This is a genomic window from Dorea sp. AM13-35 (assembly GCF_003473885.1).
Taxonomy (GTDB): Bacteria; Bacillota; Clostridia; order Lachnospirales; family Lachnospiraceae; genus Dorea_D; species Dorea_D hominis.
On sequence record NZ_QUCZ01000008.1, the window covers coordinates 1 to 57380 of the forward strand.

Annotated in this window: 67 protein-coding genes and 1 tRNA gene (1 of these 68 running past the window's edge); 10 read left to right on the forward strand and 58 right to left on the reverse strand. The window is 41.9% G+C overall.

The window, feature by feature from the left end; all coding sequences use genetic code 11:
- The 16 genes from DW152_RS09555 to DW152_RS09625 all read right to left on the reverse strand — a co-directional run.
- A partial coding sequence (locus tag DW152_RS09555) for a hypothetical protein (RefSeq protein ID WP_147363198.1) occupies positions 1 to 228 on the reverse strand: 228 nt, incomplete at its 3' end.
- Positions 225 to 785: an insulinase family protein gene (locus DW152_RS09560; RefSeq protein ID WP_118288502.1), complete on the reverse strand. Its 561-nt coding sequence runs from the start codon at positions 783 to 785 to the stop codon at positions 225 to 227. The genes DW152_RS09555 and DW152_RS09560, both read right to left, overlap by 4 nt.
- 16 nt (positions 786 to 801) lie before the next feature.
- Positions 802 to 1449 carry a hypothetical protein gene (locus tag DW152_RS09565; RefSeq protein WP_147363199.1) on the reverse strand — a complete coding sequence of 216 codons (648 nt, stop codon included), beginning with the start codon at positions 1447 to 1449 and terminating at the stop codon, positions 802 to 804.
- A 24-nt stretch (positions 1450 to 1473) separates the two neighbouring features.
- Positions 1474 to 1980 carry a hypothetical protein gene (locus tag DW152_RS09570; protein ID WP_118288504.1) on the reverse strand — a complete coding sequence of 169 codons (507 nt, stop codon included), beginning with the start codon at positions 1978 to 1980 and terminating at the stop codon, positions 1474 to 1476.
- A 225-nt stretch (positions 1981 to 2205) separates the two neighbouring features.
- Entirely contained in the window at positions 2206 to 2349 is a 144-nt protein-coding gene (locus DW152_RS13280; RefSeq protein WP_158570036.1) for a hypothetical protein, read from the reverse strand.
- Between the two features lie 65 nt (positions 2350 to 2414).
- A complete protein-coding gene (locus DW152_RS09575) occupies positions 2415 to 3722 on the reverse strand; it encodes a hypothetical protein (protein WP_118288505.1) in 1308 nt (435 codons plus the stop codon).
- 184 nt (positions 3723 to 3906) lie between these two features.
- Complete coding sequence (locus DW152_RS09580; RefSeq protein ID WP_118288506.1) at positions 3907 to 4455, reverse strand: hypothetical protein; 549 nt, start codon at positions 4453 to 4455, stop codon at positions 3907 to 3909.
- A 660-nt stretch (positions 4456 to 5115) separates the two neighbouring features.
- Positions 5116 to 7104 (reverse strand): 2-isopropylmalate synthase, encoded by a 1989-nt coding sequence (locus DW152_RS09585; protein ID WP_021861151.1) that lies wholly within the window; start codon positions 7102 to 7104, stop codon positions 5116 to 5118.
- Between the two features lie 163 nt (positions 7105 to 7267).
- The gene (locus DW152_RS09590) at positions 7268 to 8797 is read right to left on the reverse strand and encodes a sodium:solute symporter family protein (protein WP_118288507.1); all 1530 of its coding nucleotides are present in this window, start codon (positions 8795 to 8797) and stop codon (positions 7268 to 7270) included.
- Between the two features lie 452 nt (positions 8798 to 9249).
- Positions 9250 to 9723 carry a methylglyoxal synthase gene (locus DW152_RS09595; protein ID WP_117537252.1) on the reverse strand — a complete coding sequence of 158 codons (474 nt, stop codon included), beginning with the start codon at positions 9721 to 9723 and terminating at the stop codon, positions 9250 to 9252.
- Positions 9724 to 9741: 18 nt separating this feature from the next.
- Positions 9742 to 10413 carry a hypothetical protein gene (locus DW152_RS09600; RefSeq protein ID WP_021861154.1) on the reverse strand — a complete coding sequence of 224 codons (672 nt, stop codon included), beginning with the start codon at positions 10411 to 10413 and terminating at the stop codon, positions 9742 to 9744.
- A 70-nt stretch (positions 10414 to 10483) separates the two neighbouring features.
- Positions 10484 to 12520 (reverse strand): DNA topoisomerase, encoded by a 2037-nt coding sequence (locus DW152_RS09605; RefSeq protein WP_118288508.1) that lies wholly within the window; start codon positions 12518 to 12520, stop codon positions 10484 to 10486.
- Between the two features lie 16 nt (positions 12521 to 12536).
- Positions 12537 to 14654 (reverse strand): polyphosphate kinase 1, encoded by a 2118-nt coding sequence (gene ppk1 / locus DW152_RS09610; protein WP_118288509.1) that lies wholly within the window; start codon positions 14652 to 14654, stop codon positions 12537 to 12539.
- A gap of 223 nt (positions 14655 to 14877) precedes the next feature.
- Complete coding sequence (asd, locus tag DW152_RS09615; RefSeq protein ID WP_021861157.1) at positions 14878 to 15963, reverse strand: aspartate-semialdehyde dehydrogenase; 1086 nt, start codon at positions 15961 to 15963, stop codon at positions 14878 to 14880.
- Between the two features lie 25 nt (positions 15964 to 15988).
- Entirely contained in the window at positions 15989 to 17386 is a 1398-nt protein-coding gene (gene argH / locus DW152_RS09620) for an argininosuccinate lyase (RefSeq protein ID WP_021861158.1), read from the reverse strand.
- 41 nt (positions 17387 to 17427) lie between these two features.
- On the reverse strand, positions 17428 to 18042 hold the full coding sequence (locus DW152_RS09625; protein ID WP_118288510.1) for an epoxyqueuosine reductase QueH: 615 nt from the start codon (positions 18040 to 18042) through the stop codon (positions 17428 to 17430).
- 136 nt (positions 18043 to 18178) lie between these two features.
- Here DW152_RS09625 and DW152_RS09630 point away from each other — a divergent pair, with 136 nt between their 5' ends.
- Both DW152_RS09630 and DW152_RS09635 read left to right on the forward strand, forming a co-directional pair.
- Positions 18179 to 18946 carry an ABC transporter ATP-binding protein gene (locus DW152_RS09630; RefSeq protein WP_021861160.1) on the forward strand — a complete coding sequence of 256 codons (768 nt, stop codon included), beginning with the start codon at positions 18179 to 18181 and terminating at the stop codon, positions 18944 to 18946.
- Positions 18939 to 19736, forward strand: a complete 798-nt coding sequence (locus DW152_RS09635) for an ABC transporter permease (protein WP_408640166.1) — start codon at positions 18939 to 18941, stop codon at positions 19734 to 19736. The genes DW152_RS09630 and DW152_RS09635 overlap by 8 nt, the downstream gene beginning before the upstream one ends.
- A 144-nt stretch (positions 19737 to 19880) precedes the next feature.
- Here the strand turns inward: DW152_RS09635 and DW152_RS09640 are convergent.
- The 17 genes from DW152_RS09640 to DW152_RS09720 all read right to left on the reverse strand — a co-directional run bounded on the left by DW152_RS09640 (position 19881) and on the right by DW152_RS09720 (position 30836).
- Positions 19881 to 19953, reverse strand: a tRNA-Thr gene (locus tag DW152_RS09640).
- A gap of 155 nt (positions 19954 to 20108) precedes the next feature.
- The gene (locus DW152_RS09645; RefSeq protein ID WP_021861162.1) at positions 20109 to 20996 is read right to left on the reverse strand and encodes a mechanosensitive ion channel family protein; all 888 of its coding nucleotides are present in this window, start codon (positions 20994 to 20996) and stop codon (positions 20109 to 20111) included.
- 58 nt (positions 20997 to 21054) lie between these two features.
- Entirely contained in the window at positions 21055 to 21891 is an 837-nt protein-coding gene (pgeF, locus tag DW152_RS09650) for a peptidoglycan editing factor PgeF (RefSeq protein WP_118288512.1), read from the reverse strand.
- 10 nt (positions 21892 to 21901) lie between these two features.
- Positions 21902 to 22255, reverse strand: coding sequence for a YraN family protein (locus DW152_RS09655; RefSeq protein WP_021861164.1), 354 nt, complete (start codon positions 22253 to 22255; stop codon positions 21902 to 21904).
- A 26-nt stretch (positions 22256 to 22281) separates the two neighbouring features.
- Positions 22282 to 22953, reverse strand: a complete 672-nt coding sequence (locus tag DW152_RS09660; RefSeq protein WP_118288513.1) for a ribonuclease HII — start codon at positions 22951 to 22953, stop codon at positions 22282 to 22284.
- The gene (gene lepB, locus DW152_RS09665; protein WP_117537262.1) at positions 22946 to 23512 is read right to left on the reverse strand and encodes a signal peptidase I; all 567 of its coding nucleotides are present in this window, start codon (positions 23510 to 23512) and stop codon (positions 22946 to 22948) included. The genes DW152_RS09660 and lepB (DW152_RS09665) overlap by 8 nt, the downstream gene beginning before the upstream one ends.
- Positions 23513 to 23605: 93 nt before the next feature.
- On the reverse strand, positions 23606 to 24166 hold the full coding sequence (gene lepB / locus DW152_RS09670) for a signal peptidase I (RefSeq protein ID WP_118288514.1): 561 nt from the start codon (positions 24164 to 24166) through the stop codon (positions 23606 to 23608).
- A complete protein-coding gene (gene ylqF, locus DW152_RS09675; protein WP_021859799.1) occupies positions 24160 to 25011 on the reverse strand; it encodes a ribosome biogenesis GTPase YlqF in 852 nt (283 codons plus the stop codon). Before ylqF ends, lepB (DW152_RS09670) begins: the two co-directional genes overlap by 7 nt.
- A gap of 6 nt (positions 25012 to 25017) precedes the next feature.
- Positions 25018 to 25680, reverse strand: coding sequence for a signal peptidase I (gene lepB / locus DW152_RS09680; protein ID WP_118288515.1), 663 nt, complete (start codon positions 25678 to 25680; stop codon positions 25018 to 25020).
- Between the two features lie 64 nt (positions 25681 to 25744).
- Entirely contained in the window at positions 25745 to 26092 is a 348-nt protein-coding gene (gene rplS, locus DW152_RS09685) for a 50S ribosomal protein L19 (protein ID WP_021859801.1), read from the reverse strand.
- Positions 26093 to 26206: 114 nt separating this feature from the next.
- Positions 26207 to 26953 (reverse strand): tRNA (guanosine(37)-N1)-methyltransferase TrmD, encoded by a 747-nt coding sequence (trmD, locus tag DW152_RS09690; RefSeq protein ID WP_118288516.1) that lies wholly within the window; start codon positions 26951 to 26953, stop codon positions 26207 to 26209.
- Positions 26954 to 26979: 26 nt separating this feature from the next.
- Positions 26980 to 27486, reverse strand: a complete 507-nt coding sequence (gene rimM, locus DW152_RS09695) for a ribosome maturation factor RimM (protein ID WP_117537267.1) — start codon at positions 27484 to 27486, stop codon at positions 26980 to 26982.
- 76 nt (positions 27487 to 27562) lie between these two features.
- On the reverse strand, positions 27563 to 27793 hold the full coding sequence (locus DW152_RS09700) for a KH domain-containing protein (protein WP_021859804.1): 231 nt from the start codon (positions 27791 to 27793) through the stop codon (positions 27563 to 27565).
- Between the two features lie 24 nt (positions 27794 to 27817).
- Entirely contained in the window at positions 27818 to 28063 is a 246-nt protein-coding gene (gene rpsP / locus DW152_RS09705) for a 30S ribosomal protein S16 (RefSeq protein WP_021859805.1), read from the reverse strand.
- 78 nt (positions 28064 to 28141) lie between these two features.
- Positions 28142 to 29494 (reverse strand): signal recognition particle protein, encoded by a 1353-nt coding sequence (gene ffh / locus DW152_RS09710; RefSeq protein WP_021859806.1) that lies wholly within the window; start codon positions 29492 to 29494, stop codon positions 28142 to 28144.
- 4 nt (positions 29495 to 29498) lie between these two features.
- Positions 29499 to 29843 (reverse strand): YlxM family DNA-binding protein, encoded by a 345-nt coding sequence (ylxM, locus tag DW152_RS09715; protein ID WP_021859807.1) that lies wholly within the window; start codon positions 29841 to 29843, stop codon positions 29499 to 29501.
- A 114-nt stretch (positions 29844 to 29957) separates the two neighbouring features.
- Positions 29958 to 30836, reverse strand: a complete 879-nt coding sequence (locus DW152_RS09720) for a S8 family peptidase (protein WP_117537270.1) — start codon at positions 30834 to 30836, stop codon at positions 29958 to 29960.
- Between the two features lie 152 nt (positions 30837 to 30988).
- Between DW152_RS09720 and DW152_RS09725 the strand changes: the two genes are divergently transcribed.
- The 4 genes from DW152_RS09725 to DW152_RS09740 all read left to right on the forward strand — a co-directional run bounded on the left by DW152_RS09725 (position 30989) and on the right by DW152_RS09740 (position 32780).
- Positions 30989 to 31621 carry a J domain-containing protein gene (locus DW152_RS09725; protein WP_021859809.1) on the forward strand — a complete coding sequence of 211 codons (633 nt, stop codon included), beginning with the start codon at positions 30989 to 30991 and terminating at the stop codon, positions 31619 to 31621.
- A gap of 73 nt (positions 31622 to 31694) precedes the next feature.
- Positions 31695 to 31955: a chorion class high-cysteine HCB protein 13 gene (locus DW152_RS09730; protein WP_117537271.1), complete on the forward strand. Its 261-nt coding sequence runs from the start codon at positions 31695 to 31697 to the stop codon at positions 31953 to 31955.
- A 120-nt stretch (positions 31956 to 32075) separates the two neighbouring features.
- Entirely contained in the window at positions 32076 to 32489 is a 414-nt protein-coding gene (locus DW152_RS09735; protein ID WP_118288517.1) for a hypothetical protein, read from the forward strand.
- Between the two features lie 15 nt (positions 32490 to 32504).
- A complete protein-coding gene (locus DW152_RS09740; RefSeq protein WP_118288518.1) occupies positions 32505 to 32780 on the forward strand; it encodes a hypothetical protein in 276 nt (91 codons plus the stop codon).
- Between the two features lie 7 nt (positions 32781 to 32787).
- On the opposite strand, the gene DW152_RS09745 is transcribed toward DW152_RS09740, so the two are convergent.
- Positions 32788 to 33264, reverse strand: coding sequence for an acyl-CoA thioesterase (locus tag DW152_RS09745; protein ID WP_021859933.1), 477 nt, complete (start codon positions 33262 to 33264; stop codon positions 32788 to 32790).
- A 93-nt stretch (positions 33265 to 33357) separates the two neighbouring features.
- Here DW152_RS09745 and truA point away from each other — a divergent pair, with 93 nt between their 5' ends.
- Entirely contained in the window at positions 33358 to 34134 is a 777-nt protein-coding gene (truA, locus tag DW152_RS09750) for a tRNA pseudouridine(38-40) synthase TruA (protein WP_118288519.1), read from the forward strand.
- A 162-nt stretch (positions 34135 to 34296) separates the two neighbouring features.
- On the opposite strand, the gene DW152_RS09755 is transcribed toward truA, so the two are convergent.
- Both DW152_RS09755 and DW152_RS09760 read right to left on the reverse strand, forming a co-directional pair.
- Positions 34297 to 34911, reverse strand: a complete 615-nt coding sequence (locus tag DW152_RS09755) for an HD domain-containing protein (protein WP_118288520.1) — start codon at positions 34909 to 34911, stop codon at positions 34297 to 34299.
- 1 nt (position 34912) lies between these two features.
- Complete coding sequence (locus DW152_RS09760) at positions 34913 to 35770, reverse strand: patatin-like phospholipase family protein (protein ID WP_021859936.1); 858 nt, start codon at positions 35768 to 35770, stop codon at positions 34913 to 34915.
- Positions 35771 to 36248: 478 nt separating this feature from the next.
- Here DW152_RS09760 and DW152_RS09770 point away from each other — a divergent pair, with 478 nt between their 5' ends.
- A complete protein-coding gene (locus DW152_RS09770) occupies positions 36249 to 37880 on the forward strand; it encodes an ABC-F family ATP-binding cassette domain-containing protein (protein ID WP_118288521.1) in 1632 nt (543 codons plus the stop codon).
- Positions 37881 to 38034: 154 nt separating this feature from the next.
- Here the strand turns inward: DW152_RS09770 and DW152_RS09775 are convergent, their stop codons facing one another.
- From DW152_RS09775 to DW152_RS09790, 4 genes are all read right to left on the reverse strand, one after another.
- Positions 38035 to 38247, reverse strand: coding sequence for a hypothetical protein (locus tag DW152_RS09775; RefSeq protein ID WP_147323692.1), 213 nt, complete (start codon positions 38245 to 38247; stop codon positions 38035 to 38037).
- Positions 38248 to 38392: 145 nt separating this feature from the next.
- On the reverse strand, positions 38393 to 38893 hold the full coding sequence (locus DW152_RS09780; RefSeq protein WP_118288523.1) for a hypothetical protein: 501 nt from the start codon (positions 38891 to 38893) through the stop codon (positions 38393 to 38395).
- Positions 38894 to 38905: 12 nt separating this feature from the next.
- Positions 38906 to 39424, reverse strand: coding sequence for a hypothetical protein (locus DW152_RS09785; RefSeq protein WP_021859940.1), 519 nt, complete (start codon positions 39422 to 39424; stop codon positions 38906 to 38908).
- Between the two features lie 360 nt (positions 39425 to 39784).
- Positions 39785 to 40414 carry a histidine phosphatase family protein gene (locus tag DW152_RS09790; RefSeq protein ID WP_118288524.1) on the reverse strand — a complete coding sequence of 210 codons (630 nt, stop codon included), beginning with the start codon at positions 40412 to 40414 and terminating at the stop codon, positions 39785 to 39787.
- 177 nt (positions 40415 to 40591) lie between these two features.
- Between DW152_RS09790 and DW152_RS09795 the strand changes: the two genes are divergently transcribed.
- Entirely contained in the window at positions 40592 to 41071 is a 480-nt protein-coding gene (locus tag DW152_RS09795) for an S-ribosylhomocysteine lyase (protein WP_117537279.1), read from the forward strand.
- Positions 41072 to 41089: 18 nt separating this feature from the next.
- Here the strand turns inward: DW152_RS09795 and DW152_RS09800 are convergent, their stop codons facing one another.
- From DW152_RS09800 to DW152_RS09850, 11 genes are all read right to left on the reverse strand, one after another.
- Positions 41090 to 41626, reverse strand: a complete 537-nt coding sequence (locus DW152_RS09800) for a cysteine hydrolase family protein (RefSeq protein WP_118288525.1) — start codon at positions 41624 to 41626, stop codon at positions 41090 to 41092.
- Positions 41627 to 41810: 184 nt separating this feature from the next.
- On the reverse strand, positions 41811 to 42167 hold the full coding sequence (gene rplT / locus DW152_RS09805; protein WP_021859944.1) for a 50S ribosomal protein L20: 357 nt from the start codon (positions 42165 to 42167) through the stop codon (positions 41811 to 41813).
- A 33-nt stretch (positions 42168 to 42200) separates the two neighbouring features.
- Positions 42201 to 42398: a 50S ribosomal protein L35 gene (rpmI, locus tag DW152_RS09810; protein WP_021859945.1), complete on the reverse strand. Its 198-nt coding sequence runs from the start codon at positions 42396 to 42398 to the stop codon at positions 42201 to 42203.
- A gap of 34 nt (positions 42399 to 42432) precedes the next feature.
- Positions 42433 to 42927: a translation initiation factor IF-3 gene (gene infC / locus DW152_RS09815; protein WP_021859946.1), complete on the reverse strand. Its 495-nt coding sequence runs from the start codon at positions 42925 to 42927 to the stop codon at positions 42433 to 42435.
- Positions 42928 to 43230: 303 nt separating this feature from the next.
- Positions 43231 to 45807: a heavy metal translocating P-type ATPase gene (locus tag DW152_RS09820; protein ID WP_118288526.1), complete on the reverse strand. Its 2577-nt coding sequence runs from the start codon at positions 45805 to 45807 to the stop codon at positions 43231 to 43233.
- Between the two features lie 19 nt (positions 45808 to 45826).
- A complete protein-coding gene (locus tag DW152_RS09825; protein WP_021859948.1) occupies positions 45827 to 46126 on the reverse strand; it encodes a metal-sensing transcriptional repressor in 300 nt (99 codons plus the stop codon).
- A gap of 109 nt (positions 46127 to 46235) precedes the next feature.
- Complete coding sequence (locus DW152_RS09830) at positions 46236 to 46748, reverse strand: GNAT family N-acetyltransferase (protein ID WP_118288527.1); 513 nt, start codon at positions 46746 to 46748, stop codon at positions 46236 to 46238.
- Positions 46749 to 46829: 81 nt separating this feature from the next.
- Entirely contained in the window at positions 46830 to 47570 is a 741-nt protein-coding gene (gene tsaA, locus DW152_RS09835) for a tRNA (N6-threonylcarbamoyladenosine(37)-N6)-methyltransferase TrmO (protein WP_243059907.1), read from the reverse strand.
- Positions 47537 to 49237: an ABC-ATPase domain-containing protein gene (locus tag DW152_RS09840; RefSeq protein WP_118288529.1), complete on the reverse strand. Its 1701-nt coding sequence runs from the start codon at positions 49235 to 49237 to the stop codon at positions 47537 to 47539. The genes tsaA and DW152_RS09840 overlap by 34 nt, the downstream gene beginning before the upstream one ends.
- 2 nt (positions 49238 to 49239) lie before the next feature.
- Entirely contained in the window at positions 49240 to 49953 is a 714-nt protein-coding gene (locus DW152_RS09845; RefSeq protein ID WP_242992894.1) for a pentapeptide repeat-containing protein, read from the reverse strand.
- A 14-nt stretch (positions 49954 to 49967) separates the two neighbouring features.
- The gene (locus tag DW152_RS09850; protein WP_021859953.1) at positions 49968 to 50510 is read right to left on the reverse strand and encodes a prolyl-tRNA synthetase associated domain-containing protein; all 543 of its coding nucleotides are present in this window, start codon (positions 50508 to 50510) and stop codon (positions 49968 to 49970) included.
- A 224-nt stretch (positions 50511 to 50734) separates the two neighbouring features.
- Between DW152_RS09850 and DW152_RS09855 the strand changes: the two genes are divergently transcribed.
- Positions 50735 to 51313 (forward strand): Maf family protein, encoded by a 579-nt coding sequence (locus tag DW152_RS09855; protein ID WP_021859954.1) that lies wholly within the window; start codon positions 50735 to 50737, stop codon positions 51311 to 51313.
- Here DW152_RS09855 and DW152_RS09860 read toward each other — a convergent pair.
- The 7 genes from DW152_RS09860 to DW152_RS09890 form a co-directional block, all read right to left on the reverse strand.
- The gene (locus DW152_RS09860) at positions 51310 to 52551 is read right to left on the reverse strand and encodes an aspartate aminotransferase family protein (protein ID WP_118288530.1); all 1242 of its coding nucleotides are present in this window, start codon (positions 52549 to 52551) and stop codon (positions 51310 to 51312) included. The two genes, DW152_RS09855 and DW152_RS09860, sit on opposite strands and share 4 nt — an antisense overlap.
- Before the next feature lie 263 nt (positions 52552 to 52814).
- Positions 52815 to 52991 (reverse strand): 30S ribosomal protein S21, encoded by a 177-nt coding sequence (gene rpsU / locus DW152_RS09865; protein WP_004054229.1) that lies wholly within the window; start codon positions 52989 to 52991, stop codon positions 52815 to 52817.
- 143 nt (positions 52992 to 53134) lie between these two features.
- Positions 53135 to 53374, reverse strand: a complete 240-nt coding sequence (locus DW152_RS09870) for a hypothetical protein (protein WP_117537286.1) — start codon at positions 53372 to 53374, stop codon at positions 53135 to 53137.
- 7 nt (positions 53375 to 53381) lie between these two features.
- Complete coding sequence (locus DW152_RS09875) at positions 53382 to 54233, reverse strand: bifunctional 5,10-methylenetetrahydrofolate dehydrogenase/5,10-methenyltetrahydrofolate cyclohydrolase (RefSeq protein WP_118288531.1); 852 nt, start codon at positions 54231 to 54233, stop codon at positions 53382 to 53384.
- Positions 54234 to 54249: 16 nt separating this feature from the next.
- Positions 54250 to 54876, reverse strand: coding sequence for a cyclodeaminase/cyclohydrolase family protein (locus DW152_RS09880; RefSeq protein ID WP_117537412.1), 627 nt, complete (start codon positions 54874 to 54876; stop codon positions 54250 to 54252).
- A 155-nt stretch (positions 54877 to 55031) separates the two neighbouring features.
- On the reverse strand, positions 55032 to 56435 hold the full coding sequence (gene lpdA, locus DW152_RS09885) for a dihydrolipoyl dehydrogenase (protein ID WP_118288532.1): 1404 nt from the start codon (positions 56433 to 56435) through the stop codon (positions 55032 to 55034).
- Positions 56436 to 56460: 25 nt separating this feature from the next.
- Positions 56461 to 57380, reverse strand: the 3' portion of a protein-coding gene (locus DW152_RS09890; RefSeq protein ID WP_118288533.1) for a lipoate--protein ligase. It continues 79 nt past the right edge of the window; the window shows 920 of its 999 coding nt (coding positions 80-999); its start codon lies off the right edge, out of view; it ends in the stop codon at positions 56461 to 56463.

Sequence of the window (57380 nt, forward strand, 5' to 3'; positions counted from 1 at the left end):
CAGGTGGCTCTCGCCACACCGGACTGGCGGCTCTGCCGCACCGTAATATTCACGCAAAATCTTATGTTCTCTTGCAAGCAGTACGCTCACAATCCCAAGCAGTGCTGCGAAGCCCGCAAAAAACGGATACATAAGGAAACCACTTACCGGCGCTAGAAACACCGCGACTGATATGAGTCCGGTAATAATCATTCCTATAAATGTAATAATTGATATTTTATTCATCATAAGTATTGTCCTCCCAGTATTTTTCGCATCTTCCGGCATTTCTTTTCCAAAGTTGATTTCTTCGTGTACCAACTGTCATAGCCAACGCTGATGCTCATATTTTCCGGCGTAAATATCTCATTTGCCAGTTGTTTTAATTCTTCAACTGTAACATTTTCATATTGGCGGATAATCTCTTTCACTTCATATACAGAACTACCCTGTGTAAACACACTTTCCGCAATATACTGATTATATTCGCAAGAGTCATCCCATAGTCCCGGCTGGAATGTATGAAATCCAATCACTTCTTCTCTGTCTTTTTCGGATAAATTTTCTTTTGCTTTCTGAAGTGTCTTAGCAAAACAGATCATGGAATCTGGCAGATCAAATCCCTGCCTGTTCAGATTCCGGTAAAGCTCCTTCATCTTCAGCGTATCCAACCGCCGGAAGATCATATGTTCCAGTAGATGTGAAATACCTCTGTTTTTTCTGTTCTCAACTATATTCCCACCGTAAAAATACAGACCTGCCACGCAGGAATGCGTGTGCTGCATTGGAATAAAATATTTTTTCATGTTCTTCTCCTATAAATCATATCTCATCAGTTGCCTTCTCGTATAAATGTTCCACCTGTTTATCAGCATCTCTGAACCGAACACATAATAATACGAGAAACAATAAAATCACAACACCGCAGAATATACTCATAACCGGAATTACTCTTAGGATTCCATATAGCATCCCGCATATAAAGACAAACGCTACAATTAGCCACGCAGAAAATACTCGTTTTTTCCATTCTTTTACTTTCTTTTCCAGCTCTTCTTTTCCAACTCTTAGATAATATGACTTTTCTAAATTTTCTTTACATTCAATCGTAACGACATAACCTTTTGATTGACTGCTCCCAACGCATGATAACTTTAATGCAGTATCTTCCCGTAATTCACCAGATATTTTCGTACCGATCAAACCAGATTCTCCATCCAGAGGGCTTCCTATATCACCATCCAGCAGATAGTATAATCCCCACAAGAGATGATCCAGAAAATTGCCTTCTTCTTCTGGATCTTCATCAGAAACAGCAGCCAGAATTTCTGTCTTGCCATACTCTGGCAAATCTATGTCAGTCACACAGTCTTCGCCTTCCGATAAATCGATACTCAGAATATTCTGGCTGCACTGCCATAATTCAATTTTGACTTTCTCTTTAATGTATGATTTGATTGTAATCTCCATATGTACCTCGCAGGTTAGCATCTGCTATCTTCTAAACGTTGTATCTTCTTCCCTCATGATAAATTTTACACCCACAAAGTCTTCTGCTCTGATTCCCTGATGTTTTCTGCCATCCACAGAAACATATGGCGGGCAAAATTTTCGGTCGGCATAGAGCCTTTTCCCGTTTTTCAGATAAACACGCACTTCATACAATATATAAATCATTTCTTTTATATCATCTTTTGATACAACAATTACTTCTTCCGGCAATTCAAAACAAATATCATTTCCATTTATGATTACTTCGGCAATGAAATTGTAATCTTTGAACTTTATTATTATTACAATCATCAAATTTGCGACTATAAACCAGCCGCACAGTGCAAAAGTCGCATCTCCTCCGTACTTTACAGCCAAAACAAAAAACACAATATTTAATATAGATATTCCTTTTAAAATTTTCTTACCTATCCGAAGTGCTCTCGCATGTGTCCATGGATCTGACTTCGGTCCAAAAATATTTATAAGTAGCTTTTTCAGTGGTTCCAACTATTATCTCCTTATCAAAAACTTATTCTATTACCTACTTTTTGACTCAATGTCAGTTTTTTTTAAATGAAGCTTAGCTATTCTAGCTAATTATTGACTTAATCTTGAATTTCTTCAATTTTAGCTTAGAATACTTCTTAATTTCTTTGACTTTATTTCAGATTATCTCATCTAAGGCTTATTCTTGCACTTGATCCTGTCAGCATCATTCAATATTTCGCCATTTTAGGCTTCTTTTCCTGTAAATCTTGGTTGTTTTTTGAATTTCTCCAATCCTTTCTGCTCTTCGGATGAATACACCGCCAGGATTATCTTATCATCATTTGCCGGATCATTGTCCCAGTAGTTAAATGATAATTCATATAACATAGATTCACCTCTTTCTCAGATAATTTATCTTACATACAGCAACAAACAGCTCGTCCATTTGAAAATCAAATCTCTATCGCATCTAACAGCTTCATATCTCCATTTTGCTGCCGCACAAACACAAAGACAATATTTTCACAAGTCTGTACCGTATATTCTTCATTCCGCTTATAGCCGTTCACTTTGCTTTCTTTGATACATTTATCATCTTTCACCTGATAACGTTTTACAGTTCCTTTGTAAAATGTCGAATAATAGTTATCTGATACTGCAAGCACCTGCTCTTTGTCTTTGATTACTTTATGTGAAATCTTTCCTGTTGATAAATCAATCCCGGCAAATCCACTGCCTTCAAATTCTGCTAAAGAACCTGTTCGGTTCACGCCACGTCCATCATTTCCATAAGATATAAATCTCACAAGGGCAGTATTTTTCTTTACATCTGCCGACACGATGCTGTACTTGTCCGTAATACAATTTGCATAATCTTTCCATTTGTTTTCTCCGGATATTTTCAGCAAATCATCACGGACATATAAATCTTTGCCATCATAATTAACTACCATATTCTCTGTTAATACAAGCCGTTTTTCATGTTTGTCTACAAATGCAACTCCAGCGATTTTACCAGTTATTTTCAACGCTTTCTCTTTGTCCATCCATTGCACTTTGCTGTCCGACCGGTCAACAATAAGCCATAAATCCGGTAATTCCACTGCCCGGTATTCTTCTAACATCTTATTCCCATCTGCCGAATAGTCTGTTGTCTGATCTAAAATTTCCGAAGACATTTTGCCCGGTCTTGCCACATCGTCCAGATCAAAACTATACACATACCGTATTCCTTTTAAATCTTTCACATAGCAATACAGATTCTTCTGTCCTGTATAAAGCCATATCTCCGATATACCCTGACTGATTTTCCTTTTCTGAAGAAGTTTTCCCGCTTTGTCATATTGCAGTACTCCGTCGGCTACTGCGCAGTATACATATTTTTCAGACACGGAAAAATTACGGCACTCATTTGGCACAGTCACAATGTGTTTCTTATCTTCCAGAGAAAATATCTTTTTACCTTCACGATAATAATGATTCTTTCCATCAAATGCCGCTAACTCCGTACCTTCATTTTCCAGAATATCTACTTCTATACCTAGTTCTCCTGAAACTGCTTTTTCACTGATTTGTGTCATCGTAGAGCCAGACATGCTTTTTATAATTAAATTAACTGCAATAATATTGGTTACAAGAAAGACCGTCCAGATTTTCCAATTTCCTTTTCCGCTTCTCTTTCCATAATATGCCATTCCAAATGTGCTTAAGATAATATACAGCACACATATAATAAATACTATCATTCCTTCATAATTCATAAGACACCGCCTCTCATAGTAGAATAATATCGTATCCCGGATAATTTATCTTACATATATAGTAACAGACCACAGTTTTCTTTTGTGACATATAATTTCAAGTTTTTTAGAAACAGCAGGAAAATTCTGTTTCATATATTCAGAAATTTCCCCGCTGTCACTTTTACTTATACGACCTTTTTTATTACCAGAAAGAAATAAATGTTATTCCATCTACATTGAATAAATAACACCAAAAATTTTCAACTTTAGCTATAAACTCTGGATACAGCAACATCCATGGTGCGGTTACAACAGCAAATGTCAATGCATATTTTTTAGCCAATACTTTTTTTATATCTAATTTATTAAATATCCAGCGTCTGACGATCTGATAAACAACAAATATAGTAATTATAAATCCTATAAAAGCCCATCCAGCAGACCATACATTGTCGTATATGTAATAGTTTAAAATTGAATAACCTATTCTTTCATTCCAATATTCAAGTTTACTACCATCCAAAACATTACCAATGCCAAAAATAAACGAAGTAAATGTTAGTATTGGGAAAAAGAAACTTGAACCAACATTAATAATTATACATTTTGCAAATATTATTTTTTTATTAATACCCTGATTATTCTTTTGCTTTAAATAACTACTAAATATAAACAAATAAACTAAATCTACTACAATGTATATGGATATAATTGCTAACCATGTAGGGTATGAATATAATATGTCCAGCATCTTAATCACCTCGTATTATTTCCTTACAATAATTCCTTTTTTAAATTTTGCACCTATCTTTTTCATGACTGCATCTATGCTATTATACGGATGTAACGGATAGTGCTGTTATTAATGTCGTTGCTACAATCTGATTGAAACTCACATGATTTTTGTCCTTCTTTCGTTTTCCTTTCTTCATAATCTTTCCACCCTCTCCTAATATTTTTTAGATGTACTGCTGTAATTTTTTGTTTCACTTTTACCTGATTTTGTAGAGATCCCTTTTATAAACTAGCTTCAGTTCCGAACATTACCAACCCTTTTCTTTCATCCAACCACGTCCGGATAATTTATCTTACATATATAGTAACAATCCACAGCTCCACTTTGTGACATATAATTTCAAAGTTTTTAAAAACAGCAGGGAAATTCTGTTTCATGCATTCAGAAATCGCCCTGCTGTCGTGCTGCTTATATTATTATCTTTCTTTGATTAAAGCTTATCATTACTGTAAGTATAGCAAAGTTTTGTTGCATTTGGAAGTTTTACTTACGGAATCTGCCACTGGAAGCTTCCTCCGGATACTATGACAATTAAAAAGCACCTCTCCCATGTCCTTTTACGGAACAACTGAAAGCGGTGCTTCATCTTATTTTCTCATTTTATTCTCTTCTTAATTATTTCTGATTGCGGAACTGAATCGGTGTCATGTTGTAAGCTTTCTTGAACATACGGTTGAAATGCTCCACGTTCTGATAGCCGACTGTGAGTGCAATATTTTCAACGGTCATATTGCTGCTCTTGAGTAATGCTTTTGCTTTTTTCATGCGGATTTTCTTTACCAGCTCGCCAAATGTCATGCCGGATTTTTCCTTAATATATTTGGAAATATATGGCTTGGACAGGTAGAATTTCTCTGCCAGATCATCCAGTGTCACATCAATATAATTTGCCTGAATATAATTCATAATCTCGATCATTCTTGCATCTTTGCATGTATCGGCGCTCCCAATATCTTCCAGCTTGTTGACTGCAACTGTCAGCGCTTCGATAGATGCTTTGATGATATCTGCATCGATACCAACGCCCCAGAATGGCTTGCCGTTGCAGAGGATTCCGACATAAGCAACAGCTTTGGAAGAAGATCCCTTTGTCAGAGAATGTTCTTCATAGAAGCTCAGTTCATAGCTAACGTTGAAATACTGTTTCAGTGCGTTGCTGACAGCGTCCAGACGTCCGTTACCCATTGCTGTGATCGTGCGGTTCTCATTCTGGTGATTGATCGTTACTTCTGCAGTAATTCCATCCGTCTGTTTGAAATGGCACTCGTCTACATGGAATACTGGTTTTGTATTAATGTAGTTATCAGAGAAGATCTGATATACCCATTCCGGACTCAACTCTTTGTGCGCCTTGTCGGATACGTCTTTTACAAGGTATCCGACCTCTGCACGCATCTGCTGTGGCAGGTTGATGCCGTGGCTCTGTTTCAGGATGTAGTTGACTCCACCCTTACCGGACTGGCTGTTGATACGGATAACATCGGAATCGTACTCTCTTCCGACATCCCTCGGATCGATCGGCAGATACGGAACTGTCCACAGATTGCTCTTGCTCTCTTCTCTGCACTGCATTCCTTTGGCGATCGCATCCTGGTGAGATCCTGAAAATGCTGTAAATACAAGATCTCCGGCATATGGCTGACGCTCGTAAACGTGCATTCTTGTCAGTCTCTCGTATGTCTCGCGGATCTCTTTCATATTAGAGAAATCCAGTCCCGGATCCACACCCTGTGAGTACATGTTCATACCCATAGTTACAATATCTACGTTACCGGTACGCTCTCCATTTCCAAATAAAGTTCCCTCGATTCTGTCTGCTCCTGCCAACATTCCAAGCTCTGCTGTTGCAACACCGCATCCACGGTCGTTATGTGGATGTAAGCAAAGAATAACATCATCTCTGTATTTCAAATGTTTATTTACATACTCTAACTGACATGCAAATGTATGTGGCATCGCATTCTCTACGGTTGTCGGAATATTGATGATCGCTTTGTTGTCAGCTGTAGGTTTCCATACATCCAATACTGCATTACAAACTTCTACTGCATAATCTACTTCTGTTCCATGGAAACTCTCCGGGCTATACTGAAATGTGAAGTTACCATCTGTCTCGTTTGCCAGTTTTAACAATAACTCTGCACCATCTACTGCAATCTTCTTAATTTCTTCTTTGCTTTTCTTAAATACCTGTTCTCTCTGTGCAACAGATGTAGAATTATAAAGATGTACAACTGCATGTGGAGCACCTTTAACTGCTTCAAATGTTCTCTTGATAATATGTTCTCTTGCCTGTGTCAGTACCTGTACGGTAACATCATCCGGAATCATATTTCTCTCGATCAATGTGCGCATGAACTGGTACTCTGTCTCAGATGCAGCCGGGAATCCGACCTCAATCTCTTTGAATCCGATATCCACAAGCATCTGGAAGAACTCTAACTTCTCTTCCAGACTCATTGGCTCGATCAGCGCCTGGTTACCGTCACGTAAGTCAACGCTGCACCAGATCGGTGGTTTTTCAATGTGATCTTTCTTTGCCCAATCGTATGTGACCTCCGGCGGCATAAAATAAGACCGCTGATATTTTTCATAATTTTTCATGTGTATTACCTCTCCTTCTATACAAAACTCATTGAATAATAATCATCAATTTAGTTGTTTATTTTTAACACTCACTTATACTAACACAGCTACATTAAAAAGGGAAGTGGTAAATTTAATCACTTCCCTTGATGTTTTTTAATTTATTGTATTAGATTGTGTCTTATTTTGCCTCCAAAGAGCGTTTTTTCGTTATCACGACTTTTTCATCGTAACATTCAAAAATCTGATCCACCTTTCCGGTATCCGGTTTCGGTGATAATGCGCTCACTATCGGCACAATGATAAGTCCTGCGATCATCGCGATCGCTCCTGCATTGATTGGTGAAGCAATGTAGCCGATAAACATGTTCGATACGGTAATACCGACACCTGCTGCGAAGCTTGCCCATACAGCCGCTTTGGAAACTCGTTTCCAATACAATCCATATAAGAACGGTGCCAGAAATGCTCCGGCTAGTGCGCCCCAGGAAATTCCCATAAGCTGTGCGATAAAGGTCGGCGGATCTAATGCGATTGCTACGGAAAGCACGATGAAGAATACGATCAGTACCTGCATCGTCCGCACCTGCTTCTTCTCGCTCATATTTTTCATAACATTGTCTTTTAAGAAATCCAGTGTCAGTGTAGAACTGGATGTCAGTACGAGTGATGCCAGCGTGGACATGGATGCGGATAAGACAAGTACGATCACAATTCCGATCAGGATGTCCGGTAACGTAGACAGCATATAAGGAACGATACTGTCAAAGACGACATTTCCTGCCTCATCGTAAATAGATGCATTGTCAAATAATCGTCCGAATCCTCCGAGGAAATAACATCCTCCGGAGATCACAACTGCAAATAATGTGGATATCACAGTTCCTGTATTGATTGCTTTCTCGTCTTTAATCGCGTAGAATTTACCGATCATCTGCGGCAGTCCCCATGTTCCGAGGGATGTCAGGATTACAACGCCTAACAGGTTCAGCGGATCCGGTCCGAAAAAGGATGTAAATGCGCCCGGCTGTCCCATCGTCACAGGTACATCACTTGGAATCTCTGCCATCTTGCGAATGGCCTGGATAAACCCTCCCTGTCCGCTAAGAACAGCTCCGATAACTCCGATAATTCCGCCTAACATGATAATTCCCTGGATGAAATCGTTAATCGCTGTCGCCATATAGCCTCCGAGGATAACATACACTGCTGTAAATGCTGCCATTCCGAGAACGCAGTATGTATATGGAATGTTAAATGCCATTCCGAACAGTCTGGATAATCCGTTGTATACGGACGCTGTATACGGTACAAGGAAAATAAATACGATTGCTGATGCAGTAATTTTCAGTGCCTTACTTCCGTATCTCTCTCCGAAGAAATCCGGCATTGTCTTGACATTCAGATGCTGCGTCATAACTTTGGTTCGTCTTCCCAATACAACCCATGCCAGCAGACTTCCGATAATCGCATTGCCAAGTCCGATCCATGTACTTGCAAGTCCGTATTTCCATCCGAACTGTCCTGCATAGCCGACAAATACAACTGCCGAGAAATAGGATGTTCCATATGCGAAAGCAGTCAGCCACGGTCCTACTGACCTTCCTCCAAGAACAAATCCGTCAACACTGGTTGCATGCTTTCTTGAGTATACACCTACCGCCACCATCACAGCGAAGAATAATACAAGAAATACAATCTTGATTCCCATAATAAACCCTCATCTTTCTTTTTACTTTTGTTTCTCTCGTTCCTTTTTAAGCAGAGGTTAGCTTCTCAATTCCTATCTTTCACCTGTTTCTTTACTAACTCCGTTCCGCTTGTCGCTTTAAAGCGTAACGCTTTAAAGCATTAAAGTTTTAATTTCTTTTCATAGGATATCACAGCAACTGTGTACTTGTCAATAAATTTTCTCTCTTTCACCTTATCAATATCTGTAAAACCTGACACTGGCAGATTTCTCAGATACTATGGCAGTAAAAAACAACCACCTTGCAAGTAATATTGTATTTATAACAATGTTTTCCTGCATGATGGCTGTTTTTTATTCTATATAATCTTTACGCTATAATACCTGTAGATTGTTCCATGCTTCGCACTCTCACAATCCCTCTCTCTATTCGCATATCGTGGTCTTAAAATCCCACTTTCATGCTCATATCATTACTTCATCTGATTCACGCGGTCCTGGATCGTCTTGTTGAAGTTCTCAACCGTACGGCTGTAGCTTTCAGACATATATTTGGACTGCAGCATGAAATCTGCTGTTGCAAGGTTATTTGCAACCGGGATGTCATAAACAACGGCAATTCTAAGCAATGCCTTTACATCCGGATCGTGCGGCTGTGCCTCTAACGGATCCCAGAGGAATACCATGAAGTCAATCTGTCCTTCTACGATCTTGGCACCGATCTGCTGGTCTCCGCCTAACGGACCACTATTGTAAGCCTTCACCGGAAGCCCGGTCTTCTCTGCGATCAGTCTGGCTGTTGTTCCTGTTCCGCATAAGAAATGATTTTTCAGGATGTCTTTATTTCTGTCACACCAATCTACAATTTCTTTTTTCTTTCCGTCGTGTGCTACCAGTGCAATGTGTTTTGTTTTCGCAATTTCAAATGATACATATCTGTCGTCCATATCTGGTCCTCCTTATCATTAATCTTCGTATTTCTCAACCACTTCACCCTGCTTTTTGTAAATGCTGTTTGCCGGCACATAACCGCGCACGCTGGAAAGCGGGTAAATATTGGTGTGGCTTCCGATCACACTTCCCGGATTCAGGATGGATCCACATCCGACTTCTACTTCGTCTCCGACCATAGCGCCGAATTTCTTGATTCCGGTCTCGATATTTTCTTTCGGTGTCTTCACAACAACCAGTTTCTTGTCTGATTTTACATTGGATGTAATAGAACCGGCTCCCATGTGGGACTTGTAGCCAAGAATCGAATCACCGACATAATTGTAATGCGGTACCTGTACTTTATTGAACAGGATAACGTTTTTAAGCTCTGTAGAGTTTCCGACAACCGCACCCTCACCTACAATCGCATTTCCACGAATAAATGCACAGTGTCTGACTTCTGCGTTCTTTCCGATGATCGCAGGTCCGTGTACATAAGCAGATGGAAATACATTCGCTGATTTGGCGATCCATACGTCCTCTCCTACTTTGTCATATTCCTCTTCCGGTAATGTTTTTCCCAGTTCCAGAATGAAAGCACTGATCTTCGGCAGCACTTCCCATGGATATGTCACACCTTCAAAAAGATTTTTTGCGATTGTCTCATCCAGTGTGTATAACTCCTTCACTGTTATTTCTTTCATTTGTTTCTTTTCTCCTTTACAGTAATCTCTCTTTTGTATCAGCATACCACGTTCTTAAGTAGCTGGCAAATCATTTACCTTTATTCGTCTTCTTATAAAACTGCGCGATCTTATCATAGCAGTTTCTGAGCTGGCTCTGATTTCTGAGTCCGCGCACACCCTCGGTGCGACTGACGATAAAATGATCCAGCTTCTGCATATATTCTTCGGAAGTAATGTCACCTTCCGCAACATAGTTGAGTCCTTTTTCCCAGCTTGCGGTCAGTTCCGGGTTAAGGAGTGAACGGATGGAATTCTGCACAACGTCATATACCATCTCTCCGAGCATGGACGGAGTTACGATCTGCGTCTTTTTATTAAGAGATAAATATCTGATGTTAAATAATTTTTTTAAAATCTCTCCCCTTGTTGCACTTGTTCCGATTCCGCTTCCTTTAATCTGTGCACGCAGTTCCTCATCTTCGATCAACTGCCCCGCATTTTCCATTGCAAGAATCAGTGAACCGGAATTGTAACGCTTCGGCGGTGATGTCTTTCCCTCTTTGATGTCTAACGCCTGTACCGGGAGAGACATACCCTTTTTTAACGTCTTGATCTTCTCAAAAAAGTTTACATCCGCCTCCATCTGTCCATCGTTTTGTCCGTCATCCGGACTGTCAGCGTTATTTGTCTTTGCTTTTTTCTTCGCCGGATTGCCTGCGACTTTCAGATATCCTTCTTCTGCCAGTACTTTGAAACTGGAGAAAAAGGACTCTTCCTTGATTTTCGTCACAATCGCAACTTTCTGGTATACAGCCGGTGGATAGAAAATACTCAAGAAACGTCGCACGATCACTTCATACACCTGTTTGGACAGATGGGATAAACCATTCAACGCCCCCATACCCTGTCCGGTCGGAATAATTGCATAGTGATCTGTGATCTGTTTATCATTTACATACCTTGTCTTCTCCAGTCCTTTATGGGAACCGAAGGATACGATTTCTTTCAGATATGGAACGGCAACATCATATTTCATCAGCCCGTTTAAGTTCTTGTGGATCTCTTTTGCCACTGCTGTTGAGAGGACACGGGCATCCGTTCTCGGATATGTAACCAACTTCTTCTCGTATAATTCCTGCACGATTCTGAGTGTCTCATCCGGGCTGATCTTGAATCTTTTGGAACATTCATTCTGGAGCTCCGCCAGGTTATAGAGAAGCGGCGGATTCTTTTTTTCCTTTTTCTTCTCAATGGAAGTAATCTGACAGGTCAGTGGTTCATTATTTTCTTTTAAATACTGAATGAGCGCCTCTGCTTTGTCTTTTTCTTTGAAACCATTTTCCTTATAAAGATCAAAGGATTCAAAATAGCGGGAGCCCTTCACGGCGCGCCATTCTCCCTCGAATGTCTGTCCGCTCTCCCCGATCGCACTGAGCACACGGTAAAATGGCGTCTCCACAAACTCACGGATCTCCCGCTCTCTGCGCACGACCATTCCGAGGACGCACGTCATGACACGTCCTACCGATATCACGGAATATTTTGTATTCAGGTAACTGGAAATACTGTTCCCGTATTTCAGTGTCAGCAGTCTGGAAAAATTAATTCCCATCAGATAGTCTTCCTTCGCGCGAAGATAAGCGGACGCCGACAGATTATCATACTCGGAGAGGTCTTTTGCTTCTCTGATCCCTCTTAATATCTCTTCCTCTGTCTGCGAATCAATCCACACACGAAGCCTTTTCTTGCCGGTCACCTGTGCCTGCTGCTCCACCAGGCGGTAAATATATTCTCCTTCTCGCCCGGAGTCGGTACAGACATAGATTGTATCCACATCCGCTCTGTTTAGTAACCCTGCCACGATCCGGTACTGTTTTGCAACACCCGGGATTACTTCGTATTTGAATTCCTGCGGAATAAAAGGCAGAGTCTCAAGGCTCCACCTTTTCAGTGACGGATCATACTCTTCGGGATAACTCATTGTAACGAGATGCCCAACGCACCACGTTACAACGGCTTCTTCCGATTCCAGATATCCGTCTTTTCTCTTTGCAAAAATATTCAGTGCTTTGGCAAATTCCTGCGCCACACTTGGTTTCTCCGCGATATATAATGATTTCCCCATATATCTTATCTAACTCCTAGTGAAATATATTTTTTATCTTTGATAAAAGACCTTTTTTCTTCTTCGGTCGTTCTTTTGTTTTCTCTGCCGCCCGGATCATCTCGTCCATGAAAACTGCCTGCGAATCAATATATGGTTCTGTCAGTTCTCTCTTTCTGTAAGTGCCATCTTTCTGTAAAATACGCGCTTTGATATTATCACTTAACATCACTTTCAAATCATGATTAATAATTTTCTTAATCTCATCATCCAGCACCGGGCACGCAACTTCCACACGTTTTTCTGTGTTTCTCGTCATCATATCTGCCGAACCGATATAGATCTTCTGTTCTTTTCCGACTCCAAAGCTGAAAATACGCGGATGTTCCAGAAAGCGTCCGACAACGCTCATCACACGCACATTTTCTGTATATCCCGGTACACCCGGAAGAATACAGCAGATACCGCGCACGAGGAGATCTACTTTTACACCGGCACAGGAAGCCTCAGACACTTTCTTAATAAAATCAACATCTGTGACGGAATTCATCTTCATCACGATGCGTCCTTTTACGCCTTTTTTAATCTCCTCATCCATCATTACAAGAATTTTCTGCTTCAGGCTGGTCGGTGAGACGATCAGATATGTATAATGACCATCCAGATTGCCCGTCGCCATATTATTGAAAAATGCAGACGCATCTTTTCCAATAGCCGGATCTGCTGTCATCAGAGACAGATCTGTGTACATTGTTGCTGTCTTCTCGTTATAATTACCGGTTCCTATCTGGGTAATATACTGGATATCTCCACGGTTCCGGTAGGTGATCAGGCAGATTTTGGAATGGACTTTGTAATTTTCAAATCCATAGATCACATGGCATCCGGCTTCTTCGAGACGCTCAGACCAGTCAATATTATTCTGCTCGTCAAATCTTGCCCTCAGCTCAATGAGAACGGTAACTTCTTTGCCATTCTCTGCTGCAGCACACAAATATTCTACCAGTCTCGCCTTACTTGCCAGACGGTAGATCGTAATCTTGATCGTCAGCACATTCGGATCTGTCGATGCTTCTTTGATGAGATTCAGGAACGGCTGCATACTTTCATATGGATAGAATAATAACAGGTCTTTCTTCCGGATCTGACGCATGATACTACCATCTTCTACTGCCGCAGACGGCTGTGGTAAAAACGGCGGATAGATCAACGCTTTCTTCAATGGCTCCGGCAATTTTCCGCTAATTGCAAAAATATATGCCAGCTTCATCGGCATCTTTGTCCGGAAAATCTGATCCGGAGTGATCTGGAATTTCTCGCAGAAAAATGCCTGCATATCTTCGCTTAATTTCTCAGCTACTTCCAGGCGTACCACTGCCATTTTTCTTCTCTTATGCAGGGTGCTCTTCATAAGTTTGCGGAAATCGTCCGTTACTTCCAGTGCCTCATCATCCGGCGCAACGTCTGCATTTCTTGTCACGCAGATGTAGTTTGCATCGGAAATGTCATACCGGGTAAAGACAAGATCCAGATATTCCATAATCACTTTTTCCATGCGGATATAACGGATATCCTTGCCTGGTAAATATAAAATATCGGAAATAAACTGCGGAATCGGAACGATACCCATATGCACTTTATTCTTTTTGTCTTTCTGTGTAAGACTTGCCGTTACATAGATTTCTTTATTCAGAAGATGTGGGAACGGATGATTCGCATCCACAATCTGCGGAGACAATACCGGAAGAACCTGTTCTTTGAAATATTTCTTCACATATTTTCTTTCCTGCTGGTCTAACTCTTTAAAATCCAGCCCGCACACACCGTAAGGACTCAACTGACTCTTGATGTCAGCATAGGTCTTATCACGCTCTTTGTAAAGCGGTGCCACCGCAGCGTAAATCTTCTCAAGCTGTTCCATCGGTGTCATGCCGGACCGGCTGTCCGTTGCCTGCGCATCTGTATGTGCCATATCAAACAGACTTCCGACTCGGATCATGAAAAATTCATCCAGATTGCTTGTGAAAATCGCTACGAATTTCATTCGCTCCAGAAGCGGAACGGTAATATCTCTTGCTTCTTCCAGTACCCGTTTATTAAATTCCAGCCAGGAAAGCTCCCGGTTCTGTGTATAATTCAAAATTTCTTTTTTCATGTCCTCTCATCCCTTCCTGTCTGTGCGTGATTATTTCTGTATTCTGCATGCTCCCACAAGATTACATCCTACTTTCGTATGTTTTCTATCATACCACATTCTGCCCGGACGGACAAGAAAGGAAGGCGTAAGCCCGATTGTGTCCCGGCTCGCCTTCCTTTTGATCTGGTATTATATATCATGATACCAACGAATTACTACGTGCTAACGCACTCTGGTATCATTATTTCGCCTGAATGTATCCCTTGGCTGTAAGTGCTTCTGCGCAGAGCACAGCTCCACCTGCTGCTCCTCTGACTGTATTGTGAGACAGACCAACAAACTTATAATCGAACATGCTGTCTTCTCTGAGACGCCCGATGGATACGCCCATTCCATTCTCGTAATCTACGTCCATTTTTACCTGCGGACGGTTGTCCTCTTCCAGATACTGAATGAACTGCTTCGGAGCACTCGGAAGTTCTGCTTCCTGTGGGAATCCTTTGAAGTTTACAAGCTTCTCGATAAGCTGTTCCTTTGTAGGCTTCTTCTCAAAATTGATAAACACTGCTGCTGTATGTCCGTTAAGAACCGGTACACGTAAGCACTGGCATGTAATCTTCGGTGACTCGGCAAGTGTGATCTGTCCATTCTCATATGTTCCGAGAACACGAAGCGGCTCCTGCTCACTCTTCTCTTCTTCTCCGCCGATATAAGGGATAATGTTCTCCACCATCTCCGGCCAGTCTTTGAATGTCTTACCTGCTCCGGAAATTGCCTGGTATGTTGTTGCAACAACTTCCTTCGGTCCGAATTCTTTCCATGCTGCAAGGCAAGGTGTATAACTCTGGATAGAGCAGTTTGGTTTTACTGCGATGAATCCTCTTGTTGTCCCAAGACGTTTCTTCTGGTCGTTAATCAATTCAAAATGAGCTGCATTGATCTCCGGTACTACCATCGGTACGTCCTTTGTCCAGCGGTGTGCACTGTTGTTGGAAACAACCGGTGTCTCTGTCTTCGCATATGCTTCCTCGATCGCACGGATCTCGTCTTTTGTCATATCTACAGCGCTAAATACAAAATCTACATCAGCAGCTACTTTCTCCACTTCGTTAACATTGGCAACAACCAGTTTCTTTACTGCTTCCGGCATCGGTGTGTCCATCTTCCAGCGTCCGCCAACTGCCTCTTCGTATGTCTTTCCTGCAGATCTCGGGCTTGCTGCCACTTTTACTACTTCAAACCAAGGGTGATTTTCCAGCAGAGAAATAAAGCGCTGTCCTACCATACCTGTTGCTCCTAAGATTCCTACTTTTAACTTCTGTTCCATCTTTTCTCTCCTTCTTTAATTCTCTCTATTCACTTACACCATCTTCATATGCTGACAGATAATCCTGACAGATCTTTATTACCTGTGCCATCGCATCGTGTCCCGGCGCACCGATCGTCAGACGCTTATTTACACAAGTCTTTAAGCTGATAGCTTCATAAATATCTTCTTCAAATACCGGGCAGATCTCCTTGTACTCATCTAACGGAAGATCATCCAGTGCGATCTTCTTCTCGATACACAGAAGTACCAGTCTTCCGACAATACCGTGTGCATCTCTGAACGGAACTCCGTGATTTACCAGATAATCTGCCGCATCCGTCGCATTGGTAAACCCATGTCTTGCACTCTCTGCCATGCGCTCTTTATTGAACTGCATGGTCTTTAACATTCCTGTAAATAAAGCAAGACAGCCCTTTGTTGTATCGATCGCATCAAATACCCATTCCTTGTCTTCCTGCATGTCCTTATTATATGCAAGCGGGATTCCCTTCATCGTTGTAAGGAACGAATTAAGTGCTCCATACACTCTTCCGGTCTTACCTCTTACAAGTTCTGCAATATCCGGATTCTTTTTCTGTGGCATAATACTGCTTCCGGTACTGTATGCATCATCAATCTCCACAAACTTATATTCATTGGTATTCCAGATGATCACTTCCTCTGAAAATCTGGATAAATGCATCATGATCGTAGACAATGCAGATAACAGTTCGATCAGATAATCTCTGTCGGAAACACCGTCCATACTATTAAGTGTCGGTCCGTCAAAGCCAAGCAGTTCTGCTGTATACTCACGATCCAGCGGGTATGTAGTACCTGCAAGTGCTCCTGAACCAAGCGGGCAGGTATTCATTCTCTTCGCAATATCGATAAGTCGCTCATGATCTCTCTTAAACATCTCAAAATATGCACCCATATGATGTGCCAGTGTGATCGGCTGTGCTTTCTGTAAATGCGTAAAGCCCGGCATATAAGTGTCAAGGTGTGCTTCCATGATCTCAAGAAGTACTTCCATCATCTCTTTCACCAGATGATTAAGCTCTTTGATCTCATCTCTCGTGTAAAGTTTCATATCTAATGCGACCTGATCATTACGGCTGCGTCCGGTATGCATCTTCTTTCCTGCATCACCGATCCGGTCGATCAGTACCGCCTCTACGAAGCTGTGAATATCTTCATACTCAGAGGTGATCTCAAGCCTTCCTTCTTCTACATCTTTTAAAATTCCATTCAGTCCATCAAGGATCTGGTCTCTCTCTTCTTCGGTCAGGATTCCCTGTTTTGCCAGCATTCTGACATGTGCCATGCTGCCCTTCATATCCTGCGCATAGAATCTTTTATCAAAAGAAATCGATGCGTTAAAGTTATATACAAGCTGGTCTGTTTCTTTGGTGAAACGCCCGCCCCATAATTGTGCCATCTGCTCTACTTCCTTTCACAAAAATATTGTAAATAATTTTATCACATTTTGTCACGGTTTTCCATGGAAAATTCACATCCACAATAATCTTGTCGATATAGTCCATATATTTTCGATAATTCGATGGAACGTTTGTATCCATTTTTCTTCTTAAAATCAGATAACAGATATTCTACCTCGTATTCTTCACCCAACCGCTGTCCAATCTCATTTAAACGCTCCGCTTTCTTAAGCGGGCTGATACTGAGTGTCGTTGTAAAATAATCAAACCCGGCATTTTTAGCGATCCTTGCCGCTTCCCTTAAGCGCAGCTCATAGCACTTCATGCAACGTGCGCCTCCTTCTTTTACATGCTCCAGACCACTTGCCATCTCATAAAAGCGTTCCTTATCATACGGACCTGCCATAAAGGATATCGGATGCTTCGCAGGCAGCTCTTCAATAAGCTTCTGCTGCTCCCAGATTCTTTTTGTATATTCGCTCTCCGGATAAATATTCGGATTATAATAAAAAACCGTGATCTCAAAATACTGGCTCAGATATTCCAGCACATAGCTGCTGCATGGTGCACAACAGCTGTGCAGAAGAAGTTTTGGAACTCTCTCCTCCTTCGTCAGTTTTTCAAGTGTCTTGTCCAGTTCTTTCTGATAATTCATAAGTTACCTTCTCTCTGTTGTTTTAACATACTACAAAATTATAGCTTTTCTGAAATCCTATGACAAGTAAATACTTGCACTTATTTCTTATATTTACATAAACTAATATTAAATTCCTGTGCGGAGCCTGTAAAATATGGAACAAGTGCTTGAACTTCGACACATTTATTATTCCTATCACACGCCGGAAGGAGAGACACCGGCGCTTGCCGATATTTCTTTTTCTCTTTCCAAAGGAGAATTTATCGCCATCGTCGGACCGTCTGGCTGCGGCAAATCTACCCTGTTATCCGTGATCTGCGGTCTTCTGTCTCCGGAAAAGGGGCTGATCCGTATCAATGGCAAATACATGCGGGAAAGTACAACAAATATCGGATATATGTTACAGCATGATGAGCTGTTCGAGTGGCGGACAATTTTCAATAATGTCATCCTCGGACTGGAAGTACAGCATATGTTGACTGCAAAGACAAAAGAGAAAGCCGGAGAACTTCTGGATCTTTACGGTCTTGGAAATTTCAAAAATTCCCGACCTTCTGAGCTGTCCGGCGGCATGCGGCAACGTGCCGCTCTTATCCGCACACTCGTACTGGATCCGGATCTTCTGCTTCTGGATGAACCATTCTCCGCGCTGGATTACCAGACCAGACTCCAGGTCGGGGATGATATCGGACAGATCATACGGAAAGAAGGCAATTCTGCCATTCTGGTCACCCATGATCTCTCAGAAGCAATTTCCCTTGCTGACCGGGTGATTGTCTTATCCGGAAGACCGGCAACGATACAGCAGACGATTCCACTTATCTTTGACCTAGATCGGGATACACCGCTTGCAAGACGCAATGCTCCCGAATTTAAAACGTATTTTAATCTGATCTGGGAGGAGCTGAATGCAAATGTATGAAATATCCAGAACACACGCGGACTATCTTAGGACAATACGAAGGCATAAACACATTGTACACATTTCCCGGATACTGATTCTTCTAAGTTTCCTCTTTATCTGGGAATTTACTGCAAATGTCGGTATCATCGATTCTTTTATTTTCAGCAGTCCGTCAAAGATTGTACAGTGCTTTGCAGGCATGGCTGCTGACTGGAGCATTTTCCTGCACATCGGTGTCACGATTTACGAAACACTCTTAAGCTTCCTGCTCGTCATTGCCATCAGTATCCTGATGGCAGTTCTTCTCTGGTTCAGCCCGAAGCTTTCAGAAATTGCAGATCCTTATTTGGTCGTGCTGAACAGCCTTCCAAAATCTGCTCTTGCACCGCTTCTGATTGTCTGGCTCGGTGCAAATAAAACGACGATCATTGTTGCAGGAATGTCTGTTGCCATCTTCGGGAGTATTTTAAACCTTTATACAAGTTTCCACACCGTAGATGCCGGGAAACTGATGCTGATCTACACACTTGGCGGCAGCCGCTTCCATGCGCTGTATAAAGTCGTTCTCCCCTGCTCACTGCCTGCCATCATCAGTAATATGAAAGTCAACATCGGGCTCTGTCTGGTCGGCGTTATCATCGGCGAATTTCTTGCCGCCAAAGAAGGTCTTGGTTACCTGATTATCTACGCAAGTCAGGTATTTAAAATGGATTGGCTTCTAATGTCTATTCTTTTGCTCTGCATCCTTGCCACTATCCTCTATTCGCTCATCAATCTTCTGGAGAGGCGGTGCAGGCGCCGTTATTAGAACAACCAAAAAGGACCATTCACTGCTACGTGACGGTCCTGTCTACATATCTTATTCTACAAACACGCAAATTCATCCTGAATCGCATATTCTGGTTTTTGAAATATATTCTCTGTAAGTCTTCTGAAAATAAATAATAAAAAAAGCTGGAAATCGGACTTGAACCGACGACCCCTTCATTACGAGTGAAGTGCTCTACCGACTGAGCTATTCCAGCATGGACTGCATCAACTCGCAGTCACAAATTATATTATACCTGATTTTTTTACTTTTGCAAGAACTTTTTTACGAAACCGATTTCAAACTGATTTTCAAATCGGCTTTTCCATTTTCAAACCAGTCTAATTTTTAAATCTGTTCCAGACTTCGTCCTTATGCGTTTTTGTTCATATGAACGGTCAGCTGGCGATACGGAATCTCAATCTGGTTCTCATCCATCTTCTCTTTAATATTCTCCAGTATACGCCATTTTGCCTGCCAGAAGTCCGCACTCTTCGTCCAGGCACGGGCACCCAGAACAACAGAACTTTCACCCAGTTCATCTACAAATACGACAATCTCATCTTCTCGGAGCACTGCCGGATCATCATTTAACACATCCATGATCATTGCTTTCGCCTTTTTAAGATCCGCATCATAGGAAATATCTACCTTGAGATCCAGACGTCTCTCGTCCTTCGCTGTCGCATTGGTCAGACTGTTATTCGTCAGTATCCCGTTCGGTATGACAATTGTCTTGTTATCAATCGTTGTCAGTTTCGTGTAAAAGATCTGTATCTCTTTTACAGTTCCTTCATTTTTGTTCGTATCTTCAATAATGTAATCTCCGACTTCAAATGGCTTCAGGAGAAGGATCAATACACCACCCGCAAAGTTGGAAAGACTTCCTTGCATGGCAAGGCCGATTGCCACACCACCGGATGCGATCAATGCCGCTACAGAAGAAGCATCGATTCCAAATTTCGTTCCGATCATAAATAACAGAAGAAAATATAATGAAAACTTTAAAAGTGAATCAACGAATTGTTCTACACCTTTGTCAGCACCTGAGCGCTGCATGGATTTTCGTACGAGTTTGCGAATCCAGCGGATTACAATTCTTCCAATAAAGAAAAACACAAGTGCAAATACTACTTTTATTCCAAAAGAGATCAAATCGGGAATATGATTTTGCAGATATGTCGTAAACTGACTGACTTCTTTAACCGTATCCTGTGTCGTCTTTGTTGCGGCTTCTACCGTTTTTGTTGTGTCATCCATAGATTTTATTATCCTCCTGCATATTTTTATATATGCTTTTTCTTACATATGCTTTCTCTTACACTTCTTGTAATGCCAGGAACGCACTTAAATTGCCTCTCGCATTGCCTGTTGTTCTATGTGAAAACAGCAGATCCGGGTTACAGTGTGTGCAGAGATTTGTCACCGCTATATGTTTTTTTAAAATACCGGCTTCTTCAAAGACTGCCTCATTGGCACGCCACAGATTTAACTGGTATTTTCCATTTTCTTTTTTATAAAATAATTCTTCCCAGAGTGACGCATCAAAAGCTTCTTTAAATTTTTCAATTACATCTTCGCTCACTTCATAGCAGTCCTGACAGATCGAAGGTCCGATCGCAGCAAGAATATCTTTCGGGTCACTGCCGAATTCTTTCACAAGCTTCTCTACTGTTACTTTTCCCATCTTGCCGACTGTACCACGCCATCCGGAATGGCTGAGTCCAATCGCTTTCTTCACCGGATCTACAAAGAAAAGCGGTACACAGTCTGCGTAAAATGTTACAAGGCAGATCCCCGGCACATTTGTAACCAGTCCGTCTGTCTCCATAAAATGTCTGCCTTTATCCTCCGGCATGACACGTGCAACATTCGTCGTATGTGTCTGGTGTGTGTAGGTAAAGTCTTCCTTATGTACACCGATTGCACCTGCGATACGTTCCTTATTGATTTCCACGTCCTTCGGATCATCGCCTCTTGTGATACTGATATTCATAGATGTCCAGCATCCTTTGCTGACACCACCCAGTCTTGTAGAAAATCCATGATTTACAATCCCAGTATTTTCGAACAGCGGGTACGAAAGAAACGGCACATCATTTACTATCTTTTCATTAAAAATATGTTCGTCATTTTTATATTTGAATCCCAGCATATCGCTCCTCCTAATACGCCTCAAATGCATTTTTTACAAGACAGATCTCGTCATTCATAATTCCAATCACATCAAACCGACATGGTACTTCAGATAATCCGTGGTTTATAAGATAAATTCCTGCACATCGTGCGATCGTCCTCTGCTTCTTCACATCAACAGCCTCCAGCGGATGTCCGCCGGACGAACCATTCCGGTACTTTACTTCACAGAAGACAAGATATTCACCGTCTCTTGCGATAATATCAATCTCGCCTGCACGGCATCTGTAATTGTATTCCAGTATCTCATATCCGTGCTTCTTAAGATATGCACCGGCTTCTTTCTCAAATTTGCTTCCGATTGCTCTGTTATTCTCTCTCATAAACAGATCTTGTCCTCATCTTTGTCCTATACAAAATGTGTAATAAATGTTTTCCTGTGTATCGGTGTCGCTCCAAGTTCTTTTAAGCCTGCAATATGCGCTTTTGTTCCATAGCCTTTATTTTTTGCAAAATCATACCCCGGCAGAACCTGGTCGTACTCAATCATCAGATGATCCCTTGTGACTTTCGCTACGATACTTGCCGCTGCAATGGAAATACTCTTCGCATCTCCCTTGATGATCGGCACCTGTGGAATATCCACTTCCGGAATCGTCACCGCATCATTGAGCAACAGATCCGGCTTTTTTCCGAGTTTTCCTGTCAGATCCTCAATTGCCATCCGCATTGCTTCATAAGTTGCCTGCAAAATATTGATCTCATCAATCCTTGCCGGACCAACTGCACCGATCCCGACTGCAACAGCTTTTTCCATAATTTCATCATAGAGTAATTCTCTTTTTTTCTCAGATAATTTCTTAGAATCATTGAGATATAATATCGTAACGTCTTTTGGCAACACAACTGCACACGCCACTACCGGACCCGCAAGCGGTCCGCGTCCGACTTCATCAATCCCGCAGATATGCGTATACTGCGCATATTCTTTCTCGTACGCGGACATAACTTCCAGTCTCTCAAGCTCTTTTCTAAGCTTCTCTTCTTTCTTGCGCAGTCTCTCTTCTTCTCTTTTATTCATGTTTGATCACTCCGAACTTATTCAGCGGATAAATTCTGATAAATGCTCTTCCAAGCAGATCACTCCGCTTCAATACTCCAACATACGGATCACGGCTGTCCTGGCTGTGATTCCGGTTATCTCCCAGCACAAAATACTCATCGGAGCCAAGCTTAATTGGTTCTTCGGCAATTCCCGGTTCATCCATCACTTCTCTTCCGTAAATGTCACTGGTTAATTTCTTTCCATTAATATAAGTATAGCCATCCTTTACCTGGACAATCTCACCCGGCAGTCCGATAATTCGTTTGATATAGAATGTATTTTCTTCATATTTGTATGGAAATACGATAATATCATAGCGCGACGGGTCATGGAAACGATAAGATATCTTATCTACGATCAGATTGTCTCCATCCTGCAGTGTCGTCTCCATCGACTGTCCGCTGACTCTTGTTCTTTGTCCTACAAATGTTACGATCATCCAAGTCAGTCCAATGATCACTAATATGTATAAAATATACCCAAGAATCGTTCTTAACATGCTCTTTGAACGCTCCTTTTCTTTTCCTTTTGCCATTCTTTAAACCCCTTTCCGGATGCTCTCTTTCTAAAAAACTTCCATCCGTTATCTGTCCGCGAAACCTTCTGTCGGCAGTTTTCAGCAGATATGCTACTTGTGCCGGAGCAGTCCGAATTTGTTAACCGGATAGATCCGAAGCCACGCTCTTCCCATCAGATCATTTTTCTTCAGTACGCCGACATCCGGATCACGGCTGTCCGTACTGTCATTGCGGTTATCTCCCAGCACGAAATACTCGTCTTTTCCAAGTTTTACCGGTTCTTCGGCAATTCCCGGTTCATCCATCACTTCTTTGCCGTATATATCACTGGTCAGTTTCTTTCCATTAATATATGTGTAACCATCCTTTACCTGCACTGTCTCGCCCGGCAGTCCGATGATACGTTTGATATAAAATGTATTTTCTTCAAACTTGATCGGAAATACAATAATATCATACCTCTCCGGATCATGGAAACGGTACGATAACTTATCTACGATCAGGTTATCTCCATTATGAAGTGTATTCTGCATGGAAGGTCCGCTGACTTTTGTACGCTGTCCTATAAATGTTACGATAAGATATGCAAGCCCGATGATCACTAACAGATATAAAAGCCATCCAATTAATGAACGCCCTGTGCTTTTCTTCTCTTCTTTATTATCTAACATACGCCCTCCGGATATTCCAGTGTCAGTCTGCCAAGACGTCCGTTACGAAAATCATCTAACAACAGCATGGCTGCCTTCTCTGTATTTAATTCATTTCCTCTGACAACACAGTTACGGTTCTTCGCAATCTGATGCAGTACTACATAAGGATCTTCATCCGGTTCTACGGCATATTTTTCCGGTAAAACATCCGGATAATATGTTCCGAGGAATTTAATAAGCTCTGCCGCCAGTTCTTCTGTATTTAAGATTTCATCCTTCATAGAACCGATAAATGCAAGCCGGAGTCCGACTGCCTGGTCTTCGAATTTTGGCCAGAGGATTCCCGGAGTATCCAGAAGCTCCACCTGCTTGTTCAGGCGGATCCACTGCTTGCCTTTTGTGACACCCGGTTTATTTCCTGTCTTTGCACAGGCTTTTCCTGCCAGTGCATTGATAAATGTAGATTTACCGACATTCGGGATGCCGACAACCATCGCACGTACCGGACGGTTTAAGATTCCTCGCTTTCTGTCGCGTTCGATCTTTTCTTTGCAGGCTTCACGGATCACACCCTGGATGGACTTGATCCCGCCGCCTTTTTTGGAATTGACCTTCACAACAGAGTATCCTTTGGCTTTAAAATATTCTGCCCACGCATCATTCCATTTATCTTCTGCAAGATCAGCTTTATTCAGTAAAACCAGTCTTGCTTTGTTCTTTCCTAGTTCATCGATATCCGGATTCCGGCTGGAAATCGGGATTCTGGCATCTACCAGCTCAATCACAAGGTCAATTAATTTAATATTTTCCTGCATCATACGCTTTGCTTTCGTCATATGACCAGGGTACCACTGAAAATGCATATATCTTTACCTCACAAATCCAAAATGTTTTCTCGGTAACGCAACAAACCACGCTTTTCCGTAAATATAACTGCGCTTCACATTACCGATATCTGCATCACGGCTGTCATCGCTGTTCTCTCTGTCATCTCCGAGGACAAAATATTCATCGGAAGCAAGTTTCATCTGCTCACCTACGATACCGACATCACTGATCTTCGATGTCTTGTAATCTTCTTCCAGTTTCTTTCCATCTATATAAACATTATTCTCGATAATCTGGATCGTCTCACCCGGCAATCCGACAATACGCTTCGTATAATAATGATCGTTCTCATTTCCTTTTGGTTTAAAGACAATAATATCTCCCCGCTTCGGTGTCGTAGCATTATACACAATCCGATTTACCAGTACAACATCTCCGTTCTTCAGAACCGGATTCATGGAATCGCCAACTACACTGACACGCTGTCCAAAATACCATACCGATACAAATGCCAGCAAGCAGACTACTGCAATCTGAAAGATCCATTTGAAAACGCCTGCAACGATGTAACGGTCCGGTTTGAAAGAAAACTTCTTCTGTCCGAATTGTTTTCTCCTGTACCTTCTGCTCCGATATTTTTTGCTTTTAAAATCTTTTCTCCGCAAATGTCTTCCTTTAAAAAGCGCCCTTCTCTTTCTTTTCATAAGATCCCCTTATATCAGAAAAGGACAACTACAAATATGTACTTGTCCTCTTTAAACCTGTTTCTTATTTTACTAATTCTTTAACTTTCGCTCTCTTACCAACGCGGTCTCTTAAGTAGTTCAGTTTAGCTCTTCTTACTTTACCTCTTCTTACTACTTCAACCTTCTCTACGTTTGGAGAATGAAGCGGCCAAGTCTTCTCAACACCTACTCCATTAGAAGTCTTTCTAACTGTGAATGTTGCTCTTGTACTTCCGCCCTGTTTCTTAAGAACTGTACCTTCGAAAACCTGAATTCTTTCACGGTTTCCCTCTTTGATTTTACCGTAAACTTTTACAGTATCACCAACGTGGAACTCCGGTGCATTCTCTTTTAACTGCTCAGCTTCAATATTCTTAATAATATCGTTCATTGTGTGACCTCCTTGTTTACTTGGATGTTCTTAATACGCTTCGTACCAGAGGACCATCTATTTTCTTCACAACATATGATATGTTATCATAATCCTAACCAAAAAGCAAGAACTTTATTCGCTTTTTGTCATTTCTTTCTGTATCTGCGCTGCAAGGATTCTCTCCTTGTCTGTAAGTTCTGCTTTTTCCAGCAGATCCGGACGGTTCTTCGCTGTACGGATGACAGACTGCTCTCTGCGCCATTTTTCAATATTGGCATGGTGACCGGACATCAGAACTTCCGGAACTTTCTTATCATGCCATGTCTCCGGTCTTGAGTACTGCGGATATTCCAGAAGATTATCCTGAAAACTTTCAAACTCTGCGGAAACATCATTGTGGAGCACTCCCGGAACAAGTCTGGAAATCGCATCTACCATGATCATTGCCGGAAGTTCTCCTCCGGTCAGCACATAATCTCCAATCGATACATAATCCGTAACAATCTCTTCCAGCACGCGCTCGTCAATGCCTTCATAATGACCGCACAAGAATACGAGTTCTTCTTCTTCCGCAAATTCTTCTGCCATCTTCTGATTAAATGTCTGTCCCTGCGGCGACAGATAGACTACACGCGGACGTTTTCCGATCCTGTCTTCCAGTGCTTTGTAACACTGGTATACCGGCTCTGCCTGCATGAGCATTCCTGCACCGCCGCCATATGGATAATCATCCACGCTGTTATGCTTGTTAAATGCATAATCCCGGATATTAATTGCTTCGATGGAAAGCAGTTCATTCTTTATCGCACGTCCGATAATACTTGTCTTAAGACCGCCCATCACCATCTCCGGAAATAATGTCATAATATAAAACTGCATTTGTTATGATTCCTTCCTGTAAGCAATCAGATCAGTCCATCCATCAGATGGATCATCATCTGCCCTTTTTCTATATCTACACTGCGGATACATTCTTTGATCGCAGGAACAAGCACTTCGCCGTGCTCCGCATTTTCAATCACATAAACATCGTTGGCGCCTGTCTCGATCACATCTTTTAATGTACCGAATATATTGCCATCTTCTGTGCATACTTCCATGCCGATCATATCCGCAATGAAATATTCGTCTTCTTCCAGCGGTACTGCATGTTCTCTTGTTACATAAAGCGAACATCTTTTATACTTTTCAATATCATTTATATTATCAATGCCTTTAAATTTTAAGATTACAAACTGTTTAAAAAATTTTACACTCTGAATTTCTAACGGCATTGTCTCTTTTCCTGTATCAAGAATGACCTGTTTTAACTTTTTGAAGCGGTTCACATCATCCGTAGTCGGAAAAACTTTGACTTCTCCCCGCACGCCGTGTGTCTGTGTGATCACGCCTACCTGAAGCATATCTTCCATTTACAAATCTCCTTCTGACTGCTTTAAAAAAGGACAGGTACTACTACAGACCTGTCCTGTAAGCATCCGTTGGTAATTAATCTAAAATATCAACGATTACTTTCTTATCTTCCTTTGCAGCTGCTGCTTTTACCACAGAACGAATTGCTTTTGCAATACGTCCCTGTTTTCCGATTACTTTTCCCATGTCGGAATCTGCAACCTTCACTTCCAGAACGGTAGCTTTCTTATCTTCACGTTCTGTTACAACAACACTGTCAGGATCATCTACTAAAGCTTTTGCGATAACTTCTACCAGCTCTTTCATAGCTGTGCACCTCCAGGGTATTAATTATTTCTCGATGCCTGCTGCTTTGAAAATCTTGCTTACTGTTTCTGTCGGCTGTGCACCTGTTCCTAACCATTTCTTAGCTGCTTCTTCGTCAACTGAGATTGCGCTTGGCTCACAGTTCGGATCATATGTTCCGATCTCGTCGATGAATTTACCATCTCTCGGTGATCTAGAATCTGCTACTACGATTCTATAAAAAGGAGCTTTCTTCTGTCCCATTCTTCTTAATCTGATTTTTACTGCCATTTTGTTTACCTCCAAATAAAATTTTATAAATATTTTTTAATTTCTATATATAATGCGTAATCACGCCTTATATCAATGTTAGAACGGCATGCGGAACTTGCCGCGTTTTCCGCCTTTTCCCATCATCTTCATCATCTTCTTCATCTCACCGAACTGCTTGACCATACGGTTCACTTCACTGATGTCCACACCTGCGCCTCTTGCGATACGATGCTTTCTTGAAGGATTCAGAACATCCGGATTTCTTCTCTCTTCCACAGTCATGGAATAAATGATTGCTTCCATGCGCGCCATGTTCTTCTCAGCCTGCGCTGTCTGCTCATCATCAAGACCTTTCATCTTGCCCATTCCCATACCGCCAAGTCCCGGCAGCATGCTCATGATGCTGGAAAGTCCACCCATATTTTTCATCTGCTTCATGCTTTCCAGATAATCCTCAAAGTCAAACTGTGCCTTCTTAAGCTTCTTGGACATCTCTTTGGCTTTCTCTTCATCAATCTGTGACTCTGCCTTCTCGATCAGTGTCAGCACATCACCCATACCAAGGATTCTGGATGCCATACGTTCCGGGTAAAACTGCTCCAAATCTGAAAGTTTCTCTCCCATACCTGCGTACAAAATCGGCTTTCCGGTAACTGCCTTAACAGAAAGTGCAGCACCACCTCTTGTGTCACCATCTAATTTGGTAACGATCACACCGTCAATGCCGATCTTATCATTGAAATCCTTCGCCACATTCACGGCGTCCTGACCGGTCATCGCATCAATTACAAGAATCGTCTGATGTACTTCTACGGTTTCTTTGATCTCCTGAAGTTCTGCCATCATATCTTCATCAATATGAAGACGTCCTGCAGTATCGAGGATCACCGGCGTGTTGCCATTCTTCTTCGCATGCTCGATCGCAGCTTTTGCGATATCTGCCGGCTTGTGGTTTTCTCCCATTGCGAAGACTTCCACTCCCTGTTTCTCACCGTTGACCTGTAACTGCTTGATTGCAGCAGGACGGTACACATCACACGCTACCAGTAATGGCTTCTTGCCTTTTAATTTATATTTGCCCGCCAGTTTCGCGGTCGTTGTTGTCTTACCTGCTCCCTGAAGTCCTGCCATCATAATGACAGTGATTGCACTTCCCGGCTGTAACTTGATCTCCGTTGTCTCAGAGCCCATCAGCTTAACCAGCTCTTCGTTAACGATCTTGATCACCATCTGCCCCGGATTCAATCCATTCATGACATCCTGTCCAATGGCTCTCTCCTGGACATTCTTGATAAACTCCTTTACAACCTTGAAGTTTACATCCGCAGCTAACAATGCACGTTTGATCTCTTTTAATGCTTCTTTTACATCTGCCTCTGTAAGTCTACCTTTGCTCCGCAGATTCTTAAACACATTCTGAAGTTTTTCTGTCAGACTGTCAAATGCCATATATCTATAACTCCTCTATAATCTCATCCGATATCTTACGGATCTCTTTCACGATCTCTTCTGCACGCTCTTTCTCATAGCCATCCAGCAATTCCTTGATCGTTCCTGTCTTCTCTTTTATTGCCATGAACTTCTCTACCAGATGAAGTTTCTCTTCATATCCGCTCAATGTCTGATTACACCGTCGGATCAGATCGTGTACTCCCTGCCGGCTGATGCCTGCCTCTCTTGCAATCTCACCGAGAGACAGATCCTCCTGAATGAACTGTCCGTAAATCTCTTTCTGATGATCTGTCAGCAATTCTCCATAGAAGTCAAACAATAAAGCCTGTTCAAGAATTTCATTCATGTTTATCACCTGTGTTATCATACACGATAGCTGCGCAGGTGTCAAGTATTTTTTCTTGACACCCTGATTTTCTTCCTTTTTTCTTATTTTTCCTACTTCTTTCGTGCCTCATTTTTATGCAAGCAGCTGTTCCACACGCAGTGATCTGCCGCACCGCTTCAGCAAATATCTCTTCAGCTCCTCACCTTCCAGTTCCGGATATTTGCTTTTTGCAAGTGCAAGCGCACCTGTTACGACAGGTGTCGCCATTGACGCACCGCTCTTTCTTATATAAGGAAAAAACTCTTTTCTTTGAAAACAGCTTTCCCCGTTTACCGCTTCATATCCGCAGGATACAATTCCCTCTCCCGGCGCAAAAATATCCGGTTTCCACACACAGATTCTTTCCCGTCCTGTTCCGCTGCAGTATCTGCCCATGCCACTGCGCCTGTAAGCTCCGACAGTGAGTACTTTTTCATTTGTACCCGGAACACTTACTTTCCGGCTTTGCAGTCCATAATTTCCGGCAGACACAACGACCGTGATTCCACAGTTACACAGTTCCTCCACAGCTTCTGTAATGCGGTTCTCCTTGACCGGATCAAGTCCCACGCCGGCGCCAAGTGACAGATTCACAAGTGCAATTTTATTTTTCTTATTCACTTTTCTTACATGTTCCATTCCCCGTAAAATATGCATGGCATTTCCTTCCCCTTTTTCATCCAGTATTTTCACGATCAGAAGTTCCACTCCCGGTGCCATCCCTGCATACCTTCCACCGGACATTTTCCCGTCTCCGGCAAGAATTCCTGCCACATGTGTTCCGTGCCCGCTGTCATCATAAAGTCCGCATCGTCCATGCTGCATATCTGCAAATCCAATGACTCTTCCTTTAAAATCCGGATGTGGATATGCACCTGTATCCAGGATAGCAGCTCTCACACCTCTTCCTGTAATCCTTCCATTTATTGTATCCGGACATGCATATCCGATCTGGCGCTTTACGTTGTCCATATGATTATCACCTTTTTTATCAGCATATTCACCGGTATGCTTTCCGGCAGATATTATCCGCTAAAATTTTCCAGAATTTCAAATTGATTTCCTATAAAAACTGTCGTAATATAAATATGTTCTATTTACATAGACATATAAGGGGAGAATCTATGAAATCAAAAAATTATTATGACATTCTGGGTGTTTCTGTGAAAGCGTCTGCGGAAGAAATCACATCGGCGAAGAACGAACTGGCAAAAAGATACCATCCCGATGCAAATATGAAGAACGGCGTTGATACAACCAGCCGGATGCAGGAAATTCTCGAAGCATATAAAGTACTTTCAGATCCGGCACGCCGCAAGGCATACGACCGCTCCTTAACCGGGCGGAAAGCCGTTATGCGTACTTTTGATCTGTTCGATATAGAAGAAGAATCGAACGGCGACACCGGATTTGTCGTTTACTGGAAAGCAGCAAATACATTATATGATATCGTTCTGGAGAGTGAACCGTTATTTCACAAACGGGAGGCTAAAGGCAGACTGACTGCACTTGCCATCCGAGCCCTGCGCCCGATCATCACACTGCGGGAAGCGCAGATCCCGGAGCGCTACTGGCATCCGGATATTATGAACTGGCTACTTTTTACGTCTTACCAGAATCCAAACTATACTGTTACTTATCTGCTTGCGCTCTATGACACCCATATCAGATCAAGCCGCAGCATGGTTGAAAAGCTAAAAGCCCAGAACGCTGCTGCCAGATATGAACATACTGTCAGGAAATTATTAAAATATTAGCCGGTGCTTTACTCACACATCCTCCGGATTCGCATATGTTATTACTGTAAATATTTCATCGGAGGATTTTAATATGAGTGATTTAAGTGCTACAAACTGTGGCTGCGGATGTGACGCTGACAGATTCGGAGGCGGATGCGGCAACAATAACAACTGCGGATGTGGTTTCGGCAATAACAGCTGCCTGTGGATCATCCTTCTCTTATGCTGCTGTGGCGGATGCGGCAACAACAACGGATGTGGCTGTGGCAATGACAGCTGCCTGTGGATCATCCTTCTCTTATGCTGCTGCGGTGGTTTCGGCAACTGCGGATGTGGAAACGGATGCTGCTAATTCATCCTTCACACTGTTTCCGATATGATTCGGGATGGAGTTTATACTCCATCTCCTTTTTTATGTATATTTCCACGTTATTCCTCATATATATTTACAACGTAAAAGGAAGGAACTGCCATGGAAAAGAAAACACCCAGATCATTGCTGCCGTTCGATGAACTGACCATGCCCGGGGACTTATATCTTCTGAAACTTCTTTTGCCGTTCATCCCCGCACATATGCAGAAATTACTTGCCATTTTTATTAAATATCTGGAACTTTCCTATACCTTGCGTACGTTTCAGGGATTTGCCCGGAAAGAATTTTCCCTGCAGTCTGTCTCCGAACTTCTTCCATACATGGATCCGGACAGCTCAGACAAATTCCGCCAGTTGGAAATGATGATGCAGATGTTTTCCATGTCAGAAAATGACACAGACTTTAATCCTTCTGATATTTTAAATGGAATGTTTACAGATAAACAGCAGGAAGAATTTGCTGCATACAGTCAGATGTTTGATGATGCGTTAAACAAAGATTTTGGAAAATGAAAGGAGTGTTTATCTATGGCAAATGAATGGATGAATCACCCGGATCTTAAAAATCTCGATCCGATCAAATTACAGCTGATCCGCACTGCTGCCGCCAATACAGGGAATAAAACCGGAAAGGATCTTGCTCCGGTTATGATGGCTCTTATATCCAGTGCCGGAAAGAAAGGGATCCGCTTCACTCCGGATGAATTTTCCCTGATCCTTGAGATCTTGAAAGACGGGAAATCGGATCAGGAGAAACAGAATATTGATCAGATGGTACAGATGGTAAAAGGTTATATGAAGTAATAGCATTCTAAAACCCTTCTTCCTTGCGGAGCATACGGATCTCCCGGCGCTTCTTTGCCTTTTCCCATTCCGCTCTCTCTTCTTCTGTCTCAAGAACGAGTCCCGGAACGTGCGCCGGTCTGTCATTCTCATCAAGACCAACCATTGTAAAATATGCACGATTGATGAGTGTACGTTCACTGTCCATATGCTCTACATAGGTGTCTACTTTTACTTCCATGGAAGTAGTTCCGACATACGTTACGCTTCCTATAATAATCACAACATCCTTTTGATACGCACCGTGGAGGAACTTCAGATTGTCTACAGATGCTGTGATCACATTCATTCTTGCATGTCTCTTTGCCGCGACTACAGCCACTTCATCGATCCACTGCATCAGGATTCCACCAAACAGACGATCTGCACCGTTTAGATGGTTTGGACGCACAATATGGATTGTCTCAACGACTGATTCAGATACTTTTCTTTCTTCTGCCTTCATAAAATAATCTTCTCTTTCTTATTTTCGTGTCTTTTATTATACCACAAGATTTGTTATACTAACACTACAAGCATACAAAAGGAGCATTTAAACATGAGAAATATAAAACTTACGATAGAATACGATGGCAGCCGTTATCAGGGTTGGACAAGACTTGGCAAGAATGAATCGAGCAATACAATTTTCAATAAGATCCAGGAAGTTCTGCGGAAAATGACCGGTGAATTTGTTGTGGATCTCTACTGTGGATGCCGTACAGAAGTTGGTGTGCACGCCTATGCACAGATTGTCAACTTCAAGACTGAGAGCACGATGAATGTACAGGATATCAAGCATTATCTGAACCGCTATCTTCCAATGGATATCGCGATTACAGATGTGGAAGAAGTCGATGACCGTTTCCATGCACAGTTGAATGCCAGATACAAGACTTATGTATACCGCATGACGATTTCCGATGTGCCGAGTGTATTCGACCGCAAGACAACTTACCACTGCTATAAGATTCCGGACAAGAAACGCATGCAGCAGGCTGCCCTGCACTTGATCGGCAAACATGATTTCAAGAATTTTTCAACCGTTAAGAAGACCAAATCTACTGTCCGTGAAGTTACAAACATTGAGATTTATGACGATATCGAAGAAATGCAGATCACACTCCGCGCCGATGATTTTCTTCATAACATGGCGCGTATCATTATCGGTACACTTCTGGATATCGGTTTTGGCACTCGAAGTCTTGATGATATCGATGCAATCTTTGACGGCACTGCCGATGCAAGTGCCCCGTGCGATCCGAAAGGCTTATATCTGCAGGATATTGAATATGCTGCACCGGTCGGCAATGCACCAACGATGGGCGAGATATAGTTCTGGATACTTAAACAACAAAAGAGTATTGCAATTAGAATATCTCTTCTATTGCAGTACTCTTTTCTTATCTTATATCCTTATTACTTTATAGTGTATCTCTTACATAGTTACTTTCACGTTACATTTTTCTCTTCTGCAAGATTATTTTCACATTACATTTTATAGAAACCCTTTTTTATCCTGCAGCCCCATCTGTTCATCCAGTGCTTCATCTACAGCAGCGTCAATCTTATCCAACGTATCCTGACGTATCAGTTCCCGCATCCGTTCCAGATAAGGATGTGCTTTTGCCTGCTCCTGCCCATAAGTCAGCTGCAGATCATACTCCAGTGGCAGCCACGTATCAATCGACGCTTCATTATGCTGGATTACAGCTTCCATCTTATCCAAAGCATGCACAATCTTCGCTTCCATCGTCTCACTTGCTTCCAGTTCTTCAAGAAGCATAAGAAATTCTTTTCGTTTTTTATCCGGCAGCACTTCAGCAATCTGATAAATCGCATCCTTCTCTGTCATCCGGTCTTCTTCTTTCTTCTCAAATGCCGGAACATCTCCTGTCACTGCTTCTCCCATATCATGCAACAGGCACATTTTCATAACGCGGTCACTGTCACACTCTGGAAATGCATCCTCCACAAGCCACGCAAACATTATCAGCCGAAACGTATGCTCAGCCACACTCTCCGGACGTCCGCTGCTCGTACAAGAATGACGGAGATTACATTTTAATTTCTCCGCAATCGTCATAAATTCTAACAGACTTCTCTGATCCATTTTATTCCTCCAGATATTTCATCATTGCATCGTACTGTTTTTCCATCAGCTTATAGCCATGATTATAGAAATTCATCAATGTATCATAGTCTTTCTCCAGACGGGAAACTGTCGGGATCAGTGGGCGAAGCACGAAAATCTTTCCTTCTTCTTCCAGTTTCTCTACATGCTCCATTGTCTGATTATATACATGATTTCTGCGGATCGCTGCTCGCACCAGATTTGGATATTTCTTATATGCTTTCCGGTAAATTCCTGCCATTCCTTTGGAAATTGGTTTCTTTCGGTAGCCTGGATTCCTTGTCAGTATCAGAACAATCTTCTTATTGCCAAGCTCCATCGCACGGCGTAGCGGAATGGAATCCGCAATTCCACCGTCCAGATACGGAACTTCGTCAATATTTACAATCGGAGATACAAGCGGCATACTGCTGGATGCACGGCAAATCTTCATCAGTCTGTCAAAATCATGATCTTCCGTCATGTATTCTGCTTTTCCTGTCTCACAGTTTACTGTCACAATTTCGCATGTCATATCTGATGCGAAATATGTCTCATAATCAAACGGGAAGATTTCCTTCGGATATTTGTCAAATACCATGTCCATATCCAGAATACTCTTCTCTTTGATAAACTCACGAAAGCCATAATAATAGCTATACTCTTTATCTTTATGAATCATGCAGTCTCTTGTGCGTCCCGGCTGTTTCGACACATAGTCCACCGCATTGCAGGAGCCTGCCGATACACCGATCACATGAGAAAAATACTGATCTTTCTCCATAAGATAATCCAGTGCTCCTGATGTAAATACACCTCTCGTAGCTCCGCCTTCTAATACAAGTGTTCCATTTATCATAAATTCCACGCTCCTTTTCTTTATATAGCTCGATTCTGTCACCTTCTATGCTCTATAGTATTTCTGATTACAGCCTGTCTTAATAGCAGACTTCTCTTGCCCTGTATATTCTATAACATTTCCAGTTGCGGTCTGTCTTAATATCATTACTTCTGTAAATCTGTATATTCTATAGCACTTCCAGTTGCAGTCTTTTTTAATATCATCCCTTCTGTAAACCAGTATATCTATAGCATTTCCAGTTTACTATCCTGTCTCAATATCATCAACCTGTATGTTCTATGATATTTCGGTTACTGCTTATCATAACATGATTTTTCAGGAAACGTAACCCCTATGCGACAACAAACCCGAAAAACAACCTCTGCGTCCAGCTTAAATTTCCTTGCCATTTTCCACCAACTCTGATAAGATAGGCTTTGTATGCAATGAAATTAATAATAAGAAGATAATCAAAATAACAAGGAGAATGTAAAATATGATCAGCACAAGCAATATTACACTGCGTGTGGGTAAAAAAGCATTATTTGAAGATGTAAATATCAAATTTACAGAAGGCAACTGTTATGGTCTGATTGGTGCAAATGGAGCCGGTAAATCTACTTTTCTTAAGATTTTATCCGGACAGCTTGAACCAAGCAAGGGAGAAGTCATCATCACTCCGGGTGAGCGTCTTTCTTTCCTGCAGCAGGATCATTTCAAATACGATGAATTTCCGGTACTGGATACGGTCATGATGGGAAATGCTCGATTGTACGAAATCATGAAAGAAAAGGAAGCCATCTACGCGAAAGAAGATTTCACTGATGAAGATGGTATCAAGGCAAGTGAATTAGAAGCTGAATTTGCTTCCATGAACGGATGGGAAGCTGAGTCTGACGCTTCTACTTTATTAAATGGTCTTGGAATCGGGACAGAACTTCACTATGAGACAATGAAAAATCTTGCAGGTCCTGAGAAAGTCAAAGTGCTTCTCGCACAGGCATTATTCGGCAACCCGGATATCCTGCTCCTCGACGAGCCGACCAACCACCTAGACCTGGATGCGATCGCATGGCTGGAAGAATTCCTGATCGGATTCGACAATACAGTCATCGTTGTATCCCATGACCGTTATTTCCTGAATAAAGTCTGCACACAGATCGCAGATATCGACTATGGAAAAATCAAACTGTATGCCGGTAACTATGATTTCTGGTATGAATCCAGCCAGCTTCTGATCCGTCAGATGAAAGAAGCCAACAAGAAGAAGGAAGAGAAAATCAAAGAATTGCAGGAATTTATTTCCCGATTCAGCGCTAACGCTTCCAAATCCAAGCAGGCGACATCCAGAAAACGTGCACTGGAGAAAATCCAGCTTGACGATATCCAGCCGTCCAGCAGAAAATATCCTTACATTGATTTCCGTCCAAACCGCGAGATTGGTAATGAAGTTCTGTCTGTAGAAGGCTTAAGCAAGACCATCGACGGTGAAAAAGTTCTGGATAACATTTCCTTTACACTGAACCGTGATGACAAAGTTGCTTTCGTTGGCGGTAATGAGCTTGCCAAAACCACTTTGTTTGAAATTCTCGCCGGTAACATGGAACCGGATGAGGGAACTTATAAATGGGGAATCACTACCACACAGGCATATTTCCCATTAGACAGCGGAGAAGAATTTGACAACGATTATACGATCGTTGAATGGCTGACTCAGTATTCTGAAGAGAAAGATGCTACTTATGTACGTGGTTTTCTCGGACGCATGTTGTTCGCCGGTGATGACGGTGTGAAACGTGTAAAAGTATTATCCGGTGGTGAGAAGGTGCGCTGTCTGCTTTCCAAGATGATGATTTCCGGTGCAAATGTGCTGATATTTGACGAGCCGACTAACCACTTGGATATGGAATCGATCACTGCACTGAATACAGGTATGACCAAGTTTTCTGGCGTTATCCTGTTCTCTTGCCGTGACCACCAGATTGTCCAGACAACTGCCAACCGTATCATGGAGATTGTTCCGGGCGGAAAGCTCATCGACAAGATTACTACTTACGATGAGTACCTTGAAAATGACGAGATGGCAAGAAAGAGACAGACTTACACTGTTCAGGAAGAAGACAACTAAACAGCTCCGTGAGGATCGCATTTTTGCGATCCTCTTTTGCTTATTTATACCACTTTGAGATATTATACTTTATTTCCCTGTATCCTCTTTAGATCTCATTAGCTTGTTGGGGATACGATGTCAAAAACAATTTCAATATGTATCTAATTTACAATTATCTATCTGAAAATCTAAAATAGCGATCTGCTTCTAATTCTGTAGGAAACATCTGCGCACCTATTTGTTTTAATTTTTCTTTTATCTGCCTCTCACATTTTCCCGGCTTATGTATAGCATAATAAAAATAAAGTACTTCCTCTTTCTCAGGCATCTTCCTGTACAATTCCTCAATCATACATTCGTTGTTCTTCTGTAATTCTTCAACCACAGCACCTTTTCCCAGAAATAAAAGTCTGTTGTATTGCAGATCCAGCCAGTCAGCAGCTGTATTTTAGTTGCCATAGCATCCGTAGGAATCTGCCAGTGGCAGGTTCTATAGGCATTATTTTTAAAATTTGCTTCCGCATATTGCTCTAAATTCCAATCACGAACCCTGAATCCGTTCCGTTCTTTACTTTCTTCTTATAGGTGTCGCCCCATTTCGGTTCTCTATATTTTACATTATAATTTGCTTTCCAGACACCATTCTCATTTACAATATCAGCATTCCAGGTAATCGCTGCACACTGTATTTCATCTGCTATATAATAACTCATCTCATATACTTGTTCCGGAACACCTTTTCCAAGAGCATCTTTGGGAATACTGACAAAATATCGATATTCCGTTGCATCTTTGTCCCAGTTAAGCAACCTAATTTTATTCGGACTTTTCTTCATCCATGTAGATTTAACCGGTTTCCCCGAATCTCTGGCAACTTCTACCTTTACAACATTTACATCCTTAATCTCTTTTCCATTATATGTAATATGAATCTTACATGTTGTAAAATGATTCCATCCAATTCCTGCATACATTACAATTGCCAGACATACAACAACTACTACACACTGTGAAATTCTACTTTTCTTCATCTTTTTTCCTCCTTACCAGCTTCCTCTGCACGCGATTCGCTCGATTGCAGCGACCATTACAGTAGTTACAACATTCGCAGCCGCAATCACACCGAGACTCTTCTTTTTATCATGAATTTCATCCTGCACAATTGCATAAACAATCGGACATTCTATGATCAGCGTCAGGAACAGGTATGCACTGTTAATGGTATAAAAATCCATCGATTCAAATGTCTGTTTTATCGTTTCATATACTCCATCTTGATAATAAGTGGCAAAATACGGCACCATAAAAGATACGAGATTTGATATACAGACAGCGATCAGCACTCTTTTTTTATTCTGAATATGTAAAATATTTTTAATCATCAAATATTCGATCACAATTGTCAGCACAGCTACAAATGGCAATAGCTGATATGGTGCCGTCGTTGTAAACCATATCCAGGAAGAATCAGCATAGACAACTTTCGGAATACAAAGCACCAGTAAAACAATAAGCAGTATGCTCTCTTTTGTTCTTGCAAAAATTTTATCTGATTTTTTCATAGGCTTTTCCCTCCTTTTTCTCATTATAACAAATCAGTGCTTCAATTTATGACATATTTTCTGAAAATTCCTTTAAGATTCCCTTAATTCTTCTCTTTAATCATTTGAATAATTCTTATAAAACCGAAAGCTGGTAGCTATTCTTAATATTTATTGCGATTTTATTAATACAAACTGTAATAAAAAAGAGAGAACCCTAGTCGTCCTCTCCTACTCCTTTTTCAAGTATATTATGTTGATTATATTGCTTATAATATTAGTCAGCAATGCTATTCCCAGAATCAAGTCTAATCCTTCTGTTACTGCCATATAGCATAGACATGCGAATGTCACCCATGATGTTATTATTATACTCTTCATCTACCAATTCTTCACCTCTTCTTTGTAAAATGTCCGGTTCTCATAAATAATCCGGGCAACGCCATCCTGCACTTCTACTTTTGTTACTGCACAGTTTTTATGTACACCAATATCCCAGTATGCTTCCAGCGGCTGATTCTTAATATTATTCATAAGCCCTGCAAGCGCTACACCATGGGTGGTAAGCAGTACACATTTACGCGCATATTCCGGTGCATGTATCAGCCAGTCCAGAAATGCGCCGGTACGTTTTTTCACTGCCAGAAAATCTTCGCCGCCCTGTGCAGGCTTGAAACCAACCGGATCATTAAAAAATGCTCTGAAAGATTCCGGAAGATCCCATCCTTCTTCTGCGCAGCATTTTCCTTCGTACTCTGCGAATCCCATCTCTATAATCCGTTTATCTTCTATGATCGGCACATCTTTCCCCGCAAGGATAAGTTCAGCCGTCTCTTTCGCTCTTTTTAAAGGGCTTGTAAAACATACATCAAATGGTATGTCCTGAAGCGCTTCTCCTGTTTCCACTGCCAGTTGTCTGCCAAAATCATCTAAAGCGACATCCGCCTGTCCCTGCAGCCTACGCTCTTTATTCCACTCTGTCTCTCCATGTCTCACCAAATATAATTCCATCCTCTAAAACTCCTTATATATCTCATGTCCACTGCACTTGACAGCGACATCTTCTCACTCATGTGCTGTTGCACATGTCTGTATCCTGTCAAAAGCAAAAGTCTTAAAATATTTGCTACTCTTCCATAAAAATGCTATACTCTTACAGAATCATTGAAACAGGAGGATATTCACATTATGGAAAAAGTAACAAGTTTTACAATTAATCATCTGAAATTAAAACCGGGTATCTATGTATCGCGTATCGATCATGTAAACGGTAACCCACTCACAACTTTTGATCTTCGCATGACAACACCGAACAAAGAACCAGTTATGAACACAGCGGAAGTTCACACGATCGAGCATCTCGGTGCGACATTTCTTCGCAATCATCCAACTTACAAAGATCAGACTATTTATTTCGGACCAATGGGATGCCGTACCGGATTCTATCTGATCCTTGCCGGAGAGCTTACTTCTAAGGAAATCGTTCCACTCATCTGCGAAATGTTCCGGTTTATCGCAGATTTTAACGATGAAGTTCCTGGTGCGGCGGCAAGAGACTGCGGCAATTATCTGGATATGAACCTTCCAATGGCAAATTACCTCGCAAAGAAATATCTGACAGAAGTTCTGGATCACATTACCGATGATCGTCTCGTTTATCCGGAATAATTCTTACAGATAATTCTTCTAGCATTTGATCTGGCACATCCGCATAGCTGCCAGCGCTGTCTCATGACTGTCTGTTGTCACTCCGGCACAACAGTCTTTGTCAACATATACCGGCACTTCCGGCAATGCGGCTTTGCTGATCATTGCATTTGAAATCACACAGATATCTGTGCAAAGTCCGACAAGCGTAATCGATGTAATCCCATCCATGCCATTTCCACGCAGCTCTTCATCTTTTTTCTTTAACATTTCTCCCAGCTCCATGCTTCCAAATGTCGGCTTATCGATCACAATGTCATTTTCACTGCGAAGCGCCTCTAACTGCGGGCAAATCTCCCAGCCTTTTGTACCACGGATACAATGTGCTACCGGAAGATTTCTGCCTTCCTGTGTATCCAGATAATTCTCTTCATGGGTGTCTCTCGTATAAATAATTTCACCGTCAAAGTCTTTAATTTTTTTTGCAACATCCGGTACAATCGCTTTTGCTTCTTTCGTTCCAAGTGCGCCGTCAATAAAGTCATTCTGCATATCCACAATAATTAATATATCCATGATCTGCCTCCTTAATGTTTCCCATACAAATTATCAGAAACGCCTTCCACCTTATTCTGATATTGTGGGCGGTTATCAAATACATCTTGCTCACATGAATGTATTTTCCTCATCGCATTTACAAAAAGCAGTTACCGGAATTTCCAATAACTGCTTTGTATATTCTATCTATATTCTGCTAAAATTAAGCAAGTTTTGCTTTTGCAGCTTCTGCAAGTGCTGTAAATCCTTCAGCGTCATTAACAGCCATCTCTGCAAGCATCTTTCTATTGATGTCGATGTTTGCAAGTTTCAGACCGTGCATCAGTTTGCTGTAAGAAAGACCATTCATTCTTGCTGCAGCGTTGATACGAGCGATCCATAACTGACGCATCTGACGTTTGCGCTGTTTTCTTCCTGCGTATGCAGATGTAAGAGCTCTCATAACAGACTGTTTTGCTACTCTATACTGTTTAGAGCGTGCTCCTCTGTATCCTTTTGCTAATTTTAAAGTTCTATTGTGTCTTTTTTTAGCGTTTAATCCGCCTTTGATTCTTGCCATGTCTTATCTCCTCCTTCTATTCTCTACACTATCTTACAGATATGGTAATACTTTCTTCATGTTCTTTACATTAGTTGCATCTGTAATGATTGATTTTCTAAGATTTCTTTTTCTCTTTGTAGATTTCTTAGTTAAGATATGGCTCTTGTAAGCTTTATTTCTTTTTAATTTTCCTGTACCTGTTTTTTTGAAGCGCTTTGCAGCTGCTCTATTTGTTTTAATTTTTGGCATTGTAATATTCCTCCTTAGATTTATAAATGTATTTTTAACGTTTTTCAGTTAAAACCATGCTCATACTTCTGCCTTCCTGCTTTGCCGGTTTCTCGATCACAGCAACATCAGCAAGTGCCTGCGCAAAATCATCCAGAATGTGTTTACTCTGTTGCATATGCGCCATCTCACGGCCACGGAAACGTAAAGTGACTTTTACTTTATTTCCTTTACCGATGAACTTCTTCGCATTGTTCATCTTCGTATTCAGGTCATTCGTATCAATATTCGGTGAAAGGCGTACTTCCTTAACCTCTACAGTTTTTTGCTTCTTCTTTGCTTCTTTTTCTTTTCTCGCCAGCTCATACTTATACTTACCGTAGTCGATGATCTTACATACCGGCGGCTGTGCCTTCGGAGCAATCTTTACAAGATCAAGATCTGCCTCTCTCGCAAGTTTCATGGCATCTTTGGATGACATAATACCAAGCTGTTCTCCACTTTCGCTTATCACACGAACTTCCTTATCTCTAATCTGTCCGTTAATCATTAAATCGCTAATGTTCCTGCACCCCCATTATAAAATAAAAAGTGAATAGTTTTTAGACTATCCACTTTCCTGTCACATTAAAATCAAATCTATCTAAAAATGATTCATGTTCAATATCAACCAATAGTCACCCGATTGTGCTATGGTGAGAGTGGATACTCTTCTTTGTTGTTTCACACAAAAGATAATTTACCATAAATTCATATTACTGTCAACTGTTAACTTGAATTTTCTTATCAATTTTCTTATCTTCTGTTCCTCTTCCACATTATAAGCTTCTTTTTTCTCAAATGCAATTGTTAATTAGCCGACTGAGACTACTTTGTAATCTTTGTCTTCTACTGCTTTTGTAAGTACATCATCTGCAACTTCGTGGCTCATCTTTACAACTGCTGTTCCTGCTTCGTGGCTGACAATTGCCTCTTCTACGCCGTCTAATGCTTCCAGCGCTTTTTTTACTGCTGCCTCACAGTGTCCACACATCATTCCTTCAATCTTCATTGTTTTCTCCATTGTTGTTTCCTCCTTTTTCTTTTCATTATTTTTAATTGTTGATCCTTCATCTGCCATTTCTACAGTTCCGGTTTTTGCAGCTTTTTTTAATTTTTTATCTTTGCTTGCATCCAACATGTTAAACCAGTTCAGACGCAATGCATTGCTTACAACACAGAAACTTGAAAGACTCATCGCTGCTGCGCCGAACATTGGATTTAATTTCCACCCAAAGATCGGATACCACAGTCCTGCTGCCAGCGGGATTCCGATCACATTGTAGAAAAATGCCCAGAACAGATTCTCATGAATATTCCGAAGTGTTGCGCGACTTAAACGAATCGCCGCCGGAACATCACTTAAGCGGCTCTTCATCAATACAACATCCGCTGCATCAATGGCAATATCTGTACCTGCACCTATGGCGATACCAACATCTGCTCTTGTCAGTGCCGGTGCGTCATTGATACCATCGCCGACCATCGCTGTCTTGCCCTGCTTCTTTAAATCACGGATCACTGCTTCTTTTCCGTCCGGAAGCACACCTGCGATTACTTCATCTACGCCTGCCTGCTTTCCGATTGCTTTCGCTGTCCGCTCATTATCACCGGTCAGCATGACAACATGGATACCCATATTCTGTAGTTCACGGATCGCACGCGGACTGTCCTCTTTCATAACATCCGCTACGGCAATGATTCCCATCAATTTGTCTTCTCTTGCGAAGAACAAAGGCGTCTTCCCATCTTCGGCAAGCTCCTGCGCCTGTTCTTTCATTTCCTCACTTATTTCAACCAGACCGCTGATATACCGGTAACTGCCTCCAACCAGCTTCTGTCCGTTTAACATACCGGAGAGACCATTTCCAGCTGCGATCTGGAAATCTTCCACTTCTGCAAGATCATCAAGACCTTCTGTGCCAAGACTTTCTACAGCCGATGTGATTGCTCTCGCCAGTGGATGTTCACTCTTTCGCTCCAGCACATACGCTGTGAAGAGCAATTCTTCCTCACTGACATTATCTTCCGCAACAAGATCCGTTACTTTCGGTTCTCCCTTTGTAATTGTTCCTGTCTTATCTAATGCGACAATCTCTGTCTTTCCTGTCTCTTCCAGGGAAACGGCTGTCTTAAACATTATTCCATGCTTTGCACCCATTCCGTTACCAACCATGATCGCAACAGGTGTTGCCAGTCCAAGCGCACACGGACAGCTGATTACAAGAACTGCAATTCCTCTTGCCAGTGCAAAACCAATCGTCTGTCCGGCGATCAGCCAGATCAGAGTTGTTACAGTCGCAATCCCGATAACTGCCGGCACAAATACGCCGGATACCCGGTCTGCGACTTTGGCGATCGGCGCCTTTGTAGCCGCTGCGTCACTGACCATCTGAATAATCTGTGATAAGGTCGTATCTTCTCCAACTCTTGTCGCTTCACATTTTAAAAATCCGGACTGGTTCATGGTAGCTGCCGACACACTGTCTCCAACTGTTTTGTCCACCGGAATACTCTCTCCGGTAAGTGCCGCTTCATCCACTGCACTGCTTCCTTCTATAACCGTCCCATCTACCGGAATATTCTCACCCGGTCTTACAACAAAGATATCACCAATCTTCACCTGATCAATTGTTACTTCTGCCTCTTTTCCCTGACAAAGAACGACTGCCTTCTTCGGCGCAAGCTTCATAAGTCCTTTCAGCGCATCGGTTGTTTTACCTTTCGATCTTGCTTCAAGCATCTTGCCGACTGTAATAAGCGTCAGGATCATTGCCGCTGACTCAAAATAAAATTCATGCATATAGGATAAAACAAGTTCTGCATTGCCCTTCATCTGCGCATCTGTCATCGCAAATAATGCATACGTACTATATACAAATGATGCGCCGGATCCAAGTGCAACCAACGTGTCCATATTCGGTGCACGATGAATCAATCCTTTGAAGCCGCTGATAAAGAACTTCTGATTGATCACCATGATCACGATTGTAAATAACATCTGGATAAGTCCCATCGCTACATGATTGCCGCTAAGGAACCCCGGCAGTGGCCAGTTCCACATCATATGGCCCATAGATAAATACAACAGTGGCACAAGAAAGCAAAATGACGCAATCAGTCTCTTCTTAAGAACCGGTGTTATCTTATCCTTCAGGAAATCTTCATCCCGGACTTCTTTTAATTTCTCCGTTCCTTTCATAGAAGCTCCGTATCCTGCCTTTTCTACCGCCTCTATAATCTGCTCTGGTGTAGCTGTTCCATCAACTCCCATTGAGTTTGTCAAAAGACTTACAGAACAGGATGTCACTCCGTCTACTTTCAACACAGCCTTTTCTACACGGGTACTGCAGGCTGCACAGCTCATACCCGTAACGTTATACTGTTCCATTCTGATCATCCTTTTCTTACTATTTCATCAGTTTCTGAAGTGTAGCTACCAGTTCATCCACTGTCTCTTCTTTTCCTTTGCGGATATCTTCTGCTACACAGGTTCGGATATGGTTTGCAAGCAACACTTTGTTGAAACTATTAAGTGCTGCATTCACAGCTGAGACCTGTACAAGAATATCGGTACAGTAAACATCGTTCTCCACCATCTTTTTGATTCCCCTTACCTGCCCTTCAATACGGTTCAGTCTGTGGATCAAATCTTTGTATTCTTTTTCCGAACGTTCTTTCGTTTTGTGACAGCATGTTTTTTCTTCCATATTCTTCACCTCTTTCCGGTCTATATTATATACCCCGCATAGGTATATTTCAACCATTGTTTTTCATTCTTACTGAATCTTTTTTTTCGATACGGATGTCAGAATTTTTTTATAATATCTTTTCGAAACCTATGCGGAGTGCACCTTTCTCCGGTCCACCTGCCAGATGGATCTCTCCGCATCTTTCAAATCCGGCTTTTCCAAGTGCTCTCTGCATCGGAATATTCCCCGGGTGGGTATCAATACGCACACTTGAAAATCCAAGTGTTTCTGCCATACGGAACCCATGCGCAAACATCTTTCCTGCCACTCCTTTTCCTTTTGCTTCCTCTGCTACACATACGCGGTGCATTGCTGCATACGGTCCCGCACTAATCCACTCGCCTTCTATTTCATAATAAGATATGTCCGGTGTTGTCTGAAATGCAAAGATTCCAAGAATGATTCCATCTTCTTCTGCCACGTAAGTACATTGGTTCTTAATATCATTCTCCCAGATTTCTCTCGATGGATATCCTTTCTGCCACTGATCCAGTCCAAGATTTTTAAGTCCATCCTTTGCCTGTGCGGTAATCTCACACATACGTTCCAGATCTTTCTCTCTTGCAATTTTAAATTCCATTTTGTTTCTCCATTTCTGTTTATTTTTCTTTGCTTTTCATTTTTTATTCTTTGAAATAATATTTGCCGCTATTATTTGCAATCATTGCATTTCATTTCTATTCTCTTCAATTTCACATACTTCAGCAACACCATCCACTACCCGGAAACGCACTTCCATTCCTGCAAAGCTCATTCCATATACCCTCTCCGGGTTTTCCTGATACGCCGGTCTTGGATCTTCTGCAAGTATTTCCTTTAAAGCCGGAATCTTTTCACGTTTTTCTTCAGATAGTGACTCTTCAATTTCAGGAGGGATTGATACTCCCAGACCGTATTCTTTTACTCGTCCTGCAAATCCAGCTTCTGCTTCCGGATACGCATCGATATGTGGTAAATATGGTTTCACATCATAAATTGGTGTCCCGTTCATCAGATCTGCTCCGCTTACGATTAGCACCGGTCCATCCTCATGTTCCCAGTCAATGGTTGTCAGTTTTACACAGGATAATCCCATTCCATTTGGACGAAATGGGGATCTAGTTGCAAATACACCGACTCTCTGATTTCCTCCAAGCCTTGGCGGGCGGACAGTCGGACGCCAGTTTGTACCCTCTGCCTCTGAAAAATCCCAGATCAGCCACAGATGTGAATACTCTTCCAGTCCACGGAACGCTTCCGGCTTGCGGTATTCCGGCAGGAAATGAATCTCTGCCTGTGTATTTACAAGGCCACTCTGCCTTGGGATTCCGAATTTTTCCGGGAAATCCCCTTCTATATATGCAATTGGCCGAATACTCTTTTCTGTCATCATAACTGAAGCCCCCGGTAACGGTTCAGACATGCGCAGAGTTCCTCTTTTCGCGGAAGTGCCAGATTGCCTGGAAGCTCACGCTCTCCGAGAACATCCTTTAACCCCTGTCTTTCTATATCTCTGTATAAAGATTCAACCAGTTCACAAATGGAAGTCTTCCCATTCATCCGATGTGTTTCCAGTTCTCTCATAAGATACCCCAAGCAGTTAAGCTGTTCTTCATCTGCCACTTGTTCTACATAACGCAGATCAATTGTTTCTGATCCCAGCATAATACCATCTTTTCCCAGTGTTTTTAATTTGATTCTTCCTCTGTGTTCCAGTCCTGTATTTTTCTTTGGACATCTTTTCATGATCGGTTTCTGAATTTCTTTTTCTAAAAACTGAAGTCCCTGATATCCGGCTGTTGCCTCTTTTGCTCTGGACGTGATCTCACGTGGCTGGTAGCGGTCCATCTGCACGATCACATCTGCCACCTGAAAATAAGCCCCGGAACTTCCTGCTACAAGTACTGTTGAGATACCAAATTTCTTATAAAAATACTGCATCCGTTCTATAAATGGTGTGATTGGTTCCATATCTTTGTGAATCACTTTCTGCATCAGCTCGTCTCTCACCATAAAATTTGTTGCACTGGTATCTTCATCAATTAAAAATGTACTCGCTCCGGCTTCCATCGCTTCAATCACATTTGCCGCCTGCGATGTACTGCCGCTGGCATCTTCCGTATCAAAACTGACGGTATCTTTCTGATTTGGAAGATTACTTATAAACATAGAAATATCTGTATGTTTAATACTTCTTCCATCTTCTGCCCGAATCTTCACAGCATCCGGATCTGTGATCACATATTCTCTTCCGTCTCCGGCTATATGAGGATAAATCCCCATCTCCAGTGCTTTCAGAAGCGTAGATTTTCCATGATAGCCTCCGCCGACGATCAACGTAATCCCGCGCCTGATTCCCATTCCGCTTATCTCACCATAATACGGAAGCTTTAAAGTCACTCTCACAGATTCCGGTGATACAAACGGTACTGCATCTTTCATCGGCTTTTGGGATACACCTGACATTCTCGGCAGTACAGAGCCATCTGCCACAAAAGCCACCAGACCATATTCCTTAAGCTGTCTGCGGATTGCTTCCTGATCCTCCGAAAGTTCCATAACATTTTCAAGTTTCCTTATATCCAAATTTTTATAATAAAGTGTCTCCTGCACGCAAGACGGCAGATATTGAAAAAAAATCTTCTCCAGTTCTCGCGCATTTACCGTTCTTCCATTTGCCGGGAAGCCCACTTCAAACCGTAGAATAACGGTTCCGTCTTCCCTTATATCTGCGGCTGTCCGCTCCAGTACTTCCTGTCCGCAGTTTGTCACACGGATCAGACCACTTTTACCGGAACCTTTTGCCTGAAACGAATATTTTCTGATCCCGGATGCAAATATGCGGATAAGCGCATCTTCAAGCGCCATCTTCTTCCACTGTTTATCATACAGTCTTTCTGGCAATCCTGCTGTTTTCTCCTCAACTTCTATATGTACTCTGGACGGTGCCGCAAACGGATCACCCTGCACATGGTCAATTCCAAGCACATATCCTGAAAACCGGTAACTGCCTTTCAGATTTTTGTATGCCGGATAGCTCTTACGATCGATCTGTCCTAATAAATTTCTTAATTCTTCTGCTGTTTTCATCTCTAATATGCCTCTGCTTCTTCTCTTGTCATCCAGAAATGGATACCGGTTGTGGAATCCATCCACCGGTCTTCGTTAAAATCTTTTACTTCCACCCACTCACCTCTTTTATATTCAAAGTTTTCATCTACGAGAGACCATGCCTCATCATAATTTTTTTTGAAATCGAAACTCTTGATCGTCAGGACCTTGGCTTTGTTGCACCGGCAGGACGGCAATGTTGCTGACGTGCGAAGTGCATCTGCCGGAATCAGAAGCTGTACCATCCGGTCATTAATGCATTTCTTATATCCTAAAAATGCTCCCGTCTCCGGGCAACGCAGACGGAACCATTGTGTCGCTTCGTCCGACTGTATATTTGTAAGATCTGCATTTTCCAGCACAGCCCCATAGAGGTTTGCGCCTTTTATATTGCAGTCACTCATATCGCAGAACCTGAAAGATGCGGTCCTCATATTTGCATTTTCAAAATTTGCACCGTGCATGGAGCATCCGTCAAACAGCGCATTCTCCACACTGCTGTAGTGGAAATCTACATTATTTAACATCACGCCATCAAAGGAACACAGTGTAAAATCCGTATTACTTAAATCCGTTCCGCTTAAATCTCCTTTTTCCAGCTGTACTTCACGAAATACAAGCCGTTCTCCCGATTTCCTGTTTTCAAGCTTCTCTTTCAGGTCGGATAATTTCAATTCCTGCATCCTGTCATTCATATACTCACATCCTTTTACAAATCAACAATTTTAGCTCTATGATGAATATGCGGCAAAAATTTCTTCAGCAGATCTTCTGTCTTAATCTTCAAATGCGTCGTATTGATTCCTGTATTGCATACAAAATACTCGCCCTCAGCCACCTCTTTATCAAGAATAAGCTGTACATAATCATCTTCATCATTCAAAAGTCCGACAACACTTGCAGATCCCGGTTTTGTTCCCAGATGCTCCCACATATGCTCCGGTGAAGCAAATGACATATGTGATACGCCTAGTTTTTTACTGAATGAGGACGCGTCAAAGTCTTTCTCCTCCGGCATTACAAGAAGGAAAAATGTAGTCTTCTTCCGGTTGCACAAAAACACATCTTTCCGCACCGGTGCGCCAAGAACTTTACCGATATCCCTACACTCTTCCATGGAAGATGCCGGATCGTTATCGACTCTTTCAAATGGGATTCCAAGCTTGTCAAATACTTTATACACTTTCTGCTCCAGCGGCACACGCTCGCTGACATTTTCCGGTACTGTTGTTACAATTTCACTGATATACATTTCTATGTTCCTCCTGTCTGTTTCCTATTTTGCTATTATAACACAACACGCTTTTCTTCCAATATGGTCTTTCTATTTTTCTTACAATATAATAGCATTTTTCATTCGGTTTTTCAGAAAATACAAACAGTACTGTAATTAACTACAGAAAAAATATTGATTTTTACTTTCTTAGGGAAAACTGATATAATATGAAAGAATTTTCAAAGAAAGGAATTTTATTTATGAAATATATTTTAGCTTCTGCTTCTCCACGTAGAAAAGAACTGCTCAGAAAAACCGGCATTTCATTCGAAATCATGCCATCTTCCAAAGAAGAAGTCATTACCGAGGAATTACCGGCTGATGTTGTTACTGAACTGGCTTATCAGAAAGCCGCAGATATTTTTAGTCTTTACCACAAAATTCATGACGAAGATTTTACTGTCATTGGAGCAGATACTGTTGTTTCTTATAAAGATGAAATACTTGGCAAACCTGCCGATGAACAGGAAGCATTGGATATGCTTTCTATGCTCGCCGACCGTACCCACCAGGTCTACACAGGTGTTTCACTTCTAATCTGGAAAAATGGCAGAAAAATAATACGAACTTTTTATGAAAAAACAGAAGTTACATTCTACCCGATTATGAGAGAAGATCTGCTGTCTTATATCGCCACCGGCGATCCAATGGATAAAGCGGGTGCCTACGGCATCCAGGGGGATTTTGCTATCCATGTAAAATCTATCAATGGCGATTATAATAATGTAGTAGGTCTTCCAATCGGTCATCTGTATCAGGAATTGAAACTTGCATTTTAGCCTGCAAGTTTCAGCTCTTCGTATTTTTCTGCTGCGTCTGCAATGGCAGCTTTCATAATGATCATCAGTTCATCAATCTGTTTCTTTGTAACAATAAGCGGCGGGATCATACGGTTAACGCTGTCTCCGATCGCTGTGATCAGTGCCATGCGGTCCAGGCAGCCATGTTTTACTTCCAGTGCGATCGGTATATCATACTCACATCCAACAAGAAGTCCACGTCCTCTTGCTTCTTTTACATGTGGAAGTTTTGCAAGCTGTTCTTTCATATATTCTCCCATTTCTTTTGCATTTCCACTCAGATCGTTGTCCAGGATTTCACTGACTGCTGCATATGCTGATGCGCAAGCAAGTGCGTGTCCGCCATAAGTAGATCCGTGTGTTCCTGCTGTAAATGCTTTTGCAACTTTTTTTGTTGCGCAGCATGCTCCGATCGGCATTCCGCCACCCATTGCTTTTGCCATGGACACTGCATCCGGTTTTACGCCATATCCCATGTATGCCATCGGCGCTCCGGTACGTCCCCATCCGGTCTGTACTTCATCAAACAGAAGTAACATATCGTTATCATCACATAATTTGCGGAGTCCTTCGATAAATTCCTGTGTTGCAGGATGTACACCACCCTCGCCCTGTACAGGTTCGATCATGATCGCGATTGTTTTTTTTGTAACTTTGGAAGCAAAATCTTCCAGATTGTTATATTCTGCATAAGAAAATCCTGGAAGCATCGGTTTGAACCCCATCTGGATCGCATTGTCTGTCTGACCGGTTGCAGACATTGCTCCGTAAGTTCTTCCGTGGAAACCATTTTTCGCTGTGATGATATGATATCTTTCCGGTCCGAAATTATCTGTTCCATATTTTCTCGCCATCTTGATCATACATTCATTTGCTTCTGTTCCGGAGTTTTGATAAAATATCTTATCCATTCCGATCGTATCACAGATTTTCTTTGCAAGTAATGCCTGCGGGATTGTATATGGATAGTTAAATGTATGTACAATGTCACCTAACTGGTCTTTGATTGCAGCTTCTACTTTTGCATTTCTATTACCTGCACTGTTTACAGCAACACCGCCGTAGAAATCAAGGTATGCATTTCCCTCTTCGTCATATATATACATTCCTTCAGCACGTTCTGCGATAAAATCATATCTTTCGTAAGTTTCTACCATGTATTTGTTGACAATTGCTTTCAGTTCCTTTGCTGATAAACCTGTATCTTTTAATCTCATTGTCTCATTCCTCCTAATAATAAATTTATCTTCCGCTTCGCGCGAGTGCGCATCCTGCGGAGCATTTTTATATATCTTTCAAGATATATTTTTGTTACACAGAAAATAGAATTTTCTGTGTACGCGATAAAACACGCTTCGCGAGTTTTATCCGCTAATTAACGGTCGTCAAATGCTGCCATGCAAGCATGTCGCATTTTCCTCGTCGTTATAACAAAAAAGGACACTGTATCATCTGATACAGCATCCTTGCTTTGCACATATTAGTTATATTTGCGCTTTCTTGCAGCTTCTGATTTTTTCTTACGTCTTACGCTTGGTTTTTCGTAATGCTCTCTCTTACGAATCTCCTGCTGAATACCAGCCTTTGCGCAGTTTCTTTTAAATCTGCGTAAAGCGCTATCTAACGTTTCGTTTTCTTTAACGATTACATTTGACATAGTCTCACACCTAACCTCCCCTCCAGTCCTATATTGTGCATCATACGACTGATCGGGTATTTTTATTGCACTACATAAGATTATAGCACATATTTTCTTTACGTCAATGTTTTTCTTTAACTTTGGGAAAACTTTCCAATTTTTTATGCCATCTGGTGCTGTTTCATCATCATTGTTACTACACTGTAATACAAACTGAATGCAATCACTGCACACACACCGGTTGTCACAATATATTGTGGTATCCGACTTATGAACAGCGCAGTAAATGATGTTCCGTACAGCATGCTCAAAGCATACGTTGAGACAAAGAGCACTGTAACCAGATTACTTACTGCTGTTGCAACAACAAAACGCATACAGCTTTTTTTCTCCCATCCCATCTGTTTTTCATTCTATTCTGTTTTTTGCACTTCTTACAACGTGGCTTGCAAGCACGGACGTTGTTACACTGCCCACTCCTTTTGGAACCGGGCTGATATAAGAAGCCTTCTCCTTTACCTTCTCATAATCTACATCACCGCACATATTACCGTTTTCGTCAATGTTAATTCCTACATCCACCACAACAGCTCCTTCTTTTATCATATCTGCAGTAATAAATTTTGCTTTTCCTGCACAGGCAACGACAATATCTGCGTTCCTACATTCTTCTTTCAGAGCTTTTGTTCTTGTATGACATACCGTGATCGTTGCATGATTTTTTAACATCATCATAGCCAATGGTTTTCCAACCACCATACTGCGCCCCACGATCGTCGCTTTCTTTCCTGTCAGATCTATGTGAAAATGACGAAGCATCTCCATAACAGCCTGTGCTGTGCATGGTGCATATCCTTCAGTCTCACCTAAAAATACTCTCGCACTGTTGAACGGACTCATGCAGTCCACATCCTTCTCCGGATGTATCATAAGCTTCACCGGTTCTTCATCCAGACCTTCCGGCAATGGACGGAATAATAAAATTCCATCTACTTTCGGATCGTCATTTACTTCTGCAAATACGCGTTCGAAATTCTCCTGTGAAATTGTCTTCGGAAGTTCTACAACCTTACAGTCAATTCCTACCATTTCCATACGTTTTTTTGCGCTTCTTTCATACGCAAGGTCATCTCCTCTGGCGCCAACACGGATGATCGCAAGGCATGGATGGATTCCTTTTCCTTTTAACAGTTCCACATCCCGAATCAGCTCTTCCTTCATGGTCTTCGCCACTTCTGTTCCAAGCATTACTGTACTCATAGCCTTCTCCTCCGTATTAACTTTTAAGCTGGACACAGACACCGGCATAAATTCTTTCTTTGTATGCCTGCCCCTCTGCAATAAGCCGGTTTGCAGTTTCATTCAGTTCGCAGGCACGTTCCGCGTTCTTCATCAGACCTGTATTGATAAATACATTCAGTGAAGCACCCTCCAGTGCCGCCTGCGCAAACAGGATTCCAACACCGACATCACTGATCGCGATGCGGCTGCCCTTCTCTCCCAGTATCTCCAGAAGTTTCATGGATTCCAGAACTGTTTTCATGATCTCCATCGGAGTCAGACTTGCCTCGTACAAAGCCTGCTCCAGGATCCGCTCTTTCTCCGCCTTCTCCTCCGGCGTATTCTTCGGAAGTCCATATGCTTTTGACAATGGTTCAAATGCTTTTGCATCCTCATCCGTAAGCACAATAAGACGATCTCTGATCTTCTCTAATCTTCCACATATCTCGATCATTTCTGCTTCTACATCCGCATACTTTTTCTTTCCGACTGTCAGATTGGCAACCATCATGCCAAGTGCAGCCCCAAAAGCACCAACAGCGGCGGAAGCTCCTCCGCCGCCTGGAACGGGTGCAGAAGAAGAAAGAACATTCAAAAATTCTGTTGTTTTCTTCTCCAGCATCATCCTTCATTCCTCCTGCCTTTTTATGCATTTCCCCAATAGCCGGAAGATGATATTGGAAATTCAGCTTTCGGCACTTTTTCCATTATATTTTAAAGTGCTGTCTGTTGCAACTAAATTTCTTCTATTTGGATGAATTCCTGTTAATTTTTATCTTATTTTTTCTTTTTTGGTGCAATATGGATTGCTCCACCTTCCAACTCTTCCAGTGCCTCCCCAATACCTTCATTGTAAGTCGGATGTGCGCGCATTCCTTTTAACAGCTGCGCTACTGTCATTTTATTTGCAACTGCTGTTGTGATCTCGCCGATCATATCTGTTGCACGTGCACACATCATCTGTGCTCCGAGAACAACATCTGTCTCTTCATTTGCAACAATTTTAATAAAACTTCTCTCTTCTTTTGTGATTAATGATTTTCCGTTGGCGCTCATGATGAACTTACCTGTTTTTACCGGAATTTCCGCTGCCTTCGCATCATCCTCTGTTATACCTACCGAAGCAATCTCTGGCTCTGTATATACACAGCCCGGCACAACTGACAAATCAATGGATGGATCTTTTCCGTTCAAATATTCGATCACAACCACCCCCTGTGCACTTGCTGTATGTGCTAACTGCATTCCCTTGATCAGATCACCGATCGCATATACTCCCGGGATGCTGGTCTTGAAATGTTCATCTACAACGATTCTACCTCTTTCCATCTCCGGCACAGCATCTTCCGCAAACAATCCTTCTGTATTTGGAATACGTCCGACTGCGCAGAGAACATACTGGGCAGATGCTTCACATTCTTTCTCCTTTTCGGTATATTTGCAAACGTATGCGCCGTCTCTTTCCTCTACGGACTGTACGCCGGCAGATGTATGCACATCAATACCTCTCTTTTTCAGCAACATCTTAAGACTCTGTGAAATCTCTTTGTCCATATTCGGTACAAGTCTTGGCATTGCCTCAAGAATCGTTACTTTACATCCGAGTGCTGAAAATGCAGTTGCGAACTCGACACTGATAACTCCACCGCCAATAATTACGAGACTTTCCGGCATTTCTTCCAGCTTGAATAATTCATCACTGGATAATACCCCCTTAAGATCCATTCCAGGAAGTGGAAGCATAAATGGTTTACTTCCTGCTGCAAGAATAATATTTCTAGCTTCAAGTACCTGTATTTCTTCCCCTTCCACCTGTACTCTATGACTTCCAAGCAATGTTCCGTGTCCGGATACAAGTGTTACTCCGTTCGCTTTTAAGAGCTGCTCGATGCCCTGAACAAGCTGATCGGTTGTTCCCTGTTTGTATTCCAGAATCTTACTGTAATTAAAAGAAACATCGGATGCCGACACACCAAATTTTTCTGCTTCCTTCATCTCTCTGTACAGAGAGGATGCATGAATCATTGCTTTTGCCGGAATACAGCCGCGGTTCAGGCATGTCCCTCCAACACGGGCATTCTCTACCAGCGCAACCTGCATGCCTTCTTTTGCTGCCTTGATCGCAGCCACATAGCCCCCCGGTCCTCCTCCGACAACAATTACATCAAATTTATCACTCATGTTCTCGATCTCCTCTACAATCTGATTACCATTCGACGGTTTTTAACCAGGCAATAATGTCTTTCATCATCTGGTTTTCACCGTCATCTTCCGACCAGTACAGACCAAGTTCTGTACAAATATTATCTTTTTTATACTTGATTCCCTTTAAATATTTTGGAATTTCTTCTGCTATTGCCGGCTTTAACGCATCTGTATACACAATAATATCTGCAATCCTACCTTCCTGCACACACATATCCAGTGATATCTGTCCCCAGTTAAACCGATGTGTAAGTGTCTCGTTAAACGGAATTTTACGCCCAAACTTCCAGTTCCATGAACCCAGACGTTCTGTAATATTATTAACCTCAGCCGGTTCTAATTTTTCCATTGACAGCACTTCAGCCTGCCCGCCATATACTTCTTCGAATGCCTCTCTAAGCGCTTCTTTCATGCGGTCCACTGTAATATCCGGAACCAGCTCTTTTATATTCACTACCCTGGATTTTACAGAATTTACACCTTTGGACTGTAATTTTTCTTTGGATACTGTCAAATATTTTGACATCTCATCCAGCTTTACATCCAACATGATTGTTCCATGATGATAGCAACGTGAACCTTCTTTGTAAAATGCATTTCCGGAAAATTTTCTTCCATTAATTAGAATATCATTTCTTCCGGATTTTTCAGTACAGACACCGAACTTTGCTACCGCTTTTTGAATAACTTCAAGCTGTCTGTCTACATTATAATTTTCTTTATTTACAAGGAAAGTAAAATTCAGATTACCAAGATCATGATAGACTGCGCCGCCGCCGGATAATCTTCTTGCCAGATATCCACCTTCATTTTCCAGCTTCTCTGTCAGACATTCTGCCCATGCATTCTGATTCCGGCCGATCACAACCGTATGCTGATTCTGCCACAGATATAAGATACATTCTTCTTTTTGACAGTGGA

Coding starts and splice junctions, on each gene's coding strand:
- DW152_RS09560 (WP_118288502.1), bottom strand. CDS start 785: ATGAAAAAATATTTTATTCCAATGCAGCACACGCATTCCTGCGTGGCA.
- DW152_RS09565 (WP_147363199.1), bottom strand. CDS start 1,449: ATGGAGATTACAATCAAATCATACATTAAAGAGAAAGTCAAAATTGAA.
- DW152_RS13280 (WP_158570036.1), bottom strand. CDS start 2,349: ATGTTATATGAATTATCATTTAACTACTGGGACAATGATCCGGCAAAT.
- DW152_RS09575 (WP_118288505.1), bottom strand. CDS start 3,722: ATGAATTATGAAGGAATGATAGTATTTATTATATGTGTGCTGTATATT.
- DW152_RS09580 (WP_118288506.1), bottom strand. CDS start 4,455: ATGCTGGACATATTATATTCATACCCTACATGGTTAGCAATTATATCC.
- DW152_RS09585 (WP_021861151.1), bottom strand. CDS start 7,104: ATGAAAAATTATGAAAAATATCAGCGGTCTTATTTTATGCCGCCGGAG.
- DW152_RS09590 (WP_118288507.1), bottom strand. CDS start 8,797: ATGGGAATCAAGATTGTATTTCTTGTATTATTCTTCGCTGTGATGGTG.
- DW152_RS09595 (WP_117537252.1), bottom strand. CDS start 9,723: ATGGACGACAGATATGTATCATTTGAAATTGCGAAAACAAAACACATT.
- DW152_RS09600 (WP_021861154.1), bottom strand. CDS start 10,413: ATGAAAGAAATAACAGTGAAGGAGTTATACACACTGGATGAGACAATC.
- DW152_RS09605 (WP_118288508.1), bottom strand. CDS start 12,520: ATGGGGAAATCATTATATATCGCGGAGAAACCAAGTGTGGCGCAGGAA.
- ppk1 (WP_118288509.1), bottom strand. CDS start 14,654: ATGAAAAAAGAAATTTTGAATTATACACAGAACCGGGAGCTTTCCTGG.
- asd (WP_021861157.1), bottom strand. CDS start 15,963: ATGGAACAGAAGTTAAAAGTAGGAATCTTAGGAGCAACAGGTATGGTA.
- argH (WP_021861158.1), bottom strand. CDS start 17,386: ATGGCACAATTATGGGGCGGGCGTTTCACCAAAGAAACAGACCAGCTT.
- DW152_RS09625 (WP_118288510.1), bottom strand. CDS start 18,042: ATGAATTATCAGAAAGAACTGGACAAGACACTTGAAAAACTGACGAAG.
- DW152_RS09630 (WP_021861160.1), top strand. CDS start 18,179: ATGGAACAAGTGCTTGAACTTCGACACATTTATTATTCCTATCACACG.
- DW152_RS09635 (WP_408640166.1), top strand. CDS start 18,939: ATGTATGAAATATCCAGAACACACGCGGACTATCTTAGGACAATACGA.
- DW152_RS09645 (WP_021861162.1), bottom strand. CDS start 20,996: ATGGATGACACAACAAAAACGGTAGAAGCCGCAACAAAGACGACACAG.
- pgeF (WP_118288512.1), bottom strand. CDS start 21,891: ATGCTGGGATTCAAATATAAAAATGACGAACATATTTTTAATGAAAAG.
- DW152_RS09655 (WP_021861164.1), bottom strand. CDS start 22,255: ATGAGAGAGAATAACAGAGCAATCGGAAGCAAATTTGAGAAAGAAGCC.
- DW152_RS09660 (WP_118288513.1), bottom strand. CDS start 22,953: ATGAATAAAAGAGAAGAAGAGAGACTGCGCAAGAAAGAAGAGAAGCTT.
- lepB (WP_117537262.1), bottom strand. CDS start 23,512: ATGGCAAAAGGAAAAGAAAAGGAGCGTTCAAAGAGCATGTTAAGAACG.
- lepB (WP_118288514.1), bottom strand. CDS start 24,166: ATGTTAGATAATAAAGAAGAGAAGAAAAGCACAGGGCGTTCATTAATT.
- ylqF (WP_021859799.1), bottom strand. CDS start 25,011: ATGCATTTTCAGTGGTACCCTGGTCATATGACGAAAGCAAAGCGTATG.
- lepB (WP_118288515.1), bottom strand. CDS start 25,680: ATGAAAAGAAAGAGAAGGGCGCTTTTTAAAGGAAGACATTTGCGGAGA.
- rplS (WP_021859801.1), bottom strand. CDS start 26,092: ATGAACGATATTATTAAGAATATTGAAGCTGAGCAGTTAAAAGAGAAT.
- trmD (WP_118288516.1), bottom strand. CDS start 26,953: ATGCAGTTTTATATTATGACATTATTTCCGGAGATGGTGATGGGCGGT.
- rimM (WP_117537267.1), bottom strand. CDS start 27,486: ATGGAAGATATGCTTCAGGTAGGCGTGATCACACAGACACACGGCGTG.
- DW152_RS09700 (WP_021859804.1), bottom strand. CDS start 27,793: ATGAAAGAGCTGGTAGAAGTTATCGCAAAAGCTTTAGTAGATGATCCT.
- rpsP (WP_021859805.1), bottom strand. CDS start 28,063: ATGGCAGTAAAAATCAGATTAAGAAGAATGGGACAGAAGAAAGCTCCT.
- ffh (WP_021859806.1), bottom strand. CDS start 29,494: ATGGCATTTGACAGTCTGACAGAAAAACTTCAGAATGTGTTTAAGAAT.
- ylxM (WP_021859807.1), bottom strand. CDS start 29,843: ATGAATGAAATTCTTGAACAGGCTTTATTGTTTGACTTCTATGGAGAA.
- DW152_RS09720 (WP_117537270.1), bottom strand. CDS start 30,836: ATGGACAACGTAAAGCGCCAGATCGGATATGCATGTCCGGATACAATA.
- DW152_RS09725 (WP_021859809.1), top strand. CDS start 30,989: ATGAAATCAAAAAATTATTATGACATTCTGGGTGTTTCTGTGAAAGCG.
- DW152_RS09730 (WP_117537271.1), top strand. CDS start 31,695: ATGAGTGATTTAAGTGCTACAAACTGTGGCTGCGGATGTGACGCTGAC.
- DW152_RS09735 (WP_118288517.1), top strand. CDS start 32,076: ATGGAAAAGAAAACACCCAGATCATTGCTGCCGTTCGATGAACTGACC.
- DW152_RS09740 (WP_118288518.1), top strand. CDS start 32,505: ATGGCAAATGAATGGATGAATCACCCGGATCTTAAAAATCTCGATCCG.
- DW152_RS09745 (WP_021859933.1), bottom strand. CDS start 33,264: ATGAAGGCAGAAGAAAGAAAAGTATCTGAATCAGTCGTTGAGACAATC.
- truA (WP_118288519.1), top strand. CDS start 33,358: ATGAGAAATATAAAACTTACGATAGAATACGATGGCAGCCGTTATCAG.
- DW152_RS09755 (WP_118288520.1), bottom strand. CDS start 34,911: ATGGATCAGAGAAGTCTGTTAGAATTTATGACGATTGCGGAGAAATTA.
- DW152_RS09760 (WP_021859936.1), bottom strand. CDS start 35,770: ATGATAAATGGAACACTTGTATTAGAAGGCGGAGCTACGAGAGGTGTA.
- DW152_RS09770 (WP_118288521.1), top strand. CDS start 36,249: ATGATCAGCACAAGCAATATTACACTGCGTGTGGGTAAAAAAGCATTA.
- DW152_RS09780 (WP_118288523.1), bottom strand. CDS start 38,893: ATGAAGAAAAGTAGAATTTCACAGTGTGTAGTAGTTGTTGTATGTCTG.
- DW152_RS09785 (WP_021859940.1), bottom strand. CDS start 39,424: ATGAAAAAATCAGATAAAATTTTTGCAAGAACAAAAGAGAGCATACTG.
- DW152_RS09790 (WP_118288524.1), bottom strand. CDS start 40,414: ATGGAATTATATTTGGTGAGACATGGAGAGACAGAGTGGAATAAAGAG.
- DW152_RS09795 (WP_117537279.1), top strand. CDS start 40,592: ATGGAAAAAGTAACAAGTTTTACAATTAATCATCTGAAATTAAAACCG.
- DW152_RS09800 (WP_118288525.1), bottom strand. CDS start 41,626: ATGGATATATTAATTATTGTGGATATGCAGAATGACTTTATTGACGGC.
- rplT (WP_021859944.1), bottom strand. CDS start 42,167: ATGGCAAGAATCAAAGGCGGATTAAACGCTAAAAAAAGACACAATAGA.
- rpmI (WP_021859945.1), bottom strand. CDS start 42,398: ATGCCAAAAATTAAAACAAATAGAGCAGCTGCAAAGCGCTTCAAAAAA.
- infC (WP_021859946.1), bottom strand. CDS start 42,927: ATGATTAACGGACAGATTAGAGATAAGGAAGTTCGTGTGATAAGCGAA.
- DW152_RS09820 (WP_118288526.1), bottom strand. CDS start 45,807: ATGGAACAGTATAACGTTACGGGTATGAGCTGTGCAGCCTGCAGTACC.
- DW152_RS09825 (WP_021859948.1), bottom strand. CDS start 46,126: ATGGAAGAAAAAACATGCTGTCACAAAACGAAAGAACGTTCGGAAAAA.
- DW152_RS09830 (WP_118288527.1), bottom strand. CDS start 46,748: ATGGAATTTAAAATTGCAAGAGAGAAAGATCTGGAACGTATGTGTGAG.
- tsaA (WP_243059907.1), bottom strand. CDS start 47,570: ATGTCTGAACCGTTACCGGGGGCTTCAGTTATGATGACAGAAAAGAGT.
- DW152_RS09840 (WP_118288529.1), bottom strand. CDS start 49,237: ATGAAAACAGCAGAAGAATTAAGAAATTTATTAGGACAGATCGATCGT.
- DW152_RS09845 (WP_242992894.1), bottom strand. CDS start 49,953: ATGAATGACAGGATGCAGGAATTGAAATTATCCGACCTGAAAGAGAAG.
- DW152_RS09850 (WP_021859953.1), bottom strand. CDS start 50,510: ATGTATATCAGTGAAATTGTAACAACAGTACCGGAAAATGTCAGCGAG.
- DW152_RS09855 (WP_021859954.1), top strand. CDS start 50,735: ATGAAATATATTTTAGCTTCTGCTTCTCCACGTAGAAAAGAACTGCTC.
- DW152_RS09860 (WP_118288530.1), bottom strand. CDS start 52,551: ATGAGATTAAAAGATACAGGTTTATCAGCAAAGGAACTGAAAGCAATT.
- rpsU (WP_004054229.1), bottom strand. CDS start 52,991: ATGTCAAATGTAATCGTTAAAGAAAACGAAACGTTAGATAGCGCTTTA.
- DW152_RS09870 (WP_117537286.1), bottom strand. CDS start 53,374: ATGGGATGGGAGAAAAAAAGCTGTATGCGTTTTGTTGTTGCAACAGCA.
- DW152_RS09875 (WP_118288531.1), bottom strand. CDS start 54,233: ATGAGTACAGTAATGCTTGGAACAGAAGTGGCGAAGACCATGAAGGAA.
- DW152_RS09880 (WP_117537412.1), bottom strand. CDS start 54,876: ATGCTGGAGAAGAAAACAACAGAATTTTTGAATGTTCTTTCTTCTTCT.
- lpdA (WP_118288532.1), bottom strand. CDS start 56,435: ATGAGTGATAAATTTGATGTAATTGTTGTCGGAGGAGGACCGGGGGGC.